This window comes from Kitasatospora sp. NPDC056651, assembly GCF_042792155.1.
Classification (GTDB): Bacteria; Actinomycetota; Actinomycetes; order Streptomycetales; family Streptomycetaceae; genus Kitasatospora.
The window spans coordinates 1-51568 of record NZ_JBHTWX010000063.1 but is presented as its reverse complement, the minus strand read 5'-3'; the positions used below and the strand labels follow the sequence as shown (position 1 = coordinate 51568).

Sequence of the window (51568 nt, the reverse complement as noted above, 5' to 3'; positions counted from 1 at the left end):
TGTGTATAAGAGACAGCTCCCGGGGCCGCTGCCCTCCCTGTCCGAACCGTCGGCCCGCCCTCGTCTGCGGGCCGACGGGCTATCGCGCCGGGCGGTCGGCCACCCGCACGGCCATCGCACGGACGTTCGCCCGACGGGCCGTCACTCCGCCTGGGCGCCGGCCTCGACCGGCGCACCGGGGCGCTCGGCCGGCTCCTGCCCGGCCCGTGCCTCCTCGGCCGCCCCGTCCAGCCTGGGCGCCGGCCTGGCCGACTCGACGTGCACCTCGACCGTGGCCTCCACCGCGAGCACCACCTGCTCGCCCGAACGCTGCCCGGCCCGGATCGAGTCGATCCTGGCCAGCACCTTGCCGCGCAGGTCCGCCGGGGTGTCGTCGCACCCGCAGGAACGCTTGATCAGCGCCTTGATCGCCTGCTCCAGCCCGTACTGCTTCAGGCACGGCGAGCACTCCTCGAAGTGGACCCGCAACTTTGCGCAGTCACCTTCGGGCATCTCGTTGTCGAGGAATTCATAGAGGTGGTCGAGGACCTCGCCACACTCGGTTTCGTGCGGATCGCCGCAGCTCATGAGCCCGAGCCCTTCGCTTCCTGCCCTGCCCCGCTGCCGGCCGGGACGAGCCCGCGCTCACGGGCGTAGTCCTCCAGCATGCCGCGCAGCTGACGGCGGCCGCGGTGCAGTCGGGACATCACCGTACCGATGGGAGTACCCATGATGTCCGCGATCTCCTTGTACGCAAAGCCTTCTACGTCCGCGAGATACACGGCGATCCGGAATTCCTCCGGAATGGCCTGGAGCGCGTCCTTCACATCGCTGTCGGGGAGGTGGTCGAGCGCCTGGGTCTCGGCCGAGCGCAGACCCGTCGACATGTGCGACTCGGCCCGGGCCAGCTGCCAGTCCTCGATCTCCTCCGCCGCGGTGCGCTGGGGCTCCCGCTGCTTCTTGCGGTACGAGTTGATGAACGTGTTGGTGAGGATGCGGTACAGCCAGGCCTTGAGGTTCGTACCCTCACGGAACTGGTGGAACGACGCGTACGCCTTCGCGAACGCCTCCTGGAGCAGGTCCTCCGCATCGGCCGGGTTGCGCGTCATGCGCAGCGCCGCCGAGTACATCGGATCCAGGTAGCCCAGGGCGTCGCGCTCGAAGCGCTCCCGCCGGGCCTCCTCGCTCTCCTCCGCCGACACCCGGTAGGTGTCCTCACCGATCGCCTCGGCCAGCTCCTCACCGGTGAGCGCCTCGCCCGCAGGCAGGGCCTCGTCCGGGCCACGGCCCGGATCGGCCTCGTGCTCGGTCCCGACGACCGGACCCACCTCCTCGGCATGACGGGCACGGCCCACGGCGGGCCGCCCAGAAATGGAGGATATCGGGCTGACGGGCTTCTCGCCCGCGTCGAGCCACTCCGACCAGGAGGGGGCGAACGCCGTGGTGGCCTCGCGCTCCTCAGGCCGTTCGGGGCACGCGATCGAACCCATCTGCCCTGCCTCTCACCAGTGACTCGTTGCTGACGGACACGACAACCACCGGCACTCCGCCCGCATTCCCGCCCACCCACGCCATTCACTCGCACGAGTGATCGAACGGAAGCGGACCGCTCACGGCGGCGCGACCGCACCGCCGGGACCGTCAGACCAGCTCCAGCACCCAGTCCCCCACCGACGAGCAGATCAGGTCCAGCACCTCCCCCTGCCCCACCGACGCCCGCTTCGGCACCTCGAAACCGTGGTTGCCGTACGGCAGCGCCACCAGCTCGTGCCCCGCCGGCAGCTCCGGGAACTCCCCCGGCCCGCCGAACGGGTCCGCCGCGCCCTGCACCACCAGCGTCGGCAGCCCCGACCCCAGCAGCTCCTCGGCCCGGCTCTTCTCCGGCCGGCCCGGCGGATGCAGCGGGAACGCCAGCGCCACCACCCCCACCGCCCCGGTCGCCGCGCCCGTCCGGCAGGCCACCCGCGCCCCGGCGCTGCGCCCGCCCACCACCAGCGGCAGCCCCCGCCCGGCCAGCAGCTCGGCCACCGGCCGCCAGCCCAGGTCCAGTGTCTTCGGCGCCGGGCCCACCTTCTTGCCCGCCACCCGCCACGGCTGCTCGACCAGCGCCACCGTGATCCCCCGGGCCGGCAGCGCCCCGGCCAGCGCCACCAGGTCCCGGGCGCCGGTCCCACCGCCCGCGCCGTGCCCGAGCGCCAGCACGGCCCTGGGCTCCGCGGCCCGGTGGTAGGTGATCCGGGCCTCGCCGGCCTCGGTGGGGACGAGTTCGGTGGTGCTCATCGCGGTGACTCCAGGGACGTTCGGAACGGCTTCGGAACGGCTTCGGAACAGCGGCCTCGGCACGGCGGCCTCGGCACAGGACGGTCAGAACAGGGTGGTCACGGGCTCGGCCCACGGCTCCTTGAGCTCCGGACCGTTGTTGCGGATGCTGCCGACCGCCGGCGACACCGGGGTGGCCAGCAACGCGCCCGGCGGCGGGGGTACCAGCAGCCGGCGCGCGGCGTCCGGGTCGGTCTGCCGCGGGTCCAGCCACGCGCCCCAGTCCCCCCGGTCCAGGAACAGCGGCATCCGCTCGTGGATCGGCGCCAGCGACTCCTCGGCGTCCGTGGTGACGATCGTGAACGTCACCAGCCAGGCCTCCGGGTGCCCCGGCGGCACCGCCCGGTCGCGCCAGAACTCGTACAGCCCGGCCAGCGCCAGCGGACCGCCGTCCGCCCGGGAGACGAAGTACGGCTTCTTGCGCGCCTTGCCGCGCTCCCCCGGCACCGTCTGCCACTCGTAGTAGCCGTCCACCGGCAGGATGCACCGGCGCGCCGCGAAGGCCTGCCGGTACGAGGGCTTCTCGTGCACCGTGTCCGACCGGGCGTTGATCATCTTCACCGCCGTCTCGGCGGAGTTCGACCACTGCGGCACCAGCCCCCAGCGCAGCACCCGCAGCTGGCGCACCGCCCGCGACCGCTCCCCGGCCAGCCGTTCCAGCACCACGAAGGCGCTGTTGGTCGGCGCCACGTTCCAGTTCGGGTCCAGCGTCTCCTCGGGCTCCCAGTGCTCCACGCCGAACAGCTCGACGAGGTCCTCGGGCTTGCTGCTCGCTGCGAACCGACCGCACATGCGGGCCAGCTTGCCATGCCGCCGGTCCCCGGCACCTCCCCGTCCGCGTACCGCAACCACCCGCTCCCGCCCGCCCGTCCCCCCATGGGAGGCTGCCCCGAACGGCCCAACGCAACGACCCGGCACGACGACCCGACACGACGACCCGACACGACGGACGGAGGCGGAGAGACACCGATGAACACGAACGACCAGACCCTCGGCGACCTGTGGAGCCAGGTCAGCGGCACCCAGACCGCCCCACCCGGCTGGCTGGTCCTGGCCACCGGCGCCGCCGCCCTGCTCACCGTCCTGGCCCGGCCGCTCTGGCACGTCGCCCGCAACGCCGTGACCATCGCCCACGAAGGCGGCCACGGCCTGATCGCCCTGGTCACCGGCCGCAAACTGGCCGGCATCCGGCTGCACTCCGACACCTCCGGCCTCACCCTCTCCTACGGCCGCCCCACCGGGCCCGGCATGGTCCTCACCGCCGCCGCCGGCTACACCGCCCCCGCCCTGCTCGGCCTCGGCTGCGCCGCCCTGCTCGCCGCCGACCGGATCACCCTGCTGCTCTGGCTCGCGGTCGCGCTGCTGCTCGCCCTGCTCCTGCGCATCCGCAACGCCTTCGGCTTCCTCACCGTGCTGCTCGCCGGCGCCGCCTTCTTCCTGGTCTCCTGGTTCGGCAGCGCCGAGGTCCAGGCCGGCTTCGCCTACCTCGGCTGCTGGTTCCTGCTCATCGGCGCCGTCCGCCCGGTCCTGGAGCTCCAGCACCAGCGCCGGATCGGCTGGGCCCGCGACTCCGACGCCGACCAGTTGGCCCGGATCACCCACGTTCCCGCCCTCGCCTGGGTCACCGTCTTCCTGCTCGTCGCCCTCGCCTGCCTCGGCATCGGTGCCTCCTGGCTGCTCCAGCCCCTCCACTGAGGCCCGCCCCCGGGGTCCGCCCCGGGTCCGCCTCCCGCCCCGGGGCGGCCCCCGTCCGAGCGACACGGGTCGTTCCGGTACGGCCCCTAGACTTGCCCCATGACCGAGACCCTGTGGCCCGCCCCCGTCGCGACCAGCCCCGTCGACGCCACCGTCACCATCCCCGGCTCCAAGTCGGTCACCAACCGGGCCCTGGTGCTGGCGGCGCTCGCCGACGGACCCGGCTGGGTGCGCCGCCCGCTGCGCAGCCGCGACTCCCAGCTGATGGCCGACGGCCTGCGCGCCCTCGGGGTCACCATCGAGGAGAAGGTCAACAACGACTCCGGCGGCACCGGCGGCGGCGAGGCCTGGCGGGTCATCCCCACCCCCGTGCTGCGCGGCCCGGCCTCCGTCGACGTCGGCAACGCCGGCACGGTGATGCGCTTCCTGCCGCCGCTCGCCGTCCTCGCCGACGGCCCGGTGCACTTCGACGGCGACCCGCGCTGCTACGAGCGCCCCCAGCACGGCGTGATCGACGCCCTGCGCGCGCTCGGCGCCCGGATCGAGGACGGCGGCCGCGGCGCCTTCCCGCTCACCGTGCACGGCACCGGCTCGCTGGACGGCGGCCCGGTCGAACTGGACGCCTCCTCCTCGTCCCAGTTCGTCTCCGCCCTGCTGCTCTCCGGCGCCCGCTACAACCACGGCATCGAGGTCCGCCACGTCGGCGGCCCGGTCCCGTCGCTGCCGCACATCCGGATGACCGTGGAGATGCTGCGGCTGGCCGGCGCCCAGGTCGACGCCCCCGAGGACGGCGGCGAGAAGGACGTCTGGCGGGTCACCCCCGGCGCCCTGATCGGCCGCGACCTGGTGGTCGAGCCGGACCTCTCCAACGCGGCGCCGTTCTTCGCCGCCGCCCTGGTCACCGGCGGCCGGGTCACCGTGCGGGACTGGCCCAAGCACACCACCCAGCCCGGCGACCAGCTGCGCGAGATCTACACCCGGATGGGCGGCGCCTGCGAGTTCACCGACGAGGGCCTCCAGTTCACCGGCACCGGCCGGATCCACGGCATCGAGGCCGACCTGCACGACGTCGGCGAGCTCACCCCGGTGATCGCCGCCGTCGCCGCGCTCGCCGACTCCGAGTCCCACCTGTACGGCATCGCCCACCTTCGCCTGCACGAGACCGACCGGCTCGCCGCGCTCGCCAAGGAGATCAACGACCTCGGCGGTGACGTCACCGAGACCGAGGACGGCCTGCGGATCCGCCCCCGCCCGCTGCGGGGCGGCATCTTCCACACCTACGAGGACCACCGGCTCGCCACCGCCGCCGCCGTCCTCGGCCTCGCCGTCCCCGGCGTCGAGGTCGAGAACGTGGCCACCACCGCCAAGACCCTGCCCGACTTCCCCGGGATGTGGGCCGAGCTGCTCGGCGAAGCGACGGCGGACCTCTGAGCGGAGACTGAGCACATGCGCCGCTACGGCAAGGACGCCGACGAGGACGACATCCGCAACCGCCCCGCCCGCCGGGGCTCCCGGCCGCGGACCCGGATCCGGCCCAAGCACGAGGACGCCGCCGAGGCGATGGTGCTGACCGTCGACCGCGGCCGGATCACCTGCCTGATCGACCCGGGGACGAAGCAGGAGCGCGAGATCGTCGCCATGAAGGCCCGCGAGCTGGGCCGCAAGGGTGTCGTCGTCGGCGACATCGTCAACCTGGTCGGCGACCTCTCCGGGGACGCCGACACCCTGGCCCGGATCGTCCGGGTCGAGGAGCGCAGCTCGGTGCTGCGGCGCACGGCGGACGACGACGACCCGTACGAGCGGATCGTGGTCGCCAACGCCGAGCAGCTGGCCATCGTGACCGCGCTGGCCGACCCCGAGCCGCGCCCCCGGCTGATCGACCGCTGCCTGGTCGCCGCCTACGACGCGGGCATGGAGCCGCTGCTGGTGCTCACCAAGTCCGACCTCGCCCCGGCCTCGACCCTGCTGGACTCCTACGCCACGCTCGGCATCACCTACGTGGTCACCCGCCGCGACGAGCTGGAGACCACCGGCGCCGAGGCCGTGCGCGAGCACCTGCGCGGGCGCTCCACGGTGTTCATCGGCCACTCCGGTGTCGGCAAGACCACCCTGGTCAACGCGCTCGTCCCGGACCGCCAGCGGCAGACCGGCCGCGTCAACGCCGTCACCGGCCGCGGTCGGCACACCACCGTCTCCGCCCTGGCGCTGCGGCTGCCCCCGCCGCCCGGCGCCAAGCCGGGCTCGAAGAAGGCGCTGGACCCCGGCTGGGTGATCGACACCCCCGGCTTCCGCTCCTTCGGCCTCTCGCACATCGACCCGTCCCGGGTCATCCACGCCTTCCCCGACCTGGAGCCCGGCACCGTCGACTGCCCGCGCGCGTGCAGCCACGACGAGCCGGACTGCGCGCTGGACGCCTGGGTCGAGGAGGGCCACGCCGAGGCCGCCCGGCTCTACTCGCTGCGCCGTCTGCTGGCCAGCAAGGAGGGCGAGGCGGACTAGGCCCCTGTCCGGCCGATCCTGCCGGGCCCGCGACGCCGGGCGCCCGGACAGGACCCAGGTCCGTCGAAGCTTGTGGCCCGTTCGAGGTGTCGGAGCGGTCCTCCCTGGCGATCATAGGAAAGTCGGGCCGGGTACGGTCCGGCTCTCGATCCGACAGGGAGGGCACGCGATGGCATGGGCCCTGGTGGTCCTGGCCGGCCTGCTGGAGACCGGCTTCGCGGTGAACCTCAAGCTCAGCGAGGGCTTCACCAAGCTCTGGCCCACCGTCAGCTTCTGCGTGTTCGCCCTCGGCAGCTTCGGCCTGCTCACCCTCTCCCTGAAGAGCCTGCCGGTCGGCCCCGCCTACGCGGTGTGGACGGGCATCGGCGCGGCCGGCACCGCGATCTACGGCATGGTCTTCCTGGACGAGACCAGCTCGGTGCTCAAGCTGGTCTCGATCTCCCTGGTGATCGCCGGCGTCATCGGCCTCCAGCTCAGCGGCACGGCGCACTGAGCGGGCGCGCGCCCGCGTCCACGCCCGCCCGTACGGCCGTTCCCGCGCCCGTCGTGTCCCGCTCCGCGAGCCCGGCTGTGCCGATCGGGGGAGGCTCGCTAGGGTTTCGGACATGGCCGACTACCACGACGATCTCCGACTCGCCCATGTCCTCGCCGACTCGGCCGACTCGGTCACCCTGGAGCGCTTCCGCGCCCTCGACCTGCTGGTCGAGACCAAGCCCGACCTCACCCCGGTGAGCGACGCCGACAAGGCGGCCGAGGAGCAGGTGCGCGGCGTGCTCCAGCGCGCCCGCCCGCGCGACGCCGTGCTCGGCGAGGAGTTCGGCCTCCAGGGCTCGGGCCCGCGCCGCTGGGTGATCGACCCGATCGACGGCACCAAGAACTACATCCGCGGCGTCCCGGTCTGGGCCACCCTGATCGCCCTGCTGGAGGACGGCCCGGACGGCGTCGAACGCCCGGTGGTCGGCATCGTCTCCGCCCCGGCCCTCCAGCGCCGCTGGTGGGCGGCCAAGGGCCTCGGCGCGTTCGGCGGCCGCAGCCTGTCCAAGGCCTCCCGGCTGCACGTCTCCGGCGTCTCCCGGATCGAGGACGCGTCCTTCTCGTACTCCTCGCTCACCGGCTGGGAGGAGCGCGGCCGCCTCGACCCGTTCCTGGACCTCACCCGCGCCTGCTGGCGCACCCGCGCCTACGGCGACTTCTGGTCCTACATGATGGTCGCCGAGGGCGCCGTCGACATCGCCGCCGAGCCCGAGCTGTCGCTGTGGGACATGGCGGCCAACTGCGTCATCGTCGAGGAGGCCGGCGGCCGCTTCACCGGCCTGGACGGCGTCCCCGGCCCCGGCGGCGCCGACGCCGTCGCCTCCAACGGCCTGCTGCACGACGAGGCCCTGCGCCGGCTCTCGGTCTAGGTCCCGACGTGGTTGCGGCCCCCGTGTCCGGCGTCTTCCGGTCACGGGGGCCGCTGCTCGTCCGGTCCGGCTACTGCTTGCGCAGCTCCCGGACCGCCGCCTCCAGCCGCTGCCCGAAGTCGGCGTCGGCCTTGCGGAAGTTGTCGACCGCCCGCTCCACGATGTCCTCGCGGTCGGCCGAGACCTTGGCGATGAAGCCCGCCAGGTTGCCGATCAGGCGCTGCTTCTCCTCCTCGGAGTACAGCCGGTAGAGGGCGCCCGCCTGCCCGAAGTCGTCGTCCTCGGCGTGCGAGGGCGCGACGTGGTTGCCGGTGACGCCGTCGACGGCGGTCGCGGCCCACAGCGGACGGCCGGTCTCCACCGGGCCGCCGAAGCTGTTCGGCTCGTAGTTCTTCTGCCGGCCGTGCCGGCCGTCGTACAGGTGCCCGTCCCGGCCGTGGGTGCGCGCCTCGGTGGCGTGCGGACGGTTCACCGGCAGGTGGTCGGCGTTGATGCCGACCCGGTAGCGGTGGGCGTCGGCGTACGCGAACAGGCGGCCCTGGAGCATCTTGTCCGGGGACGGGCCGATGCCGGGCACGAAGTGCGACGGCGAGAAGACCGACTGCTCGACCTCGGCGAAGACGTTGTCGGGGTTGCGGTCGAGCTCCAGCTTCCCGATCTCGATCGGCGGGTAGTCGGCGTGCGGCCAGACCTTGGTCAGGTCGAAGGGGTTGAAGCGGTAGGTCGCCGCGTCGGCCGCCGGCATGATCTGGACCTGCACCGTCCAGCTGGGGAACTCGCCGCGCTCGATCGACTCGCGCAGGTCGCGCTGGTGGCTGTCCGGGTCCTCGCCGGCGAGGACGTTGGCCTCGGCCTGGGTGAGGTTGCGGATGCCCTGGTCGGTCTTGAAGTGGTACTTGACCCAGAAGTGCTCGCCGGCCTCGTTCTGCCACTGGAAGGTGTGCGAGCCGTAGCCGTTCAGGTGCCGGTACGAGGCGGGGATGCCGCGGTCGCCGAACAGCCAGGTCACCTGGTGGGTGGCCTCGGGCGACAGGCCCCAGAAGTCCCAGACGTTGTCCGCCTCCTGCGAGCCGGTGTACGGGTCGCGCTTCTGGGTGTGGATGAAGTCGGGGAACTTGATGGCGTCCTTGATGAAGAACACCGGGGTGTTGTTGCCGACGAGGTCGTAGTTGCCCTCCTCGGTGTAGAACTTCAGCGCGAAGCCGCGCGGGTCGCGCACCGCGTCGGCCGCGCCGAGGTTGCCGGCCACGGTGGAGAAGCGCAGGAAGACCTCGGTCCGCTTGCCGATCTCGGACAGGAAGGCCGCCCGGGTCCAGGGCGTCACGTCGGCGGTGACGGTGAAGGTGCCGTACGCCCCCGCGCCGCGGGCGTGCACCACGCGCTCCGGGATCCGCTCGCGGTTGAAGTGCGCGAGCTTCTCGAACAGCAGCTGGTCCTGGATGAGCGCCGGGCCCCCGACACCCGCCGTCTCGGTGTTCTGGTTGTCGGCGACGGGGGCACCCGCCTCCGTGGTCAGGGTCGGGCGCAGCTCGTCCTGGGTCGTCATGGCAGTGCCTCCGCGGTATCCGGTCGTAATGACACGATCCTAACTTGGACTCTGTCCAAGTCAATACTGGAACCAATCCCGGAGCTTGACCTACTCTGGATGACATGAGTGACCTGTTGGAGAGACTGCGCGCAAGACGCTGGCGGCTGACCTCGCAGCGCCGGGTCGTGGCCGAGGTCCTGGACGGCGACCACGTGCACCTCACCGCCGACGAGGTGCACGCCCGCGCGACGGCCCGCCTGCCGGAGATCAGCCGCGCCACCGTCTACAACACGCTCGGTGAACTGGTCGCCCTCGGCGAGGTCCTGGAGGTCGCCACCGACGGCCGCGCCAAGCGCTACGACCCCAACGCCCACCGCGCCCACCAGCACCTGGTCTGCTCCGGCTGCGGCACCGTCCGCGACGTCCACCCCCACGGCGACCCCCTGGCCGCCCTCCCCGCCGACGAACGCTTCGGCTTCACGGTCACCGCCGCCGAGGTCACCTACCGCGGCCTGTGTCCCGCCTGCCGCCCCTGACCGGGAGAGCACCCCTGACCGGGAGACCGCTCCTGACCGGGGAACCGCCCGCGCCCGCAGGACCGCCCGGGCCCGGGAGTGTTACGCGCTCAGCTCCGCGCTGAGCGCGCCCAGCAGCCGGCCGGCCCGCTCCGACACCTCGGCCGGGCCGTAGTCGATCGCCCGCCGGCACCAGTTCTCCGCCTGCATCGGCTCGCCCCGGCGCAGCGCCAGCAGCGCCAGGCGCAGCGCCGCCCGGCCGTGCCCGGCGTCCGCGGCCCGGGTGTACCAGAGCATCGCCTCGGCCTCGCTGTCCTGCCGGGCCAGCAGCAGCCCCAGGTTGAACGCGGCACTGCGGCTACCCGCCTCGGCGGCCCGCCGGTACCAGCTCTCGGCGATCTCCAGCGCCCCGCGCTCGGCCGCCCGCACGCCCATCCGCACCTGCGCCCGGCGGTGCCCGGCGTCCGCCGCCGCCGCGTACCAGTGCTCGGCCTCGGCGTCCGCGTCCCCGCGCCGGTCCAGCAGCGAGGCCAGCCGGAACGCCCCCTCGACCGAACCCCCGGCCCCCGCCTGCCGGTAGCGCTCCAGCGCCCCGGCCAGGTTGCCGCGCTGCTCCTGGACGACCGCGAGCTGCAGGGCGGCCTCGCCGTGCCCCTCGGCCGCCGCGCGCGCGTACCACTCCTGGGCCTGCCGGTGCTCGCCGCGCCCCGCGTGCAGCACACCCAGGTTGAACGCCCCGTCCACGCTGCCGGCCTCCGCCGCCTTGGAGAACCAGGGCTGGGCTCCGGACTCGTCACCGCGCTGCAACAGCACCACGGCCAGCGCGTTGCAGGCCTCCCGGTGCCCCGCGTACGCGGCCCGGCGGTACCACTGCTCGGCCTGCTGCTCCCGGCCGGTGCCGGCGCAGAGCAGGCCGAGGTTGAACGCGCCGTTCTGGTCGCCCGCGTCCAGCGCGAGGCGGTACCAGCGCTCGGCGGCGGCGGCCTCGCCGCGGCTCGCGTGCAGCGCGCCCAGCGCGTTGGCGGCGTTGCCGTCCCCGGCCTCGGCGGCCTCCTGCCACCACTCGGCGGCGGCCGCCGCGTCCCCGGAGTCGCGCAGCAGGAAGCCCAGCGCACAGGCCGCGCGCGACTCCCCGTTCTGCGCGGCCTGCCGGTACCAGCGGGCCGCCTCGTCGAGCAGCGACCGGTCGGTGCGGGCGCGCTCCTCCAGCAGCACGCCCAGGCGCAGCGCGGCGCGGGCGTGGCTGCGGGCGGCGGCGGTGCGGTACCAGGTCTCGGCGGTCTCCTTGTCCCCGGCGGCCTCGCGCATCCGGGCCAGCCGGTAGGCGGCCTCCCGGTGCCCGGCGTCCGCGGAGACCTTGAACCAGCGCTCGGCGCGCACGTCCCGCCGGTGCTCCATCAGGTCGCCCAGCGCGTAGGCGCCCAGCGGGTGGCCGTGGTCGGCGGCGAAGTGCAGCCAGTACTCGGCGGCCTCCTCCTCGCCCTGGTCGCGCAGTTGCAGCCCGAGCGCGTGGGCGGCCGGCGCGCTGCCGGAGACGGCGGCCTGGCGCCACCACTGGCCGGCCTCGGCCCGGTGGCCCTGCTGGTGCAGCAGCACGCCGAGGTTGTTGGCGGCGGCGCGCAGCCCGGCGGCCGCGGCGGTGCGCAGGTAGGACTCGGCGTCCTCCAGTTCGCCGCGGCGCAGCAGCAGGGTGCCGAGCCGGCAGGCGGCGTCCGGGTCCCCGCCGTCGGCGGCCTGCCGGTGGCGGGCCTCCAGCGCGGCGGACTCGCGGGCGGCGAGGGCGGTCTCGAAGCTGGTCGAGTCGAAGCCGGCCGAGTCCAGCGCGGTGCCGGCCGTCGGGTCCCCGCCGGCCTGCTCGCCGTAGGCGCCGACCGAGGCGGCGAACTGACGGGTCGACACGTGGACCAGGCTGTCGGGCCCGTAGCCCGGGGTCGGGGGACGCTCGGACAGTCCGCTGGTGCGCTGGGCGGGCAGGGCTCCGGGGCGGTTCTCGGGGCTCTCGGCGCTCTCCGACCAGGCGTCGGTGTCCGCTTCGACGGCCGCCGCGGACTTGGCGCCTGACTTGCCGATCAGCCTCATGCCGACTCCCGCTCCCCCAGAGTGTCGCGGCATCGTGCCCCGGCGTGCGGCCGGGGGGACTCCCAGGGGAGGCGCCGGACCCGACGGGCGGTCAGCGACCGTGCACCGTCCCCCATGTGTCCCATCGTCGCATCACCCAGTACCCGCGTACACCTGCCCCGGCCGAATTCCGGCGGGGCCGACCCGAAGCCGACGGAATTGCTTCGGCGCTTTGTCGATTTCCCGACACTTCGACCCCACAAACCCCGCTGCCGTCGTCCTTGGCGACGGTCGATAGTACCGGAGCGGTTCCCGCCGTTTCCGGCCGTGAACGGCACCGGAAACACCAGAGGCCCGGAGGAATGATCCTCCGGGCCTCTGGCCTTTGTAGCGGGGACAGGATTTGAACCTGCGACCTCTGGGTTATGAGCCCAGCGAGCTACCGAGCTGCTCCACCCCGCGTCGGTGGTTAAACCATAGCACGGACGCGGGGTGGAACGGAAAACGGTTACCGCAGCTCAGCGGGCTACGGCTGGGCCGGGGGCGATCCGCCGTTCGTGGCACCCGGGGCGGGTGCGCCGCTCGGGGCGCCGGTCGGGGCCGCCGCCGGGCTGCCGCCACCGGCCGCCGAGATCGCCTTCAGCGCGTCGCCGAGCGCCTTCTGGGCGTTGCCGTACGCCACCCAGTCGCCGTTCTTGATCGCGGTCTGGCTGTCGTTGTACGCCTTCTGCGCGTCCGAGATCGCCTTCTGGAGCTCCGGCGAGACCGTCCCGCCCGGCGCCGGGGCGGTCGGCGTCGTCGGGGTCGTCGGGGTCGTCGGGGTGCCCGGCGAGGACGGCACGGTCGGGGTGGTCGACGGGGGCGTCCCGCCGAACACCTTCTTCAGCGCGGCCTCCAGGGTGTCCTCGAACGCCACGTTGTCGTCCCCGTACACCGCCAGGACCTTCTGCATCGTCGGGTACTTGGCACCGCGACCGCGCACGTACACCGGCTCGATGTTGAGCAGACCGCCGCCGACCGGCAGGGTCAGCAGGTTGCCGTACTCCAGCTCGGCGTCACCACCGCTCTTCAGCGCGAAGATCTGCTGGGCCACCTCCTGACGGGAGTTGAACTTCGACTGCACCAGGCCGGGGCCGGGGGCGCCGCTCTCACCCGTCATCTTCAGGATGCGAATCTTCCCGTAGTCGTCCCCCGGGTCCGCGTTGACGGCCATGAACGCCGCCAGGTTCGGCCGCCCGTTGGGCACGAAGGTGCTGGTGAGCGAGAAGCTCGCCGCGCTGGTGTCCGGCATCCGCACCGTCACGTAGTACGGCGGCTGGACCTGCTTGGTGTCGCTGGTCGGGTCCACCGGGGTCTGCCAGATGTCACTGCCGTTGAAGAACGAGTTCGAGTCGGTGACGTGGTACTGGCCGAGCAGGTCGCGCTGCACCTTGAACATGTCCTGCGGGTAGCGCAGGTGCGGCAGCAGCGTCTGCGGGATGTCCGCCTTCGGCTCCACGGTGCCGGGGAAGGCCTTCATCCAGGTCTTCAGCACCGGGTCCTTCTCGTCCCACTGGTAGAGCTTCACCTCGCCGGTGTAGGCGTCCACCGTGGCCTTGACCGAGTTGCGGATGTAGTTGACCTGGTTGGCGACGGTCAGCAGCTCACCGCGCTGGTTGGTCAGCGAGTCCTTGGTCGCGGTGCCCAGCGTCGTCTTCGAAGAGAACGGGAAGCCGTCCGAGGTGGTGTAGCCGTCCAGCACCCAGAGCACCCGGCCGTCCTCCACCACCGGGTACGGGTCGGCGTCGATCGACAACCACGGCGCGACCTTCTCCACCCGCTCCTTCGGCGTCCGGTTGTAGATCACCTTGGCGCCGTCGGTGATCGCCCCCGCGTAGAGGATCTGCGGCTCGGCGAAGCGCACCGCGTACGCGGCCCGGGTCAGCGGGTTGTCCAGCGAGACCCCGCTGCCGCCCGTGTAGGTGTACTCGGCGTTCTGGCCGGTCTTGGGATCGGTGTAGTCGATCTCCTTGTTCGCGCCGCCGACGATCGAGTACGTCGAGGTCTTCTCGCCGTAGTAGATCCGCTGCTGGTAGTCGCCCAGCGTGCCGGTGGCCGGCAGGCCCGACTCGGTGAACACCGGCTGGCCCTTGTCGTCGACCTGGTTGCCCTTGGCGACCACCGCGCCGTAACCGTGGGTGTACTTGAAGTGGTCGTTGATCCAGTTGCGCTGCACGCCGTTGAGGTCGAGCTCGCGCAGGCCGATCACGCTGTCCTGCTTGCCCTGCCCGGTGCCGTAGCGGTCCACGTCCAGCGTGTTCGGGAAGGCGTAGTAGTTGCGCTGCTGCTCCAGCGACTGGAACGTCGGCGAGACGACGTTCGGGTCCAGCAGCCGGATGTCCGCGACGGTCTGCGCGTCCGGCTTGAGCGCCTCCGCGGTGGTCGTGCCCTGCGGCGAGTACTGGGTGGTCTGCGCGTCCGCGATCCCGTACGCCTGGCGGGTGGCGTCGATGTTCTTCTGGATGTACGGCGTCTCCTTGGCCTGCTCGTTCGGCTTGACCTGGAACTGCTGCACGATCGCCGGGTACAGCCCGCCGATCAGCACCGCCGACAGCACCATCAGACCCAGGCCGATCAGGGCCGGGGCCCAGGTGCGGCGGATCGGGGTCAGGAAGAACAGCACCGCGCAGATGATCGCGACGAAGAACAGGATCGTCTTGGCCGGCAGGAACGCGTTGGCGTCCACGTACCGCAGGCCGGTCCAGCCGGAGACCCCCTTGTAGGAGCCGGTCTTCACCGCCAGCGCGTACCGGTCCAGCCAGTACGCGACGGCCTTCAGCAGCACGAAGACGCCCAGCAGCACCGCCAGGTGCCCCTGCGCGCCCGCGCTCGCCCGACGGCCCGGACCCTGCAACCGCAGCCCGCCGTACAGGTAGTGCACCAGCGCGGACGTCAGCAGCGAGACGATCACCGCGCTGAACGCGAAGCCCAGCACGAACTCGTAGAACGGCAGGTCGAAGGCGTAGAACGAGACGTCCATGCCGAACTGCGCGTCCTTCTCACCGAAGGAGGTCGCGTTCGTCCACATCAGCCAGGTCCGCCACTGCCCCGAGGCGGCGGCACCGGCCACCAGGCCGATCACCAGCGAGATGCCGATCAGCGCCCAGCGCTTGAACGGCGCCAGCCCGGCCCGGTAGCGGTCGAGGCTCTGCTGCTCCACCGACATCGCCGACAGCGGCGGCCGCAGCCGGTGCGCCAGCCAGATGTTGAAGCCGACGATCACCGCCATCAGCAGCCCGAACACCGCGAACAGACCGATCTTCGTCCACAGCTGGGTGGTGAACACCGAGGAGAAGTGGACCGACCGGAACCACAGCCAGTCCGTCCAGAAGCCCGCGAACATGACGAACAACAGGAAAAGCACCGCGAGCACGCCCAGGGTCAGCAGGGCCACCCGCGCCCGCCGGGAGGGCGGGCCTACCCTGCGCCGGAACACCGGCCCTGACCGTTCGGGCATCTGGAAGACCACGGTGGCACCTCGGCTGTGTCGTCTGGATGGGGTAGGTCGTCAGAGAAACTTAACCAGGCTTTGGCCGAGTTCCCACCGTTAGCAGACGGTTACGACCGCCGCCCGGACCGGCCGCCCGGACCGCGGCTCCCGACGCCCCCTCCCGAGGCCCCGCCCGGCGAGCACGCCCCGCCCGCCGTGTGAGGATTGAGGCATGTCCGACGCGTCTGATCTCAACAACTCCCCCGACGACGTCTCCAAGCTCCCGGCCGCCACCCCGCTGACCCGGGCCGCGCTGGAGATCGACGAGTACGCCGCCACCCTCGGCTGGGACCTCCCGGCCCGGCTGTTCGCCCTGGTGGACAGCGCCGCCCTGCGCAAGGCCAACCCGAAGATCGCCAAGCAGCTCGGCCTCGCCGACGGCGACGAGAGCGGCCTCACCCCGATCGAGCAGGACGAGCTGCCGGCCGGCATGGAACTCGACAAGTTCCTCGGCACCATCGCCTGGCCCGACTCCGTGGCCGGCTGCGCCCTGGTCGTCGAGCGCCTGATGCTGCCGCCGGGCGCCGAGCAGTCCCGCCCGCGGGGCGCCTCCGACGCCCAGCTCGCCGAGTGGGTGGCCAACCACCCCAAGCGCGAGGAGGTGCGGATCACCGCCGCCGTGCTGCGCGACGGCAAGAAGGAGATCGCCCTGCGGCTGCGCTCCAAGGACGTCGCCCGCGAGGTGCTGACCGGCCCGGACCTGGTGCCCGGCCTGACCGCCGCGCTGCTGGCGACCTTCTCGTAGGCCCCGCCGCTCCGGCAGGCCCCACTGCCCGGCCGGTCCCGCCGCTCCGGCAGGCCCGGCCGCCCGGTCGGTCCCGCTATCCGGCGGCGCAGGACGGCAGCGCGGAGGCCTGCCCGGAGCGGACCTGCTCCAGCGACTTCAGCGCGCCGCCCAGCGTGTCCGTCTTGATCAGGGTCAGCCCGGACGGGACGTTCTTGGTGGCCTCGGCGCAGTTCGAGGACGGGGTGAAGAAGTACTCGGCCCCGGCGTCCCGGGCGGCGATCAGCTTCATCGAGATGCCGCCGATCGGGCCGACCTTGCCGTCGTCGTCGATCGTCCCGGTGCCGGCCACGAACTTGCCGCCGGTGAGGTCGCCGCCCGGGGTCAGCTTGTCGATGATGCCGAGCGAGAACATCAGGCCGGCGCTCGGGCCGCCGACGTCCTGAAGGCCGATGTCGATCTGGAACGGGTAGGTGTGCCGGATCCCGGTGCCGATGCCCACCACCGCGAGGTCCGCCCGCTCGGCCGGGGCCTTCGGGTCGAGGTCCTTGGCCCGCGCCGTCGGGACGGCGACGTCGGTCCTCGTTCCCGGGGTGGCGCCGTCGGCGTCCTTGACCCGCGGCACGACGGTGAAGACCACCGACTCGCCCGGCTTGTGCTTGGTGACGGCGGCGACCACCTGGTCGACCGCGCCGACCGGGGCGCCGTCCACGGCCACGATCTGGTCGCCCGCGTGCAGCCGGCCCTCGGCCGGGGCGCCCGCGGTGACCGACTTCACGATCAGCTCGTCGCCCACCGGGACGCCCAGCTGCTTGAGTGCCGCGGTCCGCGCGCTGTCCTCGGAGGAGGCGAACTCCTCGGCGTTCTGCTTCTTGGCGTCCGCGTCCGACTGCCCCTTGGGGTAGACGTTGTCGTGCGGCACCACCAGCACGTCGTCCCGCAGCCAGCCGACCACCGCGTTGACCAGGCTGGGCTCGTACTTGGCCCCGGTGACCTGGACGGTGGTCATGTTGAGGTGCCCGCTCGTCGGGTACGAGTCGTGCCCGCTGATGCTGATCACCGGCTTGCCGCCCTGGTTGCCGAGCGTGTTGTACGTCGGCCCCGGGCTCATCTCCGTGTACGGCACCTTCATCAGCACCGAGACGCAGAGCAGCGCTATGAGCAGCAGGGTGGCAGCGAGCATCGTCGCGGAGCGGCGTGGCATGCCTCGACAGTACGGGACGAGCCTGACGGGACGCCCGCCGGGCTACCTGCCGGAGCGCTCGTCCGGGGCCGCGGCACCGGCGGTGGTGCGCTCCATGGCGGCCATGAAGCGCTGGTGCTCGGCGAGTGAGGCCGGGTCCCCGGCGGCCTTCGGAGTCCGCTGGGCCCACAACGCCCAGAGGCCGGCGGCCACGCCGGCGACACCCGGGATGATCAACCAGGCGAGCGCACTCATACCAGTACTCCCAGCTCGTCGTGTCTATGAGCAGATTAACCACTCCGGCGGACAACGCGGCTGACGCCATCCGGGTTACGGGACGGCCGATCGGCTCACTTCCAGGGAGTATTCGGGGCTCCACCACCGACCCGTTCGAGTGAGACCACGGCGCGCCTGACCCGACGGACGCGCGGGGTGTGCGAACCGGTTCCGGCGGATCGCCTCCGCCCACCGGTTCCGGCCACCCCGACCCGGGCGTGCCGACCCGGGCGTGCCGGTCCCGCCGTGCCGCGGCCGGGTGCTCGCCGCCGCGACCGGGTCAGCAGCCGCCCGCGCCGACCCACTCCTGCGCACCGTCCGAGAAGACCTGGTGCTTCCAGATCGGCACCTCGCGCTTGAGGTCGTCGATCAGCCGGCGCGCGGCCGCGAAGGCCTCGCCGCGGTGGGCGCAGGAGACGGCGACGATCACCGCCTTGTCGGAGATCTCCAACCGGCCCACCCGGTGGACCGCGGCGAGCGCCCTGACCGGGAAGTCCGCGACCACCTTCTCCGCGATCCGGCGCATCTCCCGCTCCGCGCTGGGGTGGCAGCTGTACTCCAGTGCTGAGACCGACTTGCCGCCGTCGTGGTCCCGGACCGTCCCGACGAAGACGGTGGTGCCGCCGGCCGCGTCGTCGCCGACCGCCTCGTACACCTCGTCCAGCGAGAGCGGGGTGTCCCGGACGGCGAGCAGGCGGATGGGGTCGTGGTTCTCGGACATGGCCCCATGATTCCCCATCCGGGACGGTGCCCGGCAAGCGCGTTCCGCACCACCGCGCCGGGCTCCCGCACCCCGGGGGCCGAGCGCCCGGCCGGCGCCGGCCGACGTCCCGGACCGCTCAGAACCTCCGCCGCTTGCGGGCCCGGCGCACCAGCGCCGCCGTACCGACCAGCGCCACCGTCGCCCCGGCCGCGCCCAGGCTGGTCGCCGCCTCCTTGCCGCCCAGCCGCCGCCCGGCCACCGCGTGCTTGCCGGACACCTGCTCCAGCAGCTCCGCCAGCACCTGCTCGTTGGTGTGCACCGGGCGCCAGCCCGCCTCGTGCAACCGGCTGCCGGACACCACCCACGGGTACATCGTGTACGCCAGGTCCCCGGCCGGGGCCGGGGTCAGACCCAGCCGGTGCAGCCGCGCCGCCGTCCCCAGCGCCAGCGAGGCCGGCAGCTCCATCCGCCGGATCCCGGACAGCCGCTCGACGTCCTCCTGTTCCAGCCAGCCGTCGCAGCCGACCGTCACCTCGCCCTCGACCAGCCCCAGCGCCGCGTACTCCAACGCCGCCGCCAGGTCGTCGACGTGACAGAACTGCCAGCAGGGCCGGGAGCCCGCCACCACCAGCAGCCGGGGCGCCTCGAAGTGCCGGGTCAGCACGGTGTCCACGCCCGGGCCCACCACCACGGCCGGACGCAGCACCGTCACCTGGAGGCCCGGGTGGGCGCGCGGAGCCCGGCGGGCCAGCCGCTCGATCTCCAGCAGGTCCCCGACCAGCGAGGCCTCCTCGGTGGCCCGCAGCTCGGAGTCCTCCGCCAACGGCACCTCGTTGTCGGCCAGCGCGCCGTAGACCATCGCCGAGGTGCACAGCACCACCCGGTGCACCCCGGCGGCCGCGGCCGCGGTCAGCACGGTCTGGGCACCGCGCACGTTGTAGGCGCTGCGGGCCCGCGGATCGGACTCCATGCCGAAGTCCATCGCCAGGTGCACCACCACGTCGACCCCGGCCAGCCGCTCGGCCACCGCCGGGTCGCGCACGTCGAGCACCCGCCACTGCACACCGGGGACCTCACCGCGCCGGTCGTCCACGGCGAGGACCCTGCGCACGTGCGGGGATGCCACCAGCCGGGCGGCGACGCGCTCGCCCAGCACGCCGGCGGCGCCGGTGACCGCCACGGTCAGCGGCCGTCCGCCGTAGGCTGGAGGCGGCGACGCCGTGGTGTCCGACGCGTCCTCTCCTCCGGTCAGCCCAGAGCGAACGTCCGAGGGCGGGGAACTCACCGGCCATCCTCCACGGTTAGCTTTATGTGCGTACGGACGTGTGTCACGTACGTCCATCCTGCCCGAGGCGAAGGCCCGACGGTGCACCCGGCGCGGGCCTGCCGCGCGGGAGCCGCCCCCGAGTCCCCCACTCCGCCGCCGCCCCGGGCGCAGATTTTTCCGCCACACCCGTATGACGGCCGACCGGATCGAGGACCCCGTGAGCGACCTTCCCTTCGGATTCGGCGTTCCTCCCGAGGAGCCCGAGGACGGCAAGGCCAAGCCCGACGACGCCCAGAAGAAGAAGGACCAGGACCCGGCCGGCGGCCCGCAGCCGTTCGGCTTCGGAAGCGGCAACCCCTTCGGCGCGATCTTCGGCATGCCCGGCGCCCCGGGCGGCCCCGGCGGCGGCGCCGACAACCCCTTCGCCGCGATGTTCGGCGGCATGAACCCCGGCGACCTCGGCGCCGCGTTCCAGCAGCTCGGCCAGATGCTCTCGTTCGAGGGCGGCCCGGTGAACTGGGACCTCGCCACGAACATCGCCCGCCAGACCGTGGTCGCCGAGCCCGCCGAGGGCAAGAGCAAGGACCGCTCGGTCAGCGCGGCCGAGCGCTCCGCCGTCGCCGAGGCCGTCCGGCTGGCCGACCTGTGGCTCGACGGCTCCACCGAGTTCCCCTCCGGCGCCGGCACCGCCGTCGCCTGGAGCCGGGCCGAGTGGATCGAGGCCACCCTCCCGGTCTGGAAGGACCTGGTCGACCCGGTCGCCGAGCGGGTCGGCAACGCCATGGGCGGCGTCCTGCCCGAGGAGATGCAGGCCATGGCCGGCCCGCTGATGGGCGTGATGCGCTCGATGGGCGGCGCCATGTTCGGCACCCAGATCGGCCAGGCGCTCGGCGCGCTCGCCGCCGAGGTGGTCGGCTCCAGCGACGTCGGCCTGCCGCTCGCCCCGGCCGGCAAGGCCGCGCTGCTGCCGCAGAACGTCGCCGAGTTCGGCGAGGGACTGAACGTTCCGGCCGACGAGGTGCGCCTCTACCTCGCCCTGCGCGAGGCCGCCCACCAGCGGCTCTTCGCCCACGTGCCGTGGCTGCGGGCCCACCTGCTGGGCGCCGTCGAGGCCTACGCCCGCGGCATCAAGGTCGACACCTCCCGGATGGAGGAACTGGTCGGCCAGCTCGACCCGAGCAACCCGGAGGCCCTCCAGGAGGCGCTGGCCGGCGGCCTGCTCCAGCCCGAGGACACCCCCGAGCAGAAGGCCGCGCTCGCCCGACTGGAGACCGCGCTCGCGCTGGTCGAGGGCTGGGTCGACGCCGTCGTGCACGCCGCCGCCGAGCCGCACCTGCCCCAGTCGGGCGCGCTGCGCGAGACCGTCCGCCGCCGCCGCGCGGCCGGCGGGCCCGCCGAGCAGACCTTCGCCACCCTGGTCGGACTGGAGCTGCGCCCGCGCCGGCTGCGCGACGCCTCCCGGCTCTGGGCGCTGCTCGCCGACGCCCGCGGCATCGAGGGCCGCGACGCGCTCTGGGAGCACCCGGACATGCTGCCCACCGCCGCCGACCTGGACGACCCGGACGCCTTCGTGCACCGGGGCTCCGGCGACGACCTGGAGGGCGGCATCGACTTCGACGCGTTCGACAAGCTGCTCGGCGAGGCCGCGGCCGGCAAGCCCGACCTCGGCAAGTCCCCCCTCGGAGAGGACGGCACCGACGGAAAGGACGAGCGGCCCCGGTCCGGCGAGGACGGCACCGACGGAAAGGGCGAGCCCACCGCATGACGGCCACCGACACGCCCGCCGCCACCACCCTGCACGCGGACGCCGTCCGCACGCTGGCCGGGTGGCGGCCCGCCGACGAGGACCAGGACCGGCTGCGGCTGGACTACCTGGAGCACCTCGCCGCGCAGCCCGAGGGCCTCTACCGCTCCTGCCTGCCCGCGCACATCACCGCGAGCGCGGCGGTCGTCGACCCGGCGGCCGGGCGGGTGCTGCTCACCCTGCACCCCAAGGTCGGCATGTGGCTCCAGATGGGCGGGCACTGCGAGCCCGGCGACCGCGACCTCGCCTCCGCCGCGCTGCGCGAGGCCGTCGAGGAGTCCGGCATCCCCGACCTGGTGCTGCTGGAGGCCGACGGCGGCCCGGTTCCGGCCAAGCTGGACCGGCACCTGGTCCGCTGCACCGGCAAGGACCGGCCGGAGAACACCCACCTGGACGTCCAGTACATCGCGCTGGCCCCGGCCGGCGCTCAGGCGCTGATCAGCGAGGAGTCGCTGGACCTGCGCTGGTTCGACTACGACCGGCTGCCGGAGCTCACCGACCACTCGGTGCGCGACCTGGTGGCCCGGGCACGGCAGCTGACCGGCTGAGGCGTGGCACGGAGAAGGGGCGCGGACCTTGCCGGTCCGCGCCCCTTCCCGTTGCACCCCCGGTCGGTCCACCCCTCCCCCGGGCCCGTTCCGCCCCGGCCTCAGCCGCAGGAGGCGGCCTGGTCCGGCCCGGCCGGGCCCGGATCCGCGTGCCGCGCGCCGGGGATGTGCGGCAACCGGGCGGCGGACACCACGCCCTCCAGGTAGCCGCGGGCCCGCTCGGTCCGCGGATAGGACTCCAGCAGGGCCCAGAACGCCGGCCCGTGGTCCGGCACCAGCAGGTGTGCCAGCTCGTGCAGCAGCACGTAGTCCAGCACGTACTCGGGCATGCCCTGGAGTCGGTGGGAGAGGCGGATCGTGCCCTCGCTCGGGGTGCAGGAGCCCCAGCGGGAGTTCTGGTTGGTGACCCAGCGGACCTGGCTGGGCCGGGCGCGATCGCCCAGATGGGCGGCCGACAGCTCGCGGGCCCGGGTCATCAGGGCCTCGTCCCCGGGGATCCTCCGGGACTCCTGGGCGGCGAGCTTCTCCAGCATCTGCGCGACCCAGCGCTGTTCCTCGGCGTGCGACATCCGGGCCGGGATCAGCACGACGGTGCGGTCGCCCTCGCGGTAGGCGGAGACGGTACGGCTGCGGCGGGCGCTGCGGCGCACCTCGACCCGACCACGGTCGTGGGCCTCGGGCGCGACGGCGCCGGGCGGTGGCTGCGGTGGCGCCGGTCTCGGCTGCTGCCGCTGGTCCGGGCGCCCGCGCGTGTTCGGCGCCGCGACCTGCGACCCGGACGCTGCACGGGCACGCCGACGCGACGCCGGTGGATGGGAGTCCCGCTCGGCTGCCATGGCACACGACGTTACCCGGTACCACGGACAGAAGTCCGCTGCCATGGCCGGAATCTTTCATGGAGTGATCGGGAACGGAAGGTCGACGGCGGGTGTCCGGAAAGCGACGCCGGAGAGGATGGCCGGTTATCCACAGGGCATGCGAACCGATGGTCCGATCATGCGGCCGTGCCTGTGGATAACCTTCCGCACCGCATCCCCGCGATGGGGCATGCTGCCGTCAGCCGTCCGGAAACGATCCGAAGGGAGATCGTCGTGCGCCTCGCCCTCAAGCCCGCGCTGTCCCGCAGCTGGCGGGACTCCGAAACCTTGCAGTTCGGCACCGTCACCCGCTTCGCCGGGGTGCTCGGCAACGCCGACAAGACCCTCTGCGACTTCCTCGCGCTGCTCGACGGGACACGCGACCGGCCGGAGCTCCTGAACGAGGGCGAACGCATCGGGCTCGGCCGCGAACCGGCCGACGCCCTGCTCACCGGCCTGGAGGAGACCGGGCTGCTGGACGACGCGGCCGCGGCCACCCGGGCGCTGGCCCGCTTCCCCGATCCGCACCGTGACCTGCTCGGCCCCGACCTCGCCTCGCTCTCCCTGGTCCACTCCGGGCCGGGCGCGGCACCGGCGATCCTGGGCCGCCGGGCCGACACACGGATCGAGGTGCGCGGCGCGGGCCGGGTCGGCGCCGCCGTCGCGGCGGTGCTCTCCGCCGGCGGCACGGGCACGGTCACGGTGGCCGACAGCGGCCGAGTGAAGCCCGACGACTGCTCGCCCGCGGGGCTTCCGGCCGCGGACATCGGGCGGCTGCGCTCGACGTCCGCCCGAGAGGTGGTGCAGCGGGCCGCGGGCCGCAAACCAGTGCCGCTGCCACGGCACAAGCCCGACGGCCATCCACCGGACTTCGTGGTCCTCGCCCCGCGGGACGGCAGCGCCGCCTTCGCCGGCGGGACGTACGAGGCCCGGCTGCTGCTCCGGGCCGGGGTGCCGCACCTGTACGTGGGCGTGGTCGAGGAGTTCGGCGTCGTCGGGCCGCTGGTGATCCCGGGGATGTCGACCTGCGGGCACTGCCTGGTGCTGCGGCGGGAGGACGAGGACGCGGCCTGGCCGCGGGTCCTGGCCCAGCTGGCCGACGGCGGCCCGGGGCGGGCCCGGACACCGGCCTGCGACACCGCTCTGGCGACGGCGGTCGCCGGCCTGGCGGCCCTGCACGTGCAGGTCTACCTGGACGGTGGCCGGCCGCCGAGTGTGGACGGGTACTGCGAAGTGTCGGCGCGGGACGGGATGTTCCGGCGGCTGCGGCTTCGCGGGCATCCGGACTGCGGGTGCCTGTGGCAGCCGCTGCCACCGGCGTGAGGAGGTGAGGACGGACGACAGGAGGAGGGAGGACGCAGGACGGAGGACCGTCCCCGGGCTCGGGCCCGGCGGCTGCGAGGCTCGGCAGCCGCCGTACCCGGCCCCGGGACGGCCCGGGCCCTGGGCAGACGTCCGGCCGTGCGAGCCCACGGCCGGGGAGTCGCCGACCGTACGAGCCGACGGTCGACGGCGACTCGAAGGGCCGCGCCCTGCCCGGGGCAGGGCGCGAGCCAAGGGCCGACGGGCCGACGGGCCATGGCCAGGGCGCGGGCTCAGGGTCAGGGTTCAGGGTCAGGGATTCGGGCCCGGGGTGCGCGGGACGGGTGGAAGGTGGGTGCGGGCGGAGGGTGAGGTGGGTGGGTGGGGGGCGGGGGGGGAGGGGGCCCCGGGGAAGCGAGCAACACCACCCACTGCGCAGGAAGTCGGCCCCGCCGACTTCCTGCGCAGACCCTCCCCGAACCCCACTCCCCGCCCCCACCGGACCAAGCCGCCCAACTCCCCACAAACGCACCGCGCGCCCGGCCCCGCCCCGTCGAATTCCGCCAGGCAGGCGGCGGGGAGCGGGCACAATGGCGTAGAGATGGTCGGCCGTCCGGAAATCGGGGGCCAGGGAATGGAGGCCAGGGTGAGCGATCTTCCGCGCAAGGCAGTGACCCGCACGGCACGGCTCGCCGCCCTGCCGCTGGGGATAGCCGGTCGCGCCACGCTCGGCCTGGGCAAGCGCATCGGCGGCCGCTCCGCCGAGGTGGTCACCGCCGAGCTCCAACAGGCCACCGCCGACCAGTTGTTCAAGGTCCTCGGCGAGCTCAAGGGAGGGGCGATGAAGTTCGGGCAGGTGCTGTCCGTCTTCGAGGCCGCGCTTCCCGAGGAGGTCGCCGGGCCGTACCGGGCGGCACTCACCAAGCTCCAGGACGCCGCTCCCCCGATGCCCGCCGCCAAGGTGCGCACCGCGCTCGCCCAGCGGCTCGGCGACGACTGGCGCGAGCTGTTCCGCGAGTTCGACGACCGGCCCGCCGCCGCCGCTTCGATCGGCCAGGTGCACCGGGCGGTCTGGCACGACGGCCGCGAGGTCGCCGTCAAGGTGCAGTACCCGGGCGCGGGCGACGCGCTGCTCGCGGACCTCTCGCAGTTGAGCCGGGTGGCCTGGCTGCTGGGCCCGCTGATCCCGGGGCTGGACATCAAGCCGTTGATCACCGAGCTGCGCGAGCGCGTCTCGGAGGAGCTGGACTACGAGTTGGAGGCGCAGGCCCAGCGCCGGCACGCCGAGGAGTTCGACGGCGACCCGGACATCGTGGTGCCGCGCGTGGTGGCTCAGGCCGACCAGGTGCTGGTCACCGAGTGGATGGGCGGTACCCCGCTGGCCGAGGTGATCGTGGGCGGCACCCAGGAGGAGCGCGACCGCGCCGGGCAGTTGCTGGCCCGGTTCCTGTTCGCCGGCCCGTCCCGCACCGGCCTGCTGCACGCGGACCCGCACCCGGGCAACTTCCGGCTGTTGAAGGACGACGGCCCGGTGTCGGGCTGGCGGCTGGGCGTGCTGGACTTCGGCACCGTGGACCGGCTGCCGGGCGGGCTGCCCGCGCCGATCGGCGCCTCGCTGCGGATGGCGCTGGCCGGGGACGCGGCGGGAGTGCTCCGGATGCTGCGTGAGGAGGGCTTCGTGAAGCCCTCGATCCGGCTGGACCCGGACGCGGTGCTGGACTACCTGCTGCCGATCATCGAGCCGGCCGCGGTGGAGAACTTCCACTTCACCCGCGCCTGGATGCGCGCCCAGGCGGCCCGGATCGCCGATCCGCGCTCGCCCGCCTACAACCTGGGCAAGCAGCTGAACCTGCCGCCCGCGTACCTGCTGATCCACCGGGTGACGCTGAGCACCATCGGGGTGCTCTGCCAGCTGGGTGCCAAGGCGCCGTTCCGCGCGGAGATGCTGGAGTGGCTGCCCGAGTTCGCCGAACAGCCACCCGCGAAGCCGGTGAGGCCCGCGAAGGCTGCCGAGCCCGCGAAGCTCGCAGAGCCCACGGAGACCACCAGGCTCGCGAAGCCGGTCAAGCAGGCCCGCCCGGCGCGCGAGGGCACCGAGGCCGCCCGGGCCCGCAAGGACTGACGGGCCTCCGACCCCGCCACAACGACCGCAGGCCGCTCCCCACCGGTGGGGAGCGGCCTGCGGCACGACGGGGGTCGGACCGGAGTCCGGCGGGGGCGGCACGGGACACGCCCCCGGGCCGGGCGCCTTACATCAGCGCCACGGCGAGCGCCTTGCGCGCCCGCAGCGAGGCCCGCTCGGCCCGCTGCTTGAGCTTGCGAGCCCGGGCGACCCGGCCGACGACGCGTTGGTTCTCGGCCTCGTGCATCCTGTCTTGCATATGGGCACGGGCCAGGGATTCGTGGAGGAGTTGCATCTCGAGGATCCTGTTCTGGGTCTGACGTTCGGTGGCCTGCTCGGCGCGGGCGGTGGGATCGACGGCGGCGGGGTTCATGTCGTGGTCCTGCTCGTGGTGCTTGCTCGGGAACGGGATGCTGGCTGCGGCGTCGGCCTTGGCGGCGGCGATCCGCACGGATCGGCGGAGGGCGCTGTCCAGCGGGGGCTGCTCTCCCCGACGGACGGCCCTGGCCTCGTGGGCGGGGTTCACGCCATGACCTCGGTCTTGCGCGGACGGCCACGGGGGCGCTTGCGGGCCACGACGACGCCCTGGACGAACAGCTCGCCACCCCAGACGCCCCACGGCTCACGCCGCTCCAGGGCGCCGGCCAGGCAGACGTCCTTCACCGGGCAGGTGCCGCAGAGGGACTTCGCGTACTCGACGTCGGCGGGCGTCTCGGCGAAGAAGACCTCGGGGTCGAAGGCGCGGCACGGGATGGGGAGACCGAGGGACTCGGCCTGCTCGATCGAGCTGAGCTGCATGGAAAGAACCTCCGGGGGGTCGGCCTGGTCGGCCTTGGTGATCTGGCTTGTCGGCGGTACGGACGGGGTGGGCGGCGTGATGACCGTGGACACTTTGGGCGTCTTCCTCGTCTTCTCAGTGGTTCCGGCCCAGGGGACTGGTGGTGCTGGGCCGGAGGCCCCGGAGGGCCTGGGTGGTCTTGCGTACCGGACAAAACAGAAGGGCCGCGGATCCCGGTGTGACGGGTTCCGCGGCCCTGGAGGTGCCGACCTGAGGATGCTCAGGTTCGTTCTCTCCAGGGTTCAGGGCCGCGGAAGGCCTGCATCCGGATGGCCTTGGCGCCCGTGAAGGCGGCCATGGCCTGGTTAATCTGCTGCTCGTTCTGCTTCGGGGCGTTTCCGGCACCGACGACCTGCGCATAGCCGCCATGCATGGCGGCGGCTACTGCTGCCTTCGGTGCCTGGGTCGGTCGCTCGTCGCGCACGGAGCGCGACGTGCCGACCGACGCCCAATCACGGGACAGACCGGTCTCGACAAAGGTCCTCTCGACGCTCCCACTGCCCGTGCAGCACAGGTCAGTCTGACCAAGGCCACTGACAGCGGGGACGACGCGGACACCATTGGTGTCGAGACCCAGACCGGTTCCACCGAGCTCGGCGAGCGCCCGCAGACGGGCGGCACGCAGGGAGGCAGCGACAACGGTCTGGCCAGTCATTTTGGTGATCATGATGTTTCCCACTGTCTTCGCCTCCTCTCGGCGTCTCGCGGAGCCTGGTCTCCCTGGCTCCGAATGTTCGGATGTCTGTCTCGGTAATGCTCTCGGGCGAGGGGTATCGGCACAGGTTTCACCCCGTGCGACCGCGTCCCCTTGACCGCTCCGGCAGGCTATTGCGCTCCCGGCACGCGGCGCAAACTATTTTTCACGCGAGTTCTTCGGCACGTCACACGACGGGTTCCGAAGCCACCCGAGCGGCCCTCCGGACCGTGCCCGGACCGGCTCAGGCCGGATCGACCGGACCGCCGTCCTCGACGTCGTCCGGATCCTCCTCGGGTTCCTCCCCCGCGCACAACGAGAGCACGTCGGCCCCGTACTTGTCCAGCTTCATGGCGCCGACCCCGGAGATGACGGCCAGCTCCTGGCGGTTGGCGGGCACGTCCTCGGCGATCGCCATCAGCGTGGCGTCGGTGAACACCACGTAGGCCGGCACGCCCTGCTTCTTCGCCTGCCGGGCCCGCCATTCGCGCATCCGCTCGTACAGCCCCTCGTCCATCGTGGACGGGCAGCTCTCGCAGCGGCGCAGCTTGCGCTCGACGGCCTCGGTGAGCACCTTCTCGCAGACCCGGCACTTGACCGGTCCGCGGACCCGCCGCGCGGCGGAGCGTTCGCCGAGCTCGACGCCCCCTCGCCCGCCGCGCGCGCCGGTGCGTGCGCCCGGCATGGCGGAGCCGGGGCGCAGCCCGTCCAGGAAGCGGCTGGGCTTGCGGGAGGCGCGGCCGCCCGGGGAGCGGGAGAGCGCCCAGGAGAGGGTGAGGTGCTTGCGGGCGCGGGTGACGCCGACGTAGAGGAGGCGGCGTTCCTCCTCGATCTGTTCGTCGGTCTTGGCGTAGATGATCGGCAGGGTGCCCTCGGTGAGGCCGACCAGGAAGACGGCGTCCCATTCGAGGCCCTTGGCGGCGTGCAGCGAGGCGAGGGTGACGCCTTCGACGGCCGGGGCGTGCTGGGCGGCGGCGCGGGCGTCGAGCTCGGCGACGTAGGCGGCGAGGTCGGTGCCCTGGCCGTCCGCGGCGCGGGTGCGCTCGAACTCCTCGGCCAGCCGGACGAGGGCGGCGAGGGACTCCCAGCGGTCGCGGACGGCGCCGGAGCCGGCCGGTGGCTCGGGGGTGAAGCCGCGGGCGGCCAGGACGGCGCGGACCTGGCCGGCCAGGTCGGGGGCGCCGTCGGTGAGCGGGTCGTCGCCGGCCCGGGCGGCGCCGCGCAGCAGGACGCCGGCGTCGCGGACCTCGGGGCGTTCGAAGAACCGTTCCGCGCCCTTGAGCTGGTAGGGGACGCCGAGGTCGGCGAGGGCCTGCTCGTAGACCTCGGACTGGCCGTTGGTGCGGAACAGCACGGCGATCTCGCTGGCGCGCACCCCGGCGGCGAGCAGTTCCTTGATCCGGCGGGCGGTGGTCTCGGCCTCGGTGGGCTCGTCCTCGTACTCGGTGTAGACGGGCTCGGGGCCGGCCTCGCGCTGGGAGACGAGTTCGAGGCGGTGCCGGGCGGCCTCGCCGCGGGCCTGGGCGAGCAGTCCGTTGGCGAGGTGGACGACCTGGGGGGTGGAGCGGTAGTCGCGGACCAGTTTGACGACCGTCGCCTGGGGGTGGCGGCCGCGGAAGTTCAGCAGGTAGTCGGGGGTGGCGCCGGTGAAGGAGTAGATGGTCTGGCTGGCGTCGCCGACGACGCACAGGCTGGCGCCGCCGTCGGGGCCGGTCCACTGGTCGAGCAGGCGCTGCTGGAGCGGGGAGACGTCCTGGTACTCGTCGACGGTGAAGTGCCGGTACTGGGAGCGGACCTGGTCGGCGATGTCCGGGCGGTCCTCCAGGATCGCGGCGGTGAGCAGCAGGACGTCCTCGAAGTCGATGTTGCCGCGGCGGCTCTTGGTCTCCTCGTAGACGCGGTAGACCTGGGCGGTCTCGGCCGGGTCGCGGGGGGCGTCGCGGCCGGACTTGGCGACGGCGGCGGGGTAGTCCTCGGGGGCGAGCTGGGTGACCTTGGCCCATTCGATCTCGGCGGTGAGGTCGCGCAGTTCGGTGCGCTGGACGCGCAGGCCGCAGCGGCCGGCGGCTTCGGCGACCAGTTGGACCTTGCGTTCGAGGAGCTGGGGGACGGGGCCGCCGACGGCGCGCGGCCAGAAGTACTGGAGCTGGCGCAGGGCGGCGGCGTGGAAGGTGCGGGCCTGGACTCCGTCGGCGCCGAGCTGGCGCAGTCGGCCGCGCATCTCGCCGGCGGCGCGGGCGGTGAAGGTGACGGCGAGGACCTGTTGGGGGTGGTAGACGCCGCTGCGCACGCCGTAGGCGATCCGGTGGGTGATGGCGCGGGTCTTGCCGGTGCCGGCGCCGGCGAGGACGCAGACGGGGCCGTGCAGGGCGGTGGCGACGGCGCGCTGTTCGGGGTCGAGCCCGGCGAGCACGGCGTCGGGGCCCGTGGCGGCGCCGGGGTCGGCCCAGGGGGAGCCGGCGTGGGTGCCGTCGTGGGGGCTGCCGCTCAAGAGGTCTTCCTGCATGCGTTCCATCCTCTCAGTCCGGTGGGACAACCCGGGCGGAGTTGTCCACAGGCCCGGTGTGATCGCAGGATGGTCACTCCGCGCGACGGTCGGTGGCGCGCCGGAATGTCCGCCGCCCGGCGGGCGTTCCCTCCGGTGACCGTACGCATTCCTCTTTCCGAAGGAGCCCCCTCGATGTCCGGCACCGTGACGATGTACAGCACGACCTGGTGTGGGTACTGCAACCGCCTCAAGAGCCAGCTGGACCGCGAAGGCATCGGCTACACCGAGATCAACATCGAGGAGGACCCGGCGTCGGCGTCCTTCGTCGAGTCGGTGAACAACGGCAACCAGACCGTTCCGACGGTGCTGGTGACGCCGGCGGGCGGCGGCGAGCGGGTCGTGATGACCAACCCGAGCCTGATCCAGGTCAAGAAGGCCCTGGCGGCCTGAGTCCGCCCGGTCGGGCCCGGGTCCGGCCGGAGCCGGCGCGCGTCACGGCGCGTCGGCCCGGGCCGGGTCGACGGGTGCGGCGGGGGCGGGCAGGCTGGTGCGGGCGCCGAGGTCGCCGACGCCGTAGACGAGCCGGCTGCGGTCGGCCGAGTAGCGGGTCTCGATGACCCGGACGGGCCCGCGCCGGTCGTAGGTGACGCGGGTCTGCACCATGAGCGGCACGCCGGGGCCGCCCTGGAACCACTGGGCCTCCTCGGGGCCCGGCATGCGGGCGACCAGGTGGTCGACGGCGCCGATCTCGGTGCGTCCGAGGGTGGCGAGCACCGCCTCGTCGCCGCCGTCGACGGGGTCGGGTTCCATCAGCGGGGTGCCGGCGGCGAGGCCGGCCCGGTAGTGGCTCTCCTCGATGGAGTAGGGCTCGCGGTCGAGCAGGCGCAGCTGGCGGCGGACGACGATGGCCTCGCCGGGGCGCAGACCGAGTCGTTCGGCGATGTCCACCCGGGCCCGGACGATCATCATCTCGAAGTCGGTGCTGAGTTCCCGCCCGGCTTCGGCGGCCTCGCCGAGGTAGGCGGCGGAGGGTGCGGCGAGGCAGTCGCGGGGTGCGGGGTGGGGGGTGGGCCCGTAGGCGTGGTGGTCCAGGACGGGGTGTTCGCGCAGGTAGGTGCCCTTGCCCTGGAGGCGGACCAGGCGGCCTTCGTTGACGAGGACGTCGACGGCGAGCCGGACGGTGTTGCGGGCGACGCCGTACTGGCGCTCCAGTTCGCTCTCGACCGGCAGGGCCGCGTCGGCGGTGAACTCGCCTTCGGCGATCCGGCGGCGCAGGTCGGCGGCGAGGCGCTGGTATTTGGGGGATTGGGCGGTGCCCCGGGGGATTGTCACCCTGGTGAATGTAGCGAGCGCGGCGAGGGGGTTTCAGCCGTTTCCGGCAATATCGTCCGTGCGGGTGGGCCGCGCGCCTCCGGACCCGCTTCCCGGTAGCAGAACTGGCCCGTCCGAACACGAACAGATGGGCGCGAGGAATTCCGAAAGGGCTCGGAAAGAAAAAGGGGGGCGCATGGAATTGACCATGCGCCCCCCGCGCCGCCCCCTTCACAAGGGCCCCTTCACAAGGACCCCTTTCCCGCGGGACTGCCGGACGACGGGACTACCAGCGCGCCGCCGAGGGCAGCGGCTCCCCGTACCAGAGCTCGACCAGGTGCCGGGCGATCGAGATGCCGGACGGCGGCAGGATCTCCCCCGCCTCCATCCCGGCCCGCAGCTCCTCGCGGGAGAACCAGCGCGCCTCGGCCAGCTCCTCGCCGTCCACGGTGATCTCGGTGCCGCCGGGCAGCGCCCTGCCCTGGAAGCCGAGCATCAGGCTGGACGGGAACGGCCAGGGCTGGCTGGCGACGTAGCGCACCTCGCCGACCCGGACGCCCGCCTCCTCCTGCACCTCGCGGGCCACCGCCTGCTCGATCGACTCCCCCGGCTCGACGAAGCCGGCCAGCGTCGACCAGCGGCCCTCCGGCCACAGCGCCTGGCGGCCGAGCAGGCAGCGGTCCTGCTCGTCGGTGATCACCATGATCACCGCCGGGTCGGTGCGCGGGTAGTGCTCGGCCGCGCAGGAGGTGCAGCGCCGCACGTGTCCGGCGCCGGCCTTCTCGGTCGGGTGCCCGCAGCGCGAGCAGAAGCTGTGCAGCCGGTGCCAGTGCTCCAGCGCCACCGCGTGCACCAGCAGCCCGGCGTCCCGGTCGGACAGCAGCCCGCCGACCTCGCGCAGGCCGGCCGGACGGGCGTCGCCGTCGAGGCGCCCGGGCAGGCTCTCGCCGGCCAGCGCGAAGTAGGAGACGCCGTCCTCGTCGGTGCCGAGGAAGTACCGGTCCCCGGTCTGCGGCGCCTCGAAGGAGGGCATCAGCACGAGTTCGGTGCCCTGCGCGGTGTCGACCACGAACGCCTCGCCGCCGGCGATCGGCAGGACCCGGGTGTTCGGGTGGCTCCAGGCGGCCGCCAGCCAGGGCTCGTCGAACCGGTGCTCGGCCGCCCGGTCCACCCCGGACCGGGCCAGTGCCAGGTGCAACGGGCGCTCGGTCTCAGGCACGGTGCTCACGTCTGTTCCATCCCCACGTGGTGAATCATCCGGATGAATGATCTGGCTGCCATGGTGCGCGCGGCGGGGGTCATGCCCCCGGCCGGAAGTTCTCGGCCAGGTCGCCCCAGAGGTACGCGGCGGTCTCCACGCCCTTGGCCAGCAGGTCCAGCTCGACCTTCTCGTTGACCGAGTGCCAGCCGTCCGAGGGCACCGAGATGCCGAGGAACAGCACCGGCGCGCCCAGCACGTCCTGGAGGTCGGCGGCGGGGCCGGAACCGCCCTCGCGGGTGAAGAGGATCTTCTGCTCGAAGGCCCGCCCCATCGCGCGGACGGTGGACTGGAGCGCCGGGTGGTCCAGCGGGGTCAGGCAGGGCCGGGTCGCGCCCGGGAAGACCAGCTCGTACCGGACGCCCTCGGGCACCCGCTCGGCCACCCAGGCGCGGACGGCGTCGCGGACCTTCTCCACCTCCTGCCCGGCGACCAGCCGGAAGGACAGCTTGAGGTGCGCCGAGGCGGGGACGATGGTCTTGCCGCCGGGGCCGGTGTAGCCGCCCCAGACGCCGTTGACCTCGGCGGTCGGGCGGGCCCAGATCCGCTCCAGGGTGGAGTAGCCGGCCTCGCCGCGGGTGCCGTACGACTTGGCGACCTTCAGCCACTGCTCCTCGTCGAAGGGCAGCTCGGCGAACAGCTCGCGCTCGCGCTCGGTCAGTTCGATGACGCCGTCGTAGAAGCCCGGGATCGCGACCCTGCGGTCGCCGTCGTGCAGGGCGGCGGCCAGCTCGGCCGCGACCTGGGCCGGGTTGGGCACGGCGCCGCCGAAGGAACCGGAGTGGATGTCGGTGTCCGGCCCGTACAGGTCGACCTGGGCGTCGGCCAGGCCGCGCATGCCGGTGCAGACGGTCGGCGTGGTCGCGGACCACATGCCGGTGTCCGAGATGACGACCACGTCGGAGGCCAGCCGCCCGGCCTCGCGCCGGACCAGGTCGGCGAAGTGCGGCGAGCCGGACTCCTCCTCGCCCTCGATCAGCAGCTTGAGGTTGACGGCCGGCGAGGTGCGGCCGGTGGCGGCCAGGTGGGCGCGCGCGCCCAGGGTGTGGAAGAACACCTGGCCCTTGTCGTCGGCGGCGCCGCGCGCGTACAGCCGGCCGTCGACCACGGTCGGGGTGAACGGCTCGGTCTCCCAGCCGTCCTCCTTCGCCGCGGGCTGCACGTCGTGGTGCCCGTAGACCAGGACGGTCGGCGCGGCCGGGTCCCCGGACGGCCATTCGGCGAACACCGCCGGGAGTCCGTCGGTCTCCCACACCTCGGCCACCGGGAAGCCCGTCTCGCGCAGCTTGGCGGCGAGCCACTCGGCCGAGCGCCGCACGTCGCCGGACCGGGCCGGGTCGGCGGAGACCGAGGGGATGGTGAGCCACTCGGAGAGGTCGGCGAGGAAGGCGGCCTGGTGCTGGGCGATGTAGGAGCGGACGGCGCTGTCCGGGGTTTTCGTCATACCGACGACTGTAGTTCGCCGGTGTGCCTGCCCGCCCCGGCCGTCCGGCTGCCGGGCCGCGTCGGGGCTGTAACCTCCGTCACCCCCGCGCTCCCGTCACCCCCGGAAGCCCGCCACCCCCGCCGCCGGGAACGGCGGACGGGGGTGGCGGTCGGGCGGCGGACGGGCCGCGGACGGGTGGTGAACGGGCAGCGGACGGTCGGCGGGGCCCGCGCGGCCCCCGGGACGGAACCCGGCGGCGGCCTCAGCCCGAGCGGCGCAGCAGGGTGATCCGCGAGCGGGTCATCAGGGCCGCGAGGGCGGCCGCGAGGAGCGGCAGCAGCACCACGGTGGCGGCGATGGTGGGCCATGGGAAGACCAGGGTCGCCCGGTCGGCGAGCTCCGCGCCGCTGATCCCGGGGTAGCCGCCCGCCGCGGCCTGGACCTTGCGCAGTGCCACTCCGGGTACCAGCCCGCTGACCACGCCGAGCAGGGCGCCCATGGCGGCGATCACGCCGCACTGGAAGCCGGACAGCGAACGCCTGATGCGGGGTTCGGCGCCGACCGCCGCGAGGGTGGTCAGGTCGCGCTGGGAGTCGGCGGCGGCCAGTCCGGTGGCGATGCCGGCCGCGCCGAGGGCGACGAGGGCGGCGAAGACGTTCAGGCCGAGCTGGATCAGGTCGGTCCGGCTCTGGTAGCCGCGTTCGACACTCAGCACGTCGTGGCTGCTGAGCTTGCCCAGCGCGCCGGTGGCCTTCTGCTGGGCCTTGTCGGTGGGCGCGGCCGCGGGCCGCCAGACCGAGCCGGCCGGTGCGGAGTGGAAGCCGAGCCGCGCGGTGGTGGCCGGGCTGATCACGGCCATGGCCGGGGCCGGCACCGTGGCGTCGGCGAGCACCGCGTCCACGGTGATCTCGTTGTGGGTGGGCTTGTCCTGCGAGGGCGAGGGCGAGGACGGGGCGGAGGGCGGGGGGGAGGGGAGGCTGACCCGGAGGGTGACCTTGCCGTCCTTGAGGTAGCGCGGGTCGAAGACCACGGCCTTGCCGGCGGCCAGGGCCTGGGCGGATCCCTGGTCGGTGGCGCCGTAGAGGTTGCGCAGCAGGGTCGCGTCGCCGGACTGCAGCGAGGGGAACCGGATGCCCTGGTGGGTGGTGATCTGGCAGCGCTTGTCCGTGCTCACGACCCGCGCGCGCTCCTCGGTTGAGATGTCGTCGTCCGTGCCGAAGACGGGGCAGCGCTGTTCCTTGGGCAGTTCGACGCTGATGTAGCCGCAGTAGGCGCCCGCCATGCAGTCGGCCTTGGGGTCGACGCGCTGGACGTCGGCGCGCGGGCCGAGTTCGGGGATGCTGCGTTCGACGGCCTCGCGCATCTGCGGCAGCAGCTTGCCGTCGGGTCCGTCCATCCAGCCGTTGCCGAGGATGACGGCGCCGGCCGGGGCGGAGGGGACGTATTCGCGGCGCTGCTGTTCGTCGATGCTGGCCATGTAGACGCTGACCGCGACGGAGCCGGCGACGGCGGCCATCACGGCGGCCACGGCGGGCGCGGTGCGGCCGCGGTGGCGGACCGAGTCGCGCAGGGCGAGCCGGGGGCTGAGCGGGAGCAGGCGGCCGATCCGGCCGAACAGTCCGACCAGGTAGGGCACGAGGGCGACCATGCCGAGTTCGGCGACGGCCGAGCCGCCGAGGACGGCGAAGCTGCTGTTGCCGATGCCGCTGGTGGCGCCGTACAGGGCGAGGGCCGCGCCGCCGCCGAGCATCAGCAGGCCGAGGACGGCGAGCTTGCGGCTGGGCGGCTTGAGGGTGTCGCGGCCGGTGAGCGCGGCGACGACGTCCTGGCGGGAGGCCTGGACGGCGGGCACGACGGCGGCCAGCAGTCCGGTGGCGAGGCCGACCAGGAGGATGCCGAGCAGGTCGAGCGGCGGCAGGGCGAAGTGGCCGAAGCGCTGGCCGGAGTACTCCTCGGCGTTGGTGCGCAGCAGGGCGACCGTGCCGATGCCGAGGCCGAGGCCGACGGCGGCGCCGGTGAGGCCGAGGACGATGCCGCCGCCGAGGACGACGGAGCGGACGTTGGCGCGGTCACCGCCGGCGGCGGCGAGCAGTCCGAGCTGGCGGCGGGAGCGGCGGGCGCCGACGGCGAAGGCGGGGCCGGCCAGGAGGACGATCTCCAGCAGGGCCATGCCGGCGACGGTGGCGAGGGCGACGATGTCGGCCCGGTTGAAGTAGCTGGTCTGCGGGCCGCCGCGCTGCCGGTCCTCGGAGTAGTAGGGGACGTCGGCGCGGGCGGGCGGGTTCGCGAGGACGGCGCGTGAGGTGACCTGGAAGCCGTACTCGTTGAGTTCCTTGACCTTCGGCCAGTCGAGGGTGGCGCCGGCCGGGAGCTTGACCAGCCAGCGGGAGGGCTCGTCGCCGCCCTGCGCGGTGTTGTCGGAGGCGTTCGACGGCTTGGGGAGCCGGCCCAGCAGGGTGCCGGGGCGGGCGGTGATCTCGGTGGCGGACAGTTCGCCGGGGTACTCGTAGACGCCGGTGATGGTGAAGGGGCTGGCTTCGAGGCCGCGGACGGTGGTCTTGTCGCCGATCTTGAGCCCGGAGCGCTTGAGGAAGTCCCGGGAGACGGCGGCCTCGGTGTCGGCGGCGGGGGCGCGGCCCTTGACCAGGTCGATCCGGCCCCGCCAGACCGGGTCGGTCAGGTCGGCTTCGCTGACCCGGGCGGTGAGCAGGCCTTCGGCGCTGCTCACGGCGGTGAAGGGGCCGAGGAGTTCGGGCACCACGGCGGAGCCGGCCGGGAGCAGTCGGCGGGCCAGGTCGGCGGGCGGGGTGTCGAGGGCGCGCTGCTGCGCGGGGGTGTACTTGGGGGCTTCGCCGTTCTTGGCGTCCCCCTTGGGGTCCTTGAGGATGAATCCGTTGCTGGGGTCGGGTGCCTGGATGACGGAGGAGCCGCGTTCGACCATGTCGAGTTCGCCGGCCGCCTGGCCCATGAGCCGTTCGGTGCGTTCGGTGGTGGTGAGTTCGGCGCTGCGGAAGACCACGTCGGCGCCGGTGACGCCGAGGACGGGCAGCGCCACCATGGCGATGACGAGGGCGCTGCGGCCCTTGGCGCGCAGGGCGTCGCGGCGGGCGATGCGCAGGGCTACCCGCCAGGCGCTGAGCTTCACTCGTCCACCTTCAGGCTGTTGCCGGCGGCGCTGACGAGCAGGCTGGCGGCGTCCTGGCTGGTGGACTCGTCGACCATCCGGCCGTCGCGCAGGAAGACGACCCGGTCGGCCCAGGCGGCGTGCCGGGCCTCGTGGGTGACCATCATGGCGGCGGCGCCGGCGTCGCAGCGGGCGCGCAGTACGGCGAGGACGGCCTCGCCGGTGGTGGAGTCGAGGGCGCCGGTGGGTTCGTCGGCGAGGACCAGGCGGCGGTCGCCGATCAGGGCGCGGGCGATGGCGACGCGCTGCTGCTGGCCGCCGGACATGTCGTCGGGGAAGCGGTCGGCGAGCTCGGGGATGCCGAGTTCCTGCAGGGCGGCGAGTGCCTCGCGGCGGGCGGCGCGGGTGGACAGCCCGTCGAGTTCGCGCGGCAGCGAGATGTTCTCGGCGGCGGTGAGCGCCGGTATCAGGTTGTAGTCCTGGAAGACGTAGCCGACGGAGCGGCGGCGGACCTGGGCGAGCTTCTTGCGGTTGAGGTCGCCGAGGGCGACGCCCTCGACCAGGACCCGGCCGCCGCTCGGGGTGTCCAGGCCGCCGGCCAGGGTGAGCAGGGTCGACTTGCCGGAGCCGGAGGGGCCCATGACGGCGACGAACTCGCCGGGGTGGACCTTCAGGTCGATGCCGCGCAGGGCCTGGACCTCGGCGGCGCCGTGGCCGTGGACGCGGGTGACGTTCTCCAGGTGGAGCACCGGCGTGTGCCTGGACGGTTCGGTGTGGGACATGGATTCCCCCCTTGTGCTGGGTGCGGGCCCGGTGTCGGGACCGGGCCTGGTGGTTCGGGTGCCTGGGTTCAGGCGCGCAGGCGGCGGCCGCGCTTGGCGGGCGCGGCGCCGTCGCGGGCGGCCTCGGCGGTGCGGGCCTGCTGGAGTTCGGCCTGCTGGGCGAGCCGGGTCTCGCAGTGGTCGAGCCAGCGGATCTCCGCTTCGGTCTGGAAGATCAGCTGGTCGAGGACGAGCAGCCAGGCGAGGTCGTTGCTCTCGGAGGGCGCGACGCCGGGCCTGGACTCGCCCGCCAGGGCGCGGCCCTTGAGCCGGGTGTAGTCCTGGAGTGCCTTGATGCTGTGTCGGCGCTGGCCCTGGACGACGGCGGAGACGTCCACTCCGGGGACGGTCACCGCCATGGCGAGCTTGATCGCCAGTTCGTCGCGCGGTGGGTTGGTCCGGGGCACCGGGGTGTCGAACCAGTTCCGCAGTTCGGCGCGGCCGGCGTCGGTCACCGCGTAGAACTGGTGGCCTTCGTCGTCCTCCCCTGCGGCCTCGACCAGTCCGTCGCGCTCCAGTCGCGACAGCGTGGTGTAGACCTGCCCGACGTTGAGCGGCCAGGTGGCGCCGGTGCGCGCCTCGAACTCGGTGCGCAGCTGGTAGCCGTAGCGCGGGCCCTGGTCGAGCAGGGCGAGCAGACCGTGACGGATGGACATACCGAGTATGTATACCCGGTATGCATCCCCGTCTCAAGCCGGACCCCCCTCCCCCGGCGACCGGGTACCGTCGTGCGGTGTGAGCCAGTTGCGCATCGCCACCTTCAACCTGTTGCACGGCCAGCCCCTCGCCCCGGACGGCGCCCCGCGGCCCTACCCGTCCGACGCCGGCGGCCCGTTGGCCGAGGCGGTGGCCGCCCTGGACGCCGACGTGCTGGCGCTCCAGGAGGTGGACCGGCACCAGTCGCGCTCGGGCGGCACCGACCAGGCCGCGGTGGCGGCCGCGGCGATGGGCGCCGGGGACTGGCGCTTCGCCGCGGCGCTGCACGGCCGCCCGGCGCCGGTGGCCGGCTGGGTGCCGGAGCCGGACGGGCCGAACGGCCTGCGGGTGTACGGACCGGGCGAGGTGGGTGACGGCGCCCTGCCCTCCTACGGGACGGCCCTGCTGACGAGGCTCCCGGTGCTCCACTGGCGGGCCCGGCGGTTCGCCCCGGCGCCGTTCGGGCTGCCGCTGCGGGTGGCCGGGCGGCGCGGGCTGACGCCGGTGCCGGACGAGCCCCGGGCCGCGCTGGCGGCCGTCCTGGAGGGCGAGCGCGGCCCGTTCACCGTGGTGGCGGCGCACCTGTCCTTCGTGCCCGGCTGGAACATGGCGCAGCTGGCCGGCATCCGGCGCTGGATCGCCGACCTGCCGCAGCCGTACCTGGTGCTGGGCGACTTCAACCTGGTCGGCGCGGTGCCGCGCACGGTGCTCGGCGGGGCGACGGCGCTGGAGCGCAGCGCGCCGCGGGCGCGGGCCCGGGTGCGCGAGCTGCGGGCGGCCAGGCGGGCCCGGCCGGTGCTGGCCGAGCCGCGCCGGCGCCGGGTGCGCGAGCCGCGCGCCCGGCTCCAGGGCTGGTACGACCTGGCGCGCACCCCCACCTATCCTTCGCACCGGCCGGCGGTGCAGTTCGACCACGTCCTGGCGATCGGGGTGCCGCGCGCGGCGGTGGGCCCGGCGGCGGCGCCGCGCACGGTGGTGTCGGACCACCGGCCGCTGCTGGTCGAGGTGTCGCTGTAGCGCTCCCGGCCCGCCGGGGCCCGGTCTACTGGCGCGTCAGGACTCCGGCCTGCTGCGGGAGTTGGACGGAGGCCACGAGCCGGCCGGTGCCCGTGCCGAGGGCGGGCGGCGGGTCGAACTGGAGGAGCAGCATGGCCGCGTCGTCGCCGAGCTGGCGTCCGACGTGGCGCACCACGTCCTCGTGCAGGCGCTGCAGGACGTCGGCCGGGCGGCCGGCGGCGCAGCGCGGGAAGCGTTCGGCGAGCGGGTAGAAGACGCCGGCGCGGTCGCGGGCCTCGATCACCCCGTCGGTGAACAGCAGCACCCGGTCCTCGCCCTGGAGCTGGATCCGGTGCACCGGCGGGCGGACGTCGGCCGGGTCGAGGACGCCCAGCGGCGGTACGGTCTCGGCGAGTTCGAGCGGGTGGACGTCCCCGCCGCGCAGCAGCAGCGGGGCGGGGTGGCCGCAGTTGACGATCTCCGAGGTGCCGTCGGGGCGGACGCCGATCAGCACCAGGGTGACGAACTCCTCCTCCACGCCGGGGTGGTCGTTCTCGTGCAGGGCGCGGTCGAGGCTGTCGGCCAGCCAGCCGGCCACCCGGTCGAGGGCGGGCTCCTGGTGGGCGGCTTCACGGAAGGCGCCGAGCACGGCGGCGGCGGTCTCCACCGCGCCGAGCCCCTTGCCGCGGACGTCGCCGACCACGGCGCGCACCCCGTGCCGGGTGTTGACCACTTCGTAGAGGTCGCCGCCGATCCGGGCGTGGGCGGCGGCGGCCTCGTAGTGGACGGCCGCCCGGACGGTGCCGACGCGTTCGGGGACGGGTCGCAGCAGGACCCGGCGGGCGATCGAGGCGACGAGCTGGGCGTCGGCCAGGGCCTGTTCCTGGCGCAGTCTCAGGGTGGCGCTGACCCAGCCGATCGTGGCCACGAGCAGGATCGCGAAGACGCTGGCGACGTGCACGGACTCGTCGAGGGTGTCGCTGCGGAAGGCCATCAGGAAGGCGGCGGCCTCGGTGCCCAGGCCGATGGCGAGCGGGTACCAGGTGCGGCGGCTGACCACGGCGGCCAGCGCGGGGACGGCGGTGAGGGCCGGTTCGACGGTCACCTCGGTGCCGCTGAGGTAGTCGAGGGCGACGATCAGCACCATGCCGATGAACGGCAGCGCCAGCGCCGTCCTCGGCCAGGTGCCGGTCGCGCGCGGAGCGGGGCCCGGGGTCGGCCCGGTGAACCGCTCTCTGATCCATCCGGTCGCGCTCAACTTCGGTTTCTCCAGCAGAAGACGCCGATGCCCGGGGGCACCTGCGGTGATGACTGAGGGTTAGGAAATGCGGGCCTCGCTGGCGGCCGGAGCTCGGGGGTTGACCGGTTACCGACCCCACAATAGGCGCGAAACGTGCACGACGCACAGGTTTCGGGCACTGGCGTGATGACTTGGATGCTCTGCGTGACTCAATAGTCACTGTTCCCGATCAGAAGCCGTTCCAACTCTTTTCGGGCGGGAAGTCCTGCCGGGCGGACGATCCGCCCGCTGCGGACGTACAGGAACGACGCGGTGACCTGCTCGGGATCGACACCCGCCTGCTCGGCCCAGGCCAGCCGGTAGACCGCGAGCTGCAACGGATCGGCGGTCTCCTCCCGGTGGGTCTTCCAGTCCACCACTTCGTAGCGTGACCCACCACCGGATTCCGACAATCCGTCATCTTCCCGGTAGACCGCGTCGATGCGCCCCCGCACCACCCGGCCCGCCAGCACCAGCTGGAACGGCGCCTCCACCCGGTGGGGCTTGCGCTGGGCGTACGGGGTGCGCAGGAACGCCTCCTTGAGCCGTTCCAGGTCCTGCTCGTCCTCGATGCCGTCGTCGTCGGCGCCGGGCAGCGCGCCGGGCTCGACCAGCAGCAGCGGCTCGATCCGGGACTGCACCCAGGCGTGGAAGCGGGTGCCGCGCCGGGCCGCGGGCTGCGGGGGGCGCGGCATCGGACGGGCCAGGTCACGGGCGAAGCCGTCCGGGTCGGCGGCCAGCCGCAGCAGCTGGGTGGCGGAGAGCGCGGCGGGCAGCGGCACGTCCCGGGCGGTGCGCCGGGAGCGCTCCAACTCGCCCAGCAGGGCGGTCAGATCGCGGTCCCAGGAGGCCACCTGGCGCTGGTCCTCGGGGGTCGTCTCCTCGGGCTCCGGGGCCGGCGCCCCGGCGAGGCGGGCGCGCACCACCTCGGCGACCCGGCGGCGGGCGTGCTGGGCGGCCGGGTCCAGCGGCAGCGGCCAGGGGTGCTCGACCGGGGCGGCCAGCGCCGGGTTCTCGGCGCCCTTCTCCGGCTGCTCGGCCCAGTGCTCGACCTCGCCCGCGCCGGGCCGCTCGCAGTGCTCGCGCAGCGCCTCCAGGAAGGGGGACGGGCCGCGGACGGTCTTCTGGCTCGGGCCCCACCAGTGCCCGGAGGCCAGCAGCAGCGACCGGGGACGGGTGAACGCCACGTAGCCCAGGCGCAGTTCCTCGGTGACGGAGTGGTCGGCCAGCTCCTTCCTGAACGCCGTCATCGACTTCCCGTTCCACCCGCCGCGCACGTCGGGCAGGGTCGCGGCGTCGCCGCGCAGGGCGTGCGGGAGCACGCGCTTGGTGCTCGTCCAGCGTTCGCGCGGGCTGGACGACGGGAACGCGCCCCGCACCAGGCCGGGGACGGCCACCACGTCCCACTCCAGGCCCTTGGACTTGTGCGCGGTGAGCACCTTCACGGTGTCCTCGCCGCCGGGCAGGCTGCTGTCCAGGCCGCGCTCGTACTCCTGGGCGGCGCGCAGGAAGCCCAGGAAGGCGGCCAGGCCCGGGTCGCCGTCGAGGTCGGCGAAGGAGGCGGCGACGTCCAGGAAGGCGTGCAGGGTCTCCCGCCGCCGGGCGGCCAGGGCCCGCGGGGAGGCGGCGAGTTCGACCTCCAGGCCGGTGACGGACAGCACCCGGTGCAGCACGTCCATCAGCGGGTCGGCGAGCGAGCGGCGCAGCTCGCGCAGCTCGGCGGCGAGCCGGGCGAAGCGCACCCGGGCCTCGGCGGAGAACGGCAGGTCGTCGGGCTGCTCGCCCGGCTCACCGGTCGGGGCCGTCAGGAAGGTCTCCACCGCGTCGGCCAGCGAGACCACCTCGGTCGGGTCCGCCTCGGCGACGGCCGCGGCCAGCGCCTCGACGTCCTCGGAGCGGCCGGTCCGGACCAGGGCGGCGGCCCGGCGGCCGAGCAGCGCGAGGTCCCGCGGGCCGATCCGCCAGCGCGGGCCGATCAGCAGGCGCACCAGCGCGGCGTTGGCGGTCGGGTCCTGCAGCACCTCGCAGACCGCCACCAGGTCGGCCACTTCGGGCAGCTGCAGCAGCCCGCCGAGGCCCACCACCTCGACCGGCACCTCCCGGGCGACCAGCGCCGCGTGGATGTCCGGGAAGGCCGCGCCGCCGCGGCACAGCACGGCGATCCGGCCGGGCGCGGTGCCGGTGCGCACCAGGTGGGCGATCGAGTCGGCCAGCCAGCCGATCTCCTCGGCGTGGGTGGGCAGCAGCGCCGCCCGGACGAAGCCGTCCTGCTCGGCGCCGGGGGCCGGGCGCAGCGCCTCGACGCCTTCGTGCATCTCCCGCAGCGGGGCGGCGAGTTCGTTGGCGAAGGCGAGCAGGCGGCCGCCGCTGCGGCGGTTCTCGCTGAGCGCGTAGCGGTCGGCGGGGCGGCCGTCGGCCTTCGGGAAGTGCCGGGGGAACTCGTCGAGGTTGGCGACGGAGGCGCCGCGCCAGCCGTAGATCGCCTGGCAGGGGTCGCCGACGGCGGTCACCGGGTGGCCGCCGCCGGAGCGGGCGCCGCCGGAGGGGGCGTCCTCGGGGCCGGCGCCGAAGAGGCCGGCCAGCATCAGCCGCTGGGCGACCGAGGTGTCCTGGTACTCGTCCAGCAGCACCACCTTGTACTGGCCGCGCAGCAGCTCGCCGACCTCGGGGCGCTGCTGGGCCAGGCGGGCGGCGGCGGCGATCTGGTCGCCGAAGTCCATCAGCCCGGCGGAGCGCTTGCGCCGCCGGTAGTCCTCGACCAGGCGCAGCAGCTCCAGCCGGGCCCGGGCGGTGGCCGGGACGGCCCGCAGGTCGTCGTTGGTGAGCTTGGCGGTGGCGAGGGTGTCCAGCAGCCGTTCGTCGAAGTCGCGCAGGGTCTGCGGCTCGACGAGGTGCTCGGCGAGTTCGCCGTCCAGCGCGGTCAGGTCGGCGACCAGGTTGGCGAAGGTCCCGGTGAGCGCGGGGAACGGGCCGCGGGCGGCGCGCAGCACCTTGGCGGCGAGCTGGAAGCGGGTGGCGTCGGCGAGCAGCCGCACGTCCGGTTCGATGCCGATCCGCAGGCCGTGCTCCTTGAGCAGGCGGCCGGCGAAGGCGTGGTAGGTGGAGATCTCCGGGTCGCCGAGCGGTTCGGCGGCGTCCCGGTCGCCGACGCGCCCCCAGCCTTCGGCCGGGGGGACCCCCAGCCCGCAGACACGCAGGGCGGCGCGGACGCGTTCGGCGAGTTCACCGGCGGCCTTGTTGGTGAAGGTGAGGCCGAGCACCTCCTCGGGCCGTACCGCGCCGGAGCCGACCAGCCAGACCACCCGGGCGGCCATCACGGTGGTCTTGCCGGAGCCGGCGCCGGCCACGATCACGGCCGGCTCCAGGGGGGCGCCGATGGCCGCCATCTGCTCCCGGTTGAACGGGATCCCCAGCAGCTCCTTGAGCTGGTCGGGATGGCTGAGCACGGCGGTCACCACGCAACGGTAACCGGAGCGACGGACAATCCTTGCCGGGCGGCCATCACTCCACCAGCTGCGCACCGTCCCGCTGGGCGGAGCAGCTGCGGCGGAAGGAGCAGCGGTCGCAGCCGCCGCCGGTCTGCGGGACGAAGCGTTCGGCGAGGACCTTCCCGGCCGCGTCGGCGAGCAGGTTCTCGATCCACGGCTCGCCCTCGGGCGGCTCCTGGCGCTGCACCTTGGGGGCGTCCTGGGCGGCCTTGGCGGCGGGTTCGCGCAGGTGGACGAGTTCGGCGCCGCCGGTGTCCGGCGCCGTCCCGTCGAAGCCGGGCAGCTCGTTGAGGGCGCCGGCCCGGACGGCGAGCTGGTAGACGGCGAGCTGCTTGTGCTCGGGCAGTGACTTGTCGGTGGGTATCTGCTTGCCGGTCTTGAAGTCGACGACGTAGGCGCGGCCGGCGGTGTCCTTCTCCACCCGGTCCATCGAGCCGCGGATGCGGACCCGGACGCCGCCGACGTCGAGGGTGACGTCGAAGCCGTGCTCGGTGGCGACCAGGTCGCGGCCGCGTTCCAGGACGTGCCAGTTGAGGAAGCGCTCCAGGGCGGCGCGTGCCTCGGTCTTCTCCTGCTGGGACTTCCAGGGCGCGTCGAAGGCCAGCGCGTCCCAGACGGTGTCCAGCCGTTCCATCAGGACGGCGAGGTCGGCGGGGGTGCGGCCGGAGCCGACCTCGTCGGCGAGGGCGTGCACCACGTTGCCGAAGCCCTGGGCGGCCGAGCCGGCGCCGCGCGCCTTGACCTCCTTGTCCAGGAACCACTGGAGGGAGCAGCTCTCCAGCTGTTCCAGGCCGCTGCCGGAGAGCCGGACGGGGGCGTCGGCGCCGCGCAGCGGCTCGGGGGCGGCCGTCGGGTCGTCCAGGCCCCACCAGCGCTCGGGGCGGGCGGCGGGCACCAGCGGCAGCCCGTCCTCGTCGGTGGCGGCGGCCAGGGTGGCGAGCCGTTCGGCGGCGGCGCGGCGCAGTTCGGGCGAGCGGGCGGGGTCGACGGTGACGGCGCGCAGTTCGGCGACCAGCGCGGCGACGGACAGCGGGCGGCGCGGGCGGTGGGTGACGTCCTCGACGGTGACCGGCGGGGTTCGGCGCACGGTCCTGCCGGTGGCGGGGTCGACGTCCTCGCGGTAGAGCTCGCGCAGGAAGCGGGAGGGTTCGTCGCCGTCGTCCGCGGGGGCCTTGACGGCGGTGACGATCAGCCGTTCCCTGGCGCGGGTGGCGGCGACGTAGAAGAGCCGGCGCTCCTCGCCGAGCAGGGCGCCCGGGGAGAGCGGTTCGGCGAGGCCGTCGCGGCCGATCCGGTCGGCTTCGAGGAGGGAGCCGCGGCGGCGGAGGTCGGGCCAGAGGCCGTCCTGGACGCCGGCCACCACGACCAGGCGCCATTCCAGGCCCTTGGAGCGGTGGGCGGTCATCAGCCGTACCGCTTCGGGGCGCACGGCGCGGACGGTGAGGGTGTCGGCGGCGATGTCCTGGGCTTCGAGTTCGGCGAGCAGGTCGAGGGCGCTGCGGTGGCCGGTGACCTGTTCCTCGGCGCGGGCGGCGGTCTCGAACAGGGCGCACAGCGCGTCGAGGTCGCGGTCGGCGTTGCGGCCGGCCGCGCCGCCGCGCAGGGCGGCCCGTTCCAGGCGTTCGCGCCAGCGGCGGCTGCCGTCCCAGAGCTCCCAGAGCGCCTCCTCGGCGGTGCAGCCCCCGGCCAGCAGCTCGCGGACCTTGCGCAGCAGGGTGCCGAGGTCGCGGGCGCGGCGGGCGTGCGCGGGGTCGAGGGCGACGAGCCGCTCGGGTTCGGCGAGGGCTTCGCGGATCAGTTCGTCGGCCGGGCGGGGGGCGGTGGTGCCCCGGCCGTCGGCGCGCAGCGCGGCGCGTTCCTCCTCGCGCAGGGCGCGGCCGAGGCGGCGCAGGTCGGAGCCGTCGAGGCCGCCGAGCGGGCCGGTGAGCAGGGTGTGGGCGAGGTCGGTGGTGAGCGGGTCGGGGGCGTCCGGGTCGCCCTGCTTGTCGCGGGCGGCGAGCTCGGCGCAGACCCGCAGGGCGAGCAGCAGTTGGGCGACGGCCGGTTCCTCGCGCAGCGGCAGGTCGTCGCCGTCGATCTCCAGCGGGACGCCGGCGGCGCCCAGGGCCCGCCGCACGCCGGGGATGGAGCGGGCACCGGCCCGGACCAGGACGGCCATCTCGCCCCAGGGCACGCCGTCCTCCAGGTGGGCGCGGCGCAGCAGGTCGGCGATCGAGTCGAGTTCGGCGCCGGGGGTCGGGTAGGTGTAGACCTCGACCCGGCCGCCCTCGCGGGAGGGCAGCAGGGCGCGGTGCTGGGCGAGTTTGTCGGCGGGCAGCCGGCCCATCGGCATCCGGCGGGCGACTTCGCGGGAGGCGGCGAGCAGGACGGCGCCGGAGCGGCGGGAGACCCGCAGGACCAGGACGTCGGCGGGGGTTCCGTCGGCCTGCCGGAAGGTCTGCGGGAAGTCGAGGATGCCGTTGATGTCGGCGCCGCGGAAGGCGTAGATCGACTGGTCCGGGTCGCCGACGGCGACGAGGTCGCCGCCGCCGCCGGCGAGCCGGCGCAGCAGCCGGACCTGGGCGGGGTCGGTGTCCTGGTACTCGTCGACGAAGACCACCTCGTAGCGGCGCCGCAGTTCCTGCCCGACCTCGGGGCGTTCGGCGAGCAGCACGGCGCGGTGGACGAGTTCGGCGTAGTCGAGGACGCCGCGCAGGTCGAGGACGTCGAGGTAGTCGGCCAGGAAGTGCGCGGCGGCGGCCCAGTCGGGGCGCTGGACGCCGTGGGCGAAGCGTTCGAGTTCGGCCTCGCCGAGGCCGAGCTCGCGGCTGCGGGCGAGGACGGCGCGGACCTCGTCGGCGAAGCCGCGGGTGGTCAGGCAGGCCCGCAGGTCCAGCGGCCAGGCGATCCGGCCGAGGCCGCGCTTGGCGTCCTCGGCGCCGCCGGCCAGCAGTTCGCGGACCATGACGTCCTGTTCGGGGCCGGAGAGCAGCCGCAGCGGTTCGGCGTAGTCCCGCGGGTCCTGGTGGGCGCGCAGCAGGGCGTAGCAGAAGGAGTGGAAGGTGGTGGCCTGCGGGGCGGCGGCGGTGCTGCCGAGGCGGCCGGACATCCGGTCGCGCAGTTCCATCGCGGCCTTGCGGCTGAAGGTGAGGACGAGGATCCGCTCGGGGTCGGTGCCGTCCGCGATCCGCCGGGCGACGGCCTCGACGAGGGTGGTGGTCTTGCCGGTGCCGGGCCCGGCCAGGACCAGCAGCGGCCCGCCGGGGTGCTCGACCACGGCACGCTGGTAGGCGTCCAGCACGGGTGGGTCGGGCTGGACGAGCGGGCTGCGCACGAGCCGGTAGGGGGAGGTCACGAACTCGGTCCTGGGGTCGAACGGTGGGGCACGGCGGGGGCGGGCCGCGTGGGCCCGCCCGCATCGAGCCTACGGTCCTGCCCTGTCAATCCGGTCCGGTGCGGCGGTTTCCGCTCACTCGCCGTCCCAGCGGGCCCGCTTGAGGTCGACCCGGACGGGGTCGGCGAGTTCGCGCAGCGGGGTGCCCTCCTCTCCGTAGTGGGCGAGGGCGCGCCGTTCGTGCCCGGGCAGCAGGCGGCCGTCGGCGCGGATCACCCGCCACCAGGGCACCGAGCCGCCGTACAGGGCCATCACCCGGCCGACCTGCCGGGGGCCGCCCTGGCCCAGGTACTCGGCGACGTCGCCGTAGGTCATCACCCTGCCGGGTGGAATCCGCTCGGCCAGGTCGAGCACCAGTTCGGCGAACGGTGGCAGGGTGTCCGGGAGGCCGTCCTCTGTTGCGTCCGTCACCTGCGGCATTCTTCCCCACGGGGGCGTTCCCGGGGCCCCGTACGAACGATCCGCCGCGCCCGATCCGCCCCCTGTCCCGCACGGGGAGCCGGAGCATGCCACCATCTTCCGGGGCGGTGAGTGGTGATACGAGGACAACAAGACCAGATGACCGGGACGGCTGACGTGGGCATGGACAAGGACTCCGACGAGTCCGCCGCCGCCGTGCCCCCGGCTCCCGGCGACGAGGGCGAGGACCGGCCCGGGCCGGGGCCGACGCCGGAAGTCTCCCTGATCAAGGACCGGATGATCAAGACCCCCGCCCCCACGACGACCCCGGTCCCGGAGCCCGCCGCGCCGGATCCCACGATCCCCGAGCCCGCGCTCCCGGAGCCCGCCGCCCAGGAGTCCGCCGCACAGGAGCCCGCCGCCCCGCCCCGGCTCCACGCCGACGACCACGACCACGACCACGACCCGCTGGACGACGCCCCGCACCTGGACGTCGACGAGCCGCTGCTCGCCGCCCGCGCCCACCGCCCGTCCGACCTGATCCGCTTCCTGGCCGGCGTCCTCGGCATCGTCGCCGTCTTCGTACTGGCCGGCATCGCCACCTCGACCACCACCGGCATCGAGCAGGACATCGCCACCAACGCGCCGCACTTCTCCGCGGTGTTCTCCACCATCACCGGCCTGGTCTCCAGCGTCGCGGTGCTCGCGGTGCCGCTGGCCTTCGCCGTCGAACGGCTGATCAAACGCGACGGCCTGCGGGTCGCCGACGGCGTGCTCGCCTCGGTGCTGGCGTACGGCGTCTCGCTCGGCATCGACTGGTGGGTGGCCGAAGGCGCCTCCCCGCACATCCGGGACGCGCTGACCCGGCTGCCGCTGGACAGCAACGGCAGCCTCACCGACCCGGTGCACGGCTACCTCGCCCCGGTGATCGCCTACATGACCGCCGTCGGCATGTCGAGCAGACCGCGCTGGCGGGTCGCCCTGTGGGTGGTGGTGGTCTTCAGCGGGGTCACCGAGCTGCTCGGCGGCTACACCACCCCGATGTCGCTGCTGCTCACCGTGCTGATCGGCTGGTCCGTCGCCTACGGCACGCTGTACGCGATCGGCTCCCCCAACATCCGGCCCACCGGCCAGCACCTGATGATCGGCCTGCGCAAGGTCGGCTTCACCCCGGCCGGCGCCGTCCGCGCCCCCGACGCCCCCGGCGGCACCCGCCGCTACCACGTCACCCAGCAGGGCGGCCCCCCGCTGGACGTGCACATCATCGACCGCGAGCAGCAGGCCTCCGGCTTCTTCTACCGGGCCTGGCGGCGGCTGCGGCTGCGCTCGGTGGCCGTCCGCCGCAGCCCCCAGTCGCTGCGCCAGGCGCTGGAGCAGGAGGCCCTGATCGCGTACGCGGCGGCCGCCTCGGGCGCCCGCGCGCCGCAGCTGGTCGCCACCTCCGAGCTCGGCCCGGACGCCGCGATCCTGGTCTACGAGAACCTCGACGGCCGCACCCTCGACGAGCTGGCCGACGAGGAGGTCACCGACCCGGTGATGGCCTCGATCTGGCAGTCGGTGGCCGCCCTGCACGAGCGCCGGATCGCCCACCGCCGGCTCACCGGCGAGTCGCTGCTGGCGGTGGACGAGCGGACCGCCTGCCTGGTCAACCTCTCCGGCGGCGACATCGCCGCCACCGACCTGACCCTGCGGATCGACGTCGCCCAGCTGCTCACCACCTTCGCGCTGCGGATCGGCCCGGAGCGGGCCGTCGCCACCGCCAACGCGGTGCTCGGCGCCGAGCGGGTGGCCCAGGCGCTGCCGCTGCTCCAGCCGGTCGGGATGAGCCGCTCCACCAGGGTCGACCTGGCCAAGCTCACCAAGGAGCGCAAGGCCGCCGCCCGGGCCAGGGCGCTGGAGCAGGTCGCGGCCGGGGAGCGCACCCAGGAGCAGGCCGAGGAGGACATCGCGGCGGCCGGCGAGGACCTGCTGAGCCGCATCCGCGGCCAGATCCTCCAGATCGCCCCCGAGGCGCCGATGGCGCCGGCCAAGCTGGAACGGCTGAAGCCGAAGACCCTGATCATGGTCATCGCGCTCACCTTCGCCGCCTACCTGGCCCTGACCACCATCAAGCCCGCCCAGCTCAAGCTCTCCCAGATGAACTGGGCCTGGGCCGCGGCCGCCCTGCTCGCCGCCGCCTTCAGCTACGTCGCCGCCGCGATGAGCCTGACCGGTTTCGTCCCCGAGAAGCTGCCGTTCCGGCGCACCGTCGCCGCCCAGCTGGCCGGCTCCTTCGTCAAGCTGGTCGCGCCCGCCGCGATCGGCGGCATCGCGCTCAACACCCGCTACCTCCAGAAGGCCGGCATCCGCTCCGGCCAGGCGGTGGCCTCGGTCGGCGCCTCCCAGCTGGCCGGCCTGGCCGGGCACCTGCTGCTGCTGTTCAGCTTCGGCCTGATCACCGGCAGCCAGACCAACGGCGACCTCTCCGCCTCCCGCGCGGTGATCATCGGCGTGCTCACCGCCGCCGTGCTCGCCCTGGTGGTGGCCGCCGTCGCGCCGCTGCGCCGGTTCGTGCTGGGCCGGCTGCGCTCGCTGTTCTTCGGCGTGGTGCCGCGGATGCTCGACCTGATGCAGACGCCCAGCAAGCTGGTCACCGGCTTCGGCGGCATCCTGCTGCTGACCCTCTCCTTCACCGCCTGCCTGGACTTCTCGGTGCAGGCCTTCGGCGGCGACGTCAGCTTCTCGGCCGTCGCCGTGGTCTTCCTGACCGCCAACGCGGCCGGCTCGGCGATCCCCACCCCCGGCGGCATCGGCCCGGTCGAGGTCGCCCTCATCGGCGCCCTCACCGTCGCCGACGTCTCCCCCGCCGTCGCCACCCCGGCGGTCTTCCTCTACCGGGCCCTGACCTTCTGGCTGCCGGTGCTGCCGGGCTGGATCTCCTACAACGTCCTCCAGCGCAGGAACGCCCTCTGAGCCCCCCCCCGGGGGGGGCCCGGACGCACGGAGGAGGGCCCGCCCGAAGGCGGGCCCAACACCGGTGGGGGTCATACCGCCCGGCCAGGGCGAATAGAACGGGGATTGGGGCGA

40 protein-coding genes and 1 tRNA gene are annotated in these 51568 nt (G+C 73.9%); 14 read left to right on the top strand and 27 right to left on the bottom strand.

The genetic code is table 11. The features are described from left to right. Positions 1–141: 141 nt before the first annotated feature. The 4 genes from rsrA to ACFRAR_RS23620 form a co-directional block, all read right to left on the bottom strand. Positions 142–567, bottom strand: a complete 426-nt coding sequence (gene rsrA / locus ACFRAR_RS23635) for a mycothiol system anti-sigma-R factor (protein ID WP_380700134.1) — start codon at positions 565–567, stop codon at positions 142–144. After that, complete coding sequence (locus ACFRAR_RS23630; RefSeq protein ID WP_380700133.1) at positions 564–1469, bottom strand: sigma-70 family RNA polymerase sigma factor; 906 nt, start codon at positions 1467–1469, stop codon at positions 564–566. The genes rsrA and ACFRAR_RS23630 overlap by 4 nt, the downstream gene beginning before the upstream one ends. A gap of 151 nt (positions 1470–1620) precedes the next feature. Beyond that, the gene (locus tag ACFRAR_RS23625; protein WP_380700132.1) at positions 1621–2259 is read right to left on the bottom strand and encodes an alpha/beta family hydrolase; all 639 of its coding nucleotides are present in this window, start codon (positions 2257–2259) and stop codon (positions 1621–1623) included. A gap of 84 nt (positions 2260–2343) precedes the next feature. Further along, positions 2344–3090, bottom strand: coding sequence for an SOS response-associated peptidase (locus ACFRAR_RS23620; protein ID WP_380700130.1), 747 nt, complete (start codon positions 3088–3090; stop codon positions 2344–2346). A gap of 177 nt (positions 3091–3267) precedes the next feature. On the opposite strand from ACFRAR_RS23620, the gene ACFRAR_RS23615 reads away from it, so the two are divergent. From ACFRAR_RS23615 to hisN, 5 genes are all read left to right on the top strand, one after another. Then, on the top strand, positions 3268–3993 hold the full coding sequence (locus ACFRAR_RS23615) for a M50 family metallopeptidase (protein ID WP_380700129.1): 726 nt from the start codon (positions 3268–3270) through the stop codon (positions 3991–3993). Between the two features lie 99 nt (positions 3994–4092). Continuing rightward, positions 4093–5424, top strand: coding sequence for a 3-phosphoshikimate 1-carboxyvinyltransferase (gene aroA / locus ACFRAR_RS23610; RefSeq protein WP_380700128.1), 1332 nt, complete (start codon positions 4093–4095; stop codon positions 5422–5424). A 15-nt stretch (positions 5425–5439) separates the two neighbouring features. Next, positions 5440–6492 (top strand): ribosome small subunit-dependent GTPase A, encoded by a 1053-nt coding sequence (rsgA, locus tag ACFRAR_RS23605; RefSeq protein ID WP_380700127.1) that lies wholly within the window; start codon positions 5440–5442, stop codon positions 6490–6492. A gap of 169 nt (positions 6493–6661) precedes the next feature. Further along, complete coding sequence (locus ACFRAR_RS23600) at positions 6662–6985, top strand: DMT family transporter (RefSeq protein WP_380700126.1); 324 nt, start codon at positions 6662–6664, stop codon at positions 6983–6985. 112 nt (positions 6986–7097) lie between these two features. Next, the gene (gene hisN, locus ACFRAR_RS23595) at positions 7098–7895 is read left to right on the top strand and encodes a histidinol-phosphatase (RefSeq protein WP_380700125.1); all 798 of its coding nucleotides are present in this window, start codon (positions 7098–7100) and stop codon (positions 7893–7895) included. Positions 7896–7965: 70 nt separating this feature from the next. Here hisN and ACFRAR_RS23590 read toward each other — a convergent pair whose 3' ends face one another. Continuing rightward, complete coding sequence (locus ACFRAR_RS23590; protein WP_380700123.1) at positions 7966–9441, bottom strand: catalase; 1476 nt, start codon at positions 9439–9441, stop codon at positions 7966–7968. Between the two features lie 104 nt (positions 9442–9545). On the opposite strand from ACFRAR_RS23590, the gene ACFRAR_RS23585 reads away from it, so the two are divergent. Beyond that, positions 9546–9959: a Fur family transcriptional regulator gene (locus ACFRAR_RS23585; protein ID WP_380700122.1), complete on the top strand. Its 414-nt coding sequence runs from the start codon at positions 9546–9548 to the stop codon at positions 9957–9959. An 81-nt stretch (positions 9960–10040) separates the two neighbouring features. Here ACFRAR_RS23585 and ACFRAR_RS23580 read toward each other — a convergent pair whose 3' ends face one another. The 3 genes from ACFRAR_RS23580 to ACFRAR_RS23570 all read right to left on the bottom strand — a co-directional run bounded on the left by ACFRAR_RS23580 (position 10041) and on the right by ACFRAR_RS23570 (position 15492). Beyond that, positions 10041–12017, bottom strand: a complete 1977-nt coding sequence (locus ACFRAR_RS23580) for a tetratricopeptide repeat protein (RefSeq protein WP_380700121.1) — start codon at positions 12015–12017, stop codon at positions 10041–10043. A gap of 367 nt (positions 12018–12384) precedes the next feature. Continuing rightward, positions 12385–12458 (bottom strand) — tRNA-Met (locus ACFRAR_RS23575). A gap of 64 nt (positions 12459–12522) precedes the next feature. Then, positions 12523–15492, bottom strand: coding sequence for a UPF0182 family protein (locus ACFRAR_RS23570; RefSeq protein ID WP_380700136.1), 2970 nt, complete (start codon positions 15490–15492; stop codon positions 12523–12525). 205 nt (positions 15493–15697) lie between these two features. On the opposite strand from ACFRAR_RS23570, the gene ACFRAR_RS23565 reads away from it, so the two are divergent. Then, positions 15698–16270, top strand: coding sequence for a PPA1309 family protein (locus tag ACFRAR_RS23565; protein WP_380700120.1), 573 nt, complete (start codon positions 15698–15700; stop codon positions 16268–16270). Positions 16271–16346: 76 nt separating this feature from the next. On the opposite strand, the gene ACFRAR_RS23560 is transcribed toward ACFRAR_RS23565, so the two are convergent. The 4 genes from ACFRAR_RS23560 to ACFRAR_RS23545 all read right to left on the bottom strand — a co-directional run bounded on the left by ACFRAR_RS23560 (position 16347) and on the right by ACFRAR_RS23545 (position 19696). Continuing rightward, on the bottom strand, positions 16347–17453 hold the full coding sequence (locus ACFRAR_RS23560) for a PDZ domain-containing protein (protein ID WP_380700119.1): 1107 nt from the start codon (positions 17451–17453) through the stop codon (positions 16347–16349). 42 nt (positions 17454–17495) lie between these two features. Next, positions 17496–17687: a hypothetical protein gene (locus ACFRAR_RS23555; protein ID WP_380700118.1), complete on the bottom strand. Its 192-nt coding sequence runs from the start codon at positions 17685–17687 to the stop codon at positions 17496–17498. 301 nt (positions 17688–17988) lie between these two features. Beyond that, a complete protein-coding gene (locus ACFRAR_RS23550) occupies positions 17989–18429 on the bottom strand; it encodes a molybdenum cofactor biosynthesis protein MoaE (RefSeq protein ID WP_380700117.1) in 441 nt (146 codons plus the stop codon). Between the two features lie 118 nt (positions 18430–18547). Then, the gene (locus ACFRAR_RS23545) at positions 18548–19696 is read right to left on the bottom strand and encodes an NAD-dependent epimerase/dehydratase family protein (protein ID WP_380700116.1); all 1149 of its coding nucleotides are present in this window, start codon (positions 19694–19696) and stop codon (positions 18548–18550) included. 199 nt (positions 19697–19895) lie between these two features. On the opposite strand from ACFRAR_RS23545, the gene ACFRAR_RS23540 reads away from it, so the two are divergent. Next, positions 19896–21443, top strand: a complete 1548-nt coding sequence (locus ACFRAR_RS23540) for a zinc-dependent metalloprotease (RefSeq protein ID WP_380700115.1) — start codon at positions 19896–19898, stop codon at positions 21441–21443. After that, complete coding sequence (locus ACFRAR_RS23535; RefSeq protein WP_380700114.1) at positions 21440–22030, top strand: NUDIX hydrolase; 591 nt, start codon at positions 21440–21442, stop codon at positions 22028–22030. The genes ACFRAR_RS23540 and ACFRAR_RS23535 overlap by 4 nt, the downstream gene beginning before the upstream one ends. A gap of 101 nt (positions 22031–22131) precedes the next feature. Here the strand turns inward: ACFRAR_RS23535 and ACFRAR_RS23530 are convergent, their stop codons facing one another. Next, positions 22132–22680, bottom strand: coding sequence for a M48 family metallopeptidase (locus tag ACFRAR_RS23530; RefSeq protein WP_380700113.1), 549 nt, complete (start codon positions 22678–22680; stop codon positions 22132–22134). 441 nt (positions 22681–23121) lie between these two features. Between ACFRAR_RS23530 and ACFRAR_RS23525 the strand changes: the two genes are divergently transcribed. Next, positions 23122–24210, top strand: a complete 1089-nt coding sequence (locus ACFRAR_RS23525) for a TOMM precursor leader peptide-binding protein (RefSeq protein ID WP_380700112.1) — start codon at positions 23122–23124, stop codon at positions 24208–24210. Positions 24211–24835: 625 nt separating this feature from the next. Beyond that, positions 24836–26311, top strand: coding sequence for an ABC1 kinase family protein (locus ACFRAR_RS23520; protein WP_380700111.1), 1476 nt, complete (start codon positions 24836–24838; stop codon positions 26309–26311). 127 nt (positions 26312–26438) lie between these two features. On the opposite strand, the gene ACFRAR_RS23515 is transcribed toward ACFRAR_RS23520, so the two are convergent. The 4 genes from ACFRAR_RS23515 to ACFRAR_RS23500 form a co-directional block, all read right to left on the bottom strand. Then, on the bottom strand, positions 26439–26837 hold the full coding sequence (locus ACFRAR_RS23515) for a hypothetical protein (RefSeq protein ID WP_380700110.1): 399 nt from the start codon (positions 26835–26837) through the stop codon (positions 26439–26441). Beyond that, on the bottom strand, positions 26834–27202 hold the full coding sequence (locus ACFRAR_RS23510; RefSeq protein ID WP_380700109.1) for a WhiB family transcriptional regulator: 369 nt from the start codon (positions 27200–27202) through the stop codon (positions 26834–26836). Before ACFRAR_RS23510 ends, ACFRAR_RS23515 begins: the two co-directional genes overlap by 4 nt. Before the next feature lie 167 nt (positions 27203–27369). Further along, the gene (locus ACFRAR_RS23505) at positions 27370–27828 is read right to left on the bottom strand and encodes a hypothetical protein (protein WP_380700108.1); all 459 of its coding nucleotides are present in this window, start codon (positions 27826–27828) and stop codon (positions 27370–27372) included. Between the two features lie 259 nt (positions 27829–28087). Further along, positions 28088–30256, bottom strand: a complete 2169-nt coding sequence (locus ACFRAR_RS23500; RefSeq protein WP_380700135.1) for an ATP-dependent DNA helicase UvrD2 — start codon at positions 30254–30256, stop codon at positions 28088–28090. 267 nt (positions 30257–30523) lie between these two features. On the opposite strand from ACFRAR_RS23500, the gene ACFRAR_RS23495 reads away from it, so the two are divergent. Further along, complete coding sequence (locus tag ACFRAR_RS23495; protein WP_380700107.1) at positions 30524–30781, top strand: mycoredoxin; 258 nt, start codon at positions 30524–30526, stop codon at positions 30779–30781. A gap of 42 nt (positions 30782–30823) precedes the next feature. On the opposite strand, the gene ACFRAR_RS23490 is transcribed toward ACFRAR_RS23495, so the two are convergent. From ACFRAR_RS23490 to ACFRAR_RS23465, 6 genes are all read right to left on the bottom strand, one after another. Continuing rightward, positions 30824–31663, bottom strand: coding sequence for a GntR family transcriptional regulator (locus ACFRAR_RS23490; RefSeq protein WP_380700106.1), 840 nt, complete (start codon positions 31661–31663; stop codon positions 30824–30826). Positions 31664–31928: 265 nt separating this feature from the next. Continuing rightward, on the bottom strand, positions 31929–32870 hold the full coding sequence (gene nudC, locus ACFRAR_RS23485) for an NAD(+) diphosphatase (RefSeq protein WP_380700105.1): 942 nt from the start codon (positions 32868–32870) through the stop codon (positions 31929–31931). A gap of 70 nt (positions 32871–32940) precedes the next feature. Beyond that, positions 32941–34344 (bottom strand): dipeptidase, encoded by a 1404-nt coding sequence (locus ACFRAR_RS23480; protein WP_380700104.1) that lies wholly within the window; start codon positions 34342–34344, stop codon positions 32941–32943. Between the two features lie 244 nt (positions 34345–34588). Further along, positions 34589–37471 carry an ABC transporter permease gene (locus ACFRAR_RS23475; protein ID WP_380700103.1) on the bottom strand — a complete coding sequence of 961 codons (2883 nt, stop codon included), beginning with the start codon at positions 37469–37471 and terminating at the stop codon, positions 34589–34591. After that, positions 37468–38232: an ABC transporter ATP-binding protein gene (locus ACFRAR_RS23470; protein ID WP_380700102.1), complete on the bottom strand. Its 765-nt coding sequence runs from the start codon at positions 38230–38232 to the stop codon at positions 37468–37470. Before ACFRAR_RS23470 ends, ACFRAR_RS23475 begins: the two co-directional genes overlap by 4 nt. A 68-nt stretch (positions 38233–38300) precedes the next feature. Continuing rightward, the gene (locus ACFRAR_RS23465) at positions 38301–38927 is read right to left on the bottom strand and encodes a PadR family transcriptional regulator (protein WP_380700101.1); all 627 of its coding nucleotides are present in this window, start codon (positions 38925–38927) and stop codon (positions 38301–38303) included. Positions 38928–39006: 79 nt separating this feature from the next. On the opposite strand from ACFRAR_RS23465, the gene ACFRAR_RS23460 reads away from it, so the two are divergent. Next, positions 39007–39984: an endonuclease/exonuclease/phosphatase family protein gene (locus ACFRAR_RS23460; RefSeq protein WP_380700100.1), complete on the top strand. Its 978-nt coding sequence runs from the start codon at positions 39007–39009 to the stop codon at positions 39982–39984. A gap of 25 nt (positions 39985–40009) precedes the next feature. On the opposite strand, the gene ACFRAR_RS23455 is transcribed toward ACFRAR_RS23460, so the two are convergent. From ACFRAR_RS23455 to ACFRAR_RS23440, 4 genes are all read right to left on the bottom strand, one after another. Continuing rightward, on the bottom strand, positions 40010–41221 hold the full coding sequence (locus tag ACFRAR_RS23455; protein ID WP_380700099.1) for a PP2C family protein-serine/threonine phosphatase: 1212 nt from the start codon (positions 41219–41221) through the stop codon (positions 40010–40012). 191 nt (positions 41222–41412) lie between these two features. Next, entirely contained in the window at positions 41413–44697 is a 3285-nt protein-coding gene (locus ACFRAR_RS23450) for a UvrD-helicase domain-containing protein (protein WP_380700098.1), read from the bottom strand. A 46-nt stretch (positions 44698–44743) separates the two neighbouring features. Further along, positions 44744–48064, bottom strand: a complete 3321-nt coding sequence (locus tag ACFRAR_RS23445) for an ATP-dependent helicase (protein WP_380700097.1) — start codon at positions 48062–48064, stop codon at positions 44744–44746. Positions 48065–48178: 114 nt separating this feature from the next. Next, complete coding sequence (locus ACFRAR_RS23440; protein WP_380700096.1) at positions 48179–48523, bottom strand: MGMT family protein; 345 nt, start codon at positions 48521–48523, stop codon at positions 48179–48181. Between the two features lie 138 nt (positions 48524–48661). On the opposite strand from ACFRAR_RS23440, the gene ACFRAR_RS23435 reads away from it, so the two are divergent. Next, positions 48662–51454, top strand: coding sequence for a flippase-like domain-containing protein (locus tag ACFRAR_RS23435; RefSeq protein WP_380700095.1), 2793 nt, complete (start codon positions 48662–48664; stop codon positions 51452–51454). The last annotated feature ends 114 nt before the right edge of the window (positions 51455–51568 follow it).

Excerpts from the sequence above, each read along its gene's own strand:
- rsrA (WP_380700134.1), bottom strand. The coding sequence starts at position 567 with ATGAGCTGCGGCGATCCGCACGAAACCGAGTGTGGCGAGGTCCTCGAC.
- ACFRAR_RS23630 (WP_380700133.1), bottom strand. The coding sequence starts at position 1,469 with ATGGGTTCGATCGCGTGCCCCGAACGGCCTGAGGAGCGCGAGGCCACC.
- ACFRAR_RS23625 (WP_380700132.1), bottom strand. The coding sequence starts at position 2,259 with ATGAGCACCACCGAACTCGTCCCCACCGAGGCCGGCGAGGCCCGGATC.
- ACFRAR_RS23620 (WP_380700130.1), bottom strand. The coding sequence starts at position 3,090 with ATGTGCGGTCGGTTCGCAGCGAGCAGCAAGCCCGAGGACCTCGTCGAG.
- ACFRAR_RS23615 (WP_380700129.1), top strand. The coding sequence starts at position 3,268 with ATGAACACGAACGACCAGACCCTCGGCGACCTGTGGAGCCAGGTCAGC.
- aroA (WP_380700128.1), top strand. The coding sequence starts at position 4,093 with ATGACCGAGACCCTGTGGCCCGCCCCCGTCGCGACCAGCCCCGTCGAC.
- rsgA (WP_380700127.1), top strand. The coding sequence starts at position 5,440 with ATGCGCCGCTACGGCAAGGACGCCGACGAGGACGACATCCGCAACCGC.
- ACFRAR_RS23600 (WP_380700126.1), top strand. The coding sequence starts at position 6,662 with ATGGCATGGGCCCTGGTGGTCCTGGCCGGCCTGCTGGAGACCGGCTTC.
- hisN (WP_380700125.1), top strand. The coding sequence starts at position 7,098 with ATGGCCGACTACCACGACGATCTCCGACTCGCCCATGTCCTCGCCGAC.
- ACFRAR_RS23590 (WP_380700123.1), bottom strand. The coding sequence starts at position 9,441 with ATGACGACCCAGGACGAGCTGCGCCCGACCCTGACCACGGAGGCGGGT.
- ACFRAR_RS23585 (WP_380700122.1), top strand. The coding sequence starts at position 9,546 with ATGAGTGACCTGTTGGAGAGACTGCGCGCAAGACGCTGGCGGCTGACC.
- ACFRAR_RS23580 (WP_380700121.1), bottom strand. The coding sequence starts at position 12,017 with ATGAGGCTGATCGGCAAGTCAGGCGCCAAGTCCGCGGCGGCCGTCGAA.
- ACFRAR_RS23570 (WP_380700136.1), bottom strand. The coding sequence starts at position 15,492 with ATGCCCGAACGGTCAGGGCCGGTGTTCCGGCGCAGGGTAGGCCCGCCC.
- ACFRAR_RS23565 (WP_380700120.1), top strand. The coding sequence starts at position 15,698 with ATGTCCGACGCGTCTGATCTCAACAACTCCCCCGACGACGTCTCCAAG.
- ACFRAR_RS23560 (WP_380700119.1), bottom strand. The coding sequence starts at position 17,453 with ATGCCACGCCGCTCCGCGACGATGCTCGCTGCCACCCTGCTGCTCATA.
- ACFRAR_RS23555 (WP_380700118.1), bottom strand. The coding sequence starts at position 17,687 with ATGAGTGCGCTCGCCTGGTTGATCATCCCGGGTGTCGCCGGCGTGGCC.
- ACFRAR_RS23550 (WP_380700117.1), bottom strand. The coding sequence starts at position 18,429 with ATGTCCGAGAACCACGACCCCATCCGCCTGCTCGCCGTCCGGGACACC.
- ACFRAR_RS23535 (WP_380700114.1), top strand. The coding sequence starts at position 21,440 with ATGACGGCCACCGACACGCCCGCCGCCACCACCCTGCACGCGGACGCC.
- ACFRAR_RS23495 (WP_380700107.1), top strand. The coding sequence starts at position 30,524 with ATGTCCGGCACCGTGACGATGTACAGCACGACCTGGTGTGGGTACTGC.
- ACFRAR_RS23480 (WP_380700104.1), bottom strand. The coding sequence starts at position 34,344 with ATGACGAAAACCCCGGACAGCGCCGTCCGCTCCTACATCGCCCAGCAC.
- ACFRAR_RS23470 (WP_380700102.1), bottom strand. The coding sequence starts at position 38,232 with ATGTCCCACACCGAACCGTCCAGGCACACGCCGGTGCTCCACCTGGAG.
- ACFRAR_RS23465 (WP_380700101.1), bottom strand. The coding sequence starts at position 38,927 with ATGTCCATCCGTCACGGTCTGCTCGCCCTGCTCGACCAGGGCCCGCGC.
- ACFRAR_RS23440 (WP_380700096.1), bottom strand. The coding sequence starts at position 48,523 with ATGCCGCAGGTGACGGACGCAACAGAGGACGGCCTCCCGGACACCCTG.
- ACFRAR_RS23435 (WP_380700095.1), top strand. The coding sequence starts at position 48,662 with ATGACCGGGACGGCTGACGTGGGCATGGACAAGGACTCCGACGAGTCC.